The 52805-nt window shown below is 69.6% G+C and carries 62 protein-coding genes (2 of these 62 only partly in view); 29 read left to right on the plus strand and 33 right to left on the minus strand.

Going from position 1 to position 52805, the window contains the following annotated elements; translation table 11 throughout:
• On the plus strand, window positions 1-50 hold the final stretch of the coding sequence (locus AC1RN5_RS15620) for a M24 family metallopeptidase (protein ID WP_493042070.1). The gene continues 640 nt to the left of window position 1, outside the view; 50 of the gene's 690 nt are visible here — the last part of the coding sequence; its start codon lies off the left edge, out of view; it ends in the stop codon at window positions 48-50.
• Window positions 51-106: 56 nt separating this feature from the next.
• On the opposite strand, the gene AC1RN5_RS15625 is transcribed toward AC1RN5_RS15620, so the two are convergent.
• Window positions 107-610, minus strand: a complete 504-nt coding sequence (locus AC1RN5_RS15625; RefSeq protein WP_493042071.1) for an RES family NAD+ phosphorylase — start codon at window positions 608-610, stop codon at window positions 107-109.
• Window positions 607-1392 (minus strand): Xre family toxin-antitoxin system antitoxin, encoded by a 786-nt coding sequence (locus AC1RN5_RS15630; RefSeq protein ID WP_493042072.1) that lies wholly within the window; start codon window positions 1390-1392, stop codon window positions 607-609. The genes AC1RN5_RS15625 and AC1RN5_RS15630 overlap by 4 nt, the downstream gene beginning before the upstream one ends.
• 197 nt (window positions 1393-1589) lie before the next feature.
• Here AC1RN5_RS15630 and AC1RN5_RS15635 point away from each other — a divergent pair, with 197 nt between their 5' ends.
• The gene (locus tag AC1RN5_RS15635) at window positions 1590-2366 is read left to right on the plus strand and encodes a terminase small subunit-like protein (protein ID WP_493042073.1); all 777 of its coding nucleotides are present in this window, start codon (window positions 1590-1592) and stop codon (window positions 2364-2366) included.
• 7 nt (window positions 2367-2373) lie between these two features.
• Here the strand turns inward: AC1RN5_RS15635 and AC1RN5_RS15640 are convergent, their stop codons facing one another.
• Window positions 2374-2688 carry a hypothetical protein gene (locus tag AC1RN5_RS15640; protein ID WP_493042074.1) on the minus strand — a complete coding sequence of 105 codons (315 nt, stop codon included), beginning with the start codon at window positions 2686-2688 and terminating at the stop codon, window positions 2374-2376.
• A 26-nt stretch (window positions 2689-2714) separates the two neighbouring features.
• Window positions 2715-3368: a lysoplasmalogenase family protein gene (locus tag AC1RN5_RS15645; protein ID WP_493042075.1), complete on the minus strand. Its 654-nt coding sequence runs from the start codon at window positions 3366-3368 to the stop codon at window positions 2715-2717.
• Window positions 3369-3514: 146 nt separating this feature from the next.
• Here AC1RN5_RS15645 and AC1RN5_RS15650 point away from each other — a divergent pair, with 146 nt between their 5' ends.
• Window positions 3515-3622 carry a hypothetical protein gene (locus AC1RN5_RS15650; protein ID WP_421935036.1) on the plus strand — a complete coding sequence of 36 codons (108 nt, stop codon included), beginning with the start codon at window positions 3515-3517 and terminating at the stop codon, window positions 3620-3622.
• Window positions 3623-3627: 5 nt separating this feature from the next.
• A complete protein-coding gene (locus AC1RN5_RS15655) occupies window positions 3628-3876 on the plus strand; it encodes a hypothetical protein (RefSeq protein WP_304698915.1) in 249 nt (82 codons plus the stop codon).
• Window positions 3877-3906: 30 nt separating this feature from the next.
• Here AC1RN5_RS15655 and AC1RN5_RS15660 read toward each other — a convergent pair whose 3' ends face one another.
• The 5 genes from AC1RN5_RS15660 to AC1RN5_RS15680 form a co-directional block, all read right to left on the minus strand.
• Complete coding sequence (locus tag AC1RN5_RS15660; RefSeq protein ID WP_493042076.1) at window positions 3907-4152, minus strand: hypothetical protein; 246 nt, start codon at window positions 4150-4152, stop codon at window positions 3907-3909.
• 57 nt (window positions 4153-4209) lie between these two features.
• Entirely contained in the window at window positions 4210-5277 is a 1068-nt protein-coding gene (locus tag AC1RN5_RS15665) for a beta-N-acetylglucosaminidase domain-containing protein (RefSeq protein WP_493042077.1), read from the minus strand.
• 56 nt (window positions 5278-5333) lie between these two features.
• Complete coding sequence (locus tag AC1RN5_RS15670; protein ID WP_493042078.1) at window positions 5334-6221, minus strand: LysR substrate-binding domain-containing protein; 888 nt, start codon at window positions 6219-6221, stop codon at window positions 5334-5336.
• A gap of 286 nt (window positions 6222-6507) precedes the next feature.
• A complete protein-coding gene (locus tag AC1RN5_RS15675; protein WP_493042079.1) occupies window positions 6508-6972 on the minus strand; it encodes a hypothetical protein in 465 nt (154 codons plus the stop codon).
• An 8-nt stretch (window positions 6973-6980) separates the two neighbouring features.
• Window positions 6981-7382, minus strand: coding sequence for a YMGG-like glycine zipper-containing protein (locus AC1RN5_RS15680; RefSeq protein WP_493042080.1), 402 nt, complete (start codon window positions 7380-7382; stop codon window positions 6981-6983).
• Between the two features lie 122 nt (window positions 7383-7504).
• Here AC1RN5_RS15680 and AC1RN5_RS15685 point away from each other — a divergent pair, with 122 nt between their 5' ends.
• The 7 genes from AC1RN5_RS15685 to AC1RN5_RS15715 all read left to right on the plus strand — a co-directional run bounded on the left by AC1RN5_RS15685 (window position 7505) and on the right by AC1RN5_RS15715 (window position 11471).
• On the plus strand, window positions 7505-7903 hold the full coding sequence (locus AC1RN5_RS15685; RefSeq protein ID WP_493042081.1) for a hypothetical protein: 399 nt from the start codon (window positions 7505-7507) through the stop codon (window positions 7901-7903).
• Window positions 7904-8030: 127 nt separating this feature from the next.
• Window positions 8031-9530, plus strand: a complete 1500-nt coding sequence (locus AC1RN5_RS15690; RefSeq protein ID WP_493042082.1) for a sensor histidine kinase — start codon at window positions 8031-8033, stop codon at window positions 9528-9530.
• A 91-nt stretch (window positions 9531-9621) separates the two neighbouring features.
• Window positions 9622-9945 carry an ArsR/SmtB family transcription factor gene (locus AC1RN5_RS15695; protein WP_493042083.1) on the plus strand — a complete coding sequence of 108 codons (324 nt, stop codon included), beginning with the start codon at window positions 9622-9624 and terminating at the stop codon, window positions 9943-9945.
• On the plus strand, window positions 9942-10352 hold the full coding sequence (locus tag AC1RN5_RS15700; protein WP_493042084.1) for an SRPBCC family protein: 411 nt from the start codon (window positions 9942-9944) through the stop codon (window positions 10350-10352). Before AC1RN5_RS15695 ends, AC1RN5_RS15700 begins: the two co-directional genes overlap by 4 nt.
• 33 nt (window positions 10353-10385) lie before the next feature.
• The gene (locus tag AC1RN5_RS15705) at window positions 10386-10598 is read left to right on the plus strand and encodes a hypothetical protein (protein ID WP_493042085.1); all 213 of its coding nucleotides are present in this window, start codon (window positions 10386-10388) and stop codon (window positions 10596-10598) included.
• 8 nt (window positions 10599-10606) lie between these two features.
• Window positions 10607-11017 (plus strand): DUF1801 domain-containing protein, encoded by a 411-nt coding sequence (locus AC1RN5_RS15710; RefSeq protein WP_493042086.1) that lies wholly within the window; start codon window positions 10607-10609, stop codon window positions 11015-11017.
• A 25-nt stretch (window positions 11018-11042) separates the two neighbouring features.
• Window positions 11043-11471, plus strand: a complete 429-nt coding sequence (locus AC1RN5_RS15715; RefSeq protein WP_493042087.1) for a DUF1801 domain-containing protein — start codon at window positions 11043-11045, stop codon at window positions 11469-11471.
• Between the two features lie 32 nt (window positions 11472-11503).
• Here the strand turns inward: AC1RN5_RS15715 and AC1RN5_RS15720 are convergent, their stop codons facing one another.
• A complete protein-coding gene (locus tag AC1RN5_RS15720; protein WP_493042088.1) occupies window positions 11504-11641 on the minus strand; it encodes a hypothetical protein in 138 nt (45 codons plus the stop codon).
• Window positions 11642-11743: 102 nt separating this feature from the next.
• Complete coding sequence (locus AC1RN5_RS15725; RefSeq protein ID WP_421935050.1) at window positions 11744-12133, minus strand: response regulator; 390 nt, start codon at window positions 12131-12133, stop codon at window positions 11744-11746.
• Window positions 12134-12294: 161 nt separating this feature from the next.
• Between AC1RN5_RS15725 and AC1RN5_RS15730 the strand changes: the two genes are divergently transcribed.
• Entirely contained in the window at window positions 12295-12906 is a 612-nt protein-coding gene (locus AC1RN5_RS15730) for a nucleotidyltransferase domain-containing protein (protein ID WP_493042089.1), read from the plus strand.
• A gap of 69 nt (window positions 12907-12975) precedes the next feature.
• On the opposite strand, the gene AC1RN5_RS15735 is transcribed toward AC1RN5_RS15730, so the two are convergent.
• Together AC1RN5_RS15735 and AC1RN5_RS15740 are read right to left on the minus strand one after the other, a co-directional pair.
• Window positions 12976-13260, minus strand: coding sequence for a hypothetical protein (locus tag AC1RN5_RS15735; protein ID WP_493042090.1), 285 nt, complete (start codon window positions 13258-13260; stop codon window positions 12976-12978).
• Window positions 13261-13476: 216 nt separating this feature from the next.
• Window positions 13477-14253 carry a TIGR00266 family protein gene (locus tag AC1RN5_RS15740; RefSeq protein WP_493042091.1) on the minus strand — a complete coding sequence of 259 codons (777 nt, stop codon included), beginning with the start codon at window positions 14251-14253 and terminating at the stop codon, window positions 13477-13479.
• A gap of 118 nt (window positions 14254-14371) precedes the next feature.
• On the opposite strand from AC1RN5_RS15740, the gene AC1RN5_RS15745 reads away from it, so the two are divergent.
• Window positions 14372-15202 (plus strand): 5'-methylthioadenosine/S-adenosylhomocysteine nucleosidase, encoded by an 831-nt coding sequence (locus AC1RN5_RS15745; RefSeq protein WP_493042092.1) that lies wholly within the window; start codon window positions 14372-14374, stop codon window positions 15200-15202.
• A 51-nt stretch (window positions 15203-15253) separates the two neighbouring features.
• On the plus strand, window positions 15254-15619 hold the full coding sequence (locus tag AC1RN5_RS15750; RefSeq protein ID WP_493042093.1) for an EthD domain-containing protein: 366 nt from the start codon (window positions 15254-15256) through the stop codon (window positions 15617-15619).
• Here AC1RN5_RS15750 and AC1RN5_RS15755 read toward each other — a convergent pair.
• The 5 genes from AC1RN5_RS15755 to AC1RN5_RS15775 form a co-directional block, all read right to left on the minus strand.
• Window positions 15616-16773, minus strand: coding sequence for a pentapeptide repeat-containing protein (locus AC1RN5_RS15755; RefSeq protein ID WP_493042094.1), 1158 nt, complete (start codon window positions 16771-16773; stop codon window positions 15616-15618). The genes AC1RN5_RS15750 and AC1RN5_RS15755 overlap by 4 nt on opposite strands.
• 133 nt (window positions 16774-16906) lie before the next feature.
• Window positions 16907-18085, minus strand: a complete 1179-nt coding sequence (locus AC1RN5_RS15760; RefSeq protein ID WP_493042095.1) for a BaiN/RdsA family NAD(P)/FAD-dependent oxidoreductase — start codon at window positions 18083-18085, stop codon at window positions 16907-16909.
• 2 nt (window positions 18086-18087) lie between these two features.
• The gene (locus tag AC1RN5_RS15765; RefSeq protein ID WP_493042096.1) at window positions 18088-18726 is read right to left on the minus strand and encodes a DsbA family protein; all 639 of its coding nucleotides are present in this window, start codon (window positions 18724-18726) and stop codon (window positions 18088-18090) included.
• 45 nt (window positions 18727-18771) lie between these two features.
• Window positions 18772-19356, minus strand: coding sequence for a hypothetical protein (locus tag AC1RN5_RS15770; RefSeq protein ID WP_493042097.1), 585 nt, complete (start codon window positions 19354-19356; stop codon window positions 18772-18774).
• A 68-nt stretch (window positions 19357-19424) separates the two neighbouring features.
• Window positions 19425-20483 carry a S41 family peptidase gene (locus tag AC1RN5_RS15775; RefSeq protein WP_493042098.1) on the minus strand — a complete coding sequence of 353 codons (1059 nt, stop codon included), beginning with the start codon at window positions 20481-20483 and terminating at the stop codon, window positions 19425-19427.
• 168 nt (window positions 20484-20651) lie between these two features.
• Here AC1RN5_RS15775 and AC1RN5_RS15780 point away from each other — a divergent pair, with 168 nt between their 5' ends.
• The gene (locus tag AC1RN5_RS15780; protein WP_493042099.1) at window positions 20652-21872 is read left to right on the plus strand and encodes a glutamate carboxypeptidase; all 1221 of its coding nucleotides are present in this window, start codon (window positions 20652-20654) and stop codon (window positions 21870-21872) included.
• 6 nt (window positions 21873-21878) lie between these two features.
• Here AC1RN5_RS15780 and AC1RN5_RS15785 read toward each other — a convergent pair whose 3' ends face one another.
• Together AC1RN5_RS15785 and AC1RN5_RS15790 are read right to left on the minus strand one after the other, a co-directional pair.
• Window positions 21879-23009, minus strand: coding sequence for an aldo/keto reductase (locus tag AC1RN5_RS15785; protein WP_493042100.1), 1131 nt, complete (start codon window positions 23007-23009; stop codon window positions 21879-21881).
• Between the two features lie 8 nt (window positions 23010-23017).
• Window positions 23018-24010 (minus strand): aldo/keto reductase, encoded by a 993-nt coding sequence (locus AC1RN5_RS15790; RefSeq protein WP_493042101.1) that lies wholly within the window; start codon window positions 24008-24010, stop codon window positions 23018-23020.
• Between the two features lie 94 nt (window positions 24011-24104).
• Here AC1RN5_RS15790 and AC1RN5_RS15795 point away from each other — a divergent pair, with 94 nt between their 5' ends.
• Window positions 24105-25001, plus strand: a complete 897-nt coding sequence (locus AC1RN5_RS15795) for a LysR family transcriptional regulator (protein WP_493042102.1) — start codon at window positions 24105-24107, stop codon at window positions 24999-25001.
• Here AC1RN5_RS15795 and AC1RN5_RS15800 read toward each other — a convergent pair.
• A complete protein-coding gene (locus AC1RN5_RS15800; protein ID WP_493042103.1) occupies window positions 24988-25917 on the minus strand; it encodes a cation diffusion facilitator family transporter in 930 nt (309 codons plus the stop codon). The genes AC1RN5_RS15795 and AC1RN5_RS15800 overlap by 14 nt on opposite strands.
• 184 nt (window positions 25918-26101) lie before the next feature.
• Here AC1RN5_RS15800 and AC1RN5_RS15805 point away from each other — a divergent pair, with 184 nt between their 5' ends.
• Window positions 26102-26521 carry a GNAT family N-acetyltransferase gene (locus tag AC1RN5_RS15805; protein ID WP_493042104.1) on the plus strand — a complete coding sequence of 140 codons (420 nt, stop codon included), beginning with the start codon at window positions 26102-26104 and terminating at the stop codon, window positions 26519-26521.
• A gap of 70 nt (window positions 26522-26591) precedes the next feature.
• Here AC1RN5_RS15805 and AC1RN5_RS15810 read toward each other — a convergent pair whose 3' ends face one another.
• From AC1RN5_RS15810 to AC1RN5_RS15820, 3 genes are all read right to left on the minus strand, one after another.
• Window positions 26592-29468, minus strand: coding sequence for a TonB-dependent receptor domain-containing protein (locus AC1RN5_RS15810; RefSeq protein WP_493042105.1), 2877 nt, complete (start codon window positions 29466-29468; stop codon window positions 26592-26594).
• 383 nt (window positions 29469-29851) lie between these two features.
• The gene (locus AC1RN5_RS15815; protein WP_493042106.1) at window positions 29852-30478 is read right to left on the minus strand and encodes a hypothetical protein; all 627 of its coding nucleotides are present in this window, start codon (window positions 30476-30478) and stop codon (window positions 29852-29854) included.
• Window positions 30479-30508: 30 nt separating this feature from the next.
• Window positions 30509-34132, minus strand: a complete 3624-nt coding sequence (locus tag AC1RN5_RS15820) for a hydantoinase B/oxoprolinase family protein (RefSeq protein ID WP_493042107.1) — start codon at window positions 34130-34132, stop codon at window positions 30509-30511.
• A gap of 71 nt (window positions 34133-34203) precedes the next feature.
• On the opposite strand from AC1RN5_RS15820, the gene AC1RN5_RS15825 reads away from it, so the two are divergent.
• The 5 genes from AC1RN5_RS15825 to AC1RN5_RS15845 all read left to right on the plus strand — a co-directional run bounded on the left by AC1RN5_RS15825 (window position 34204) and on the right by AC1RN5_RS15845 (window position 38177).
• On the plus strand, window positions 34204-34902 hold the full coding sequence (locus AC1RN5_RS15825) for a TerB family tellurite resistance protein (RefSeq protein WP_421935067.1): 699 nt from the start codon (window positions 34204-34206) through the stop codon (window positions 34900-34902).
• Window positions 34903-35004: 102 nt separating this feature from the next.
• Window positions 35005-35292 (plus strand): hypothetical protein, encoded by a 288-nt coding sequence (locus AC1RN5_RS15830; RefSeq protein ID WP_421935068.1) that lies wholly within the window; start codon window positions 35005-35007, stop codon window positions 35290-35292.
• 214 nt (window positions 35293-35506) lie between these two features.
• Complete coding sequence (locus AC1RN5_RS15835; RefSeq protein WP_493042108.1) at window positions 35507-35794, plus strand: putative quinol monooxygenase; 288 nt, start codon at window positions 35507-35509, stop codon at window positions 35792-35794.
• An 11-nt stretch (window positions 35795-35805) separates the two neighbouring features.
• Window positions 35806-37029: an acyl-CoA dehydrogenase family protein gene (locus AC1RN5_RS15840; protein WP_493042109.1), complete on the plus strand. Its 1224-nt coding sequence runs from the start codon at window positions 35806-35808 to the stop codon at window positions 37027-37029.
• Window positions 37026-38177 (plus strand): serine hydrolase domain-containing protein, encoded by a 1152-nt coding sequence (locus tag AC1RN5_RS15845; protein WP_493042110.1) that lies wholly within the window; start codon window positions 37026-37028, stop codon window positions 38175-38177. The genes AC1RN5_RS15840 and AC1RN5_RS15845 overlap by 4 nt, the downstream gene beginning before the upstream one ends.
• 173 nt (window positions 38178-38350) lie before the next feature.
• Here the strand turns inward: AC1RN5_RS15845 and AC1RN5_RS15850 are convergent, their stop codons facing one another.
• Together AC1RN5_RS15850 and AC1RN5_RS15855 are read right to left on the minus strand one after the other, a co-directional pair.
• Window positions 38351-39574 carry an aminotransferase-like domain-containing protein gene (locus AC1RN5_RS15850; protein WP_493042111.1) on the minus strand — a complete coding sequence of 408 codons (1224 nt, stop codon included), beginning with the start codon at window positions 39572-39574 and terminating at the stop codon, window positions 38351-38353.
• 168 nt (window positions 39575-39742) lie between these two features.
• A complete protein-coding gene (locus AC1RN5_RS15855) occupies window positions 39743-41020 on the minus strand; it encodes a cytochrome P450 (RefSeq protein WP_493042112.1) in 1278 nt (425 codons plus the stop codon).
• A 205-nt stretch (window positions 41021-41225) separates the two neighbouring features.
• Here AC1RN5_RS15855 and AC1RN5_RS15860 point away from each other — a divergent pair, with 205 nt between their 5' ends.
• Window positions 41226-42326, plus strand: coding sequence for an NADH:flavin oxidoreductase (locus AC1RN5_RS15860; RefSeq protein WP_493042113.1), 1101 nt, complete (start codon window positions 41226-41228; stop codon window positions 42324-42326).
• Window positions 42327-42487: 161 nt separating this feature from the next.
• Window positions 42488-42949: a GFA family protein gene (locus AC1RN5_RS15865; protein WP_493042114.1), complete on the plus strand. Its 462-nt coding sequence runs from the start codon at window positions 42488-42490 to the stop codon at window positions 42947-42949.
• Here the strand turns inward: AC1RN5_RS15865 and AC1RN5_RS15870 are convergent.
• Both AC1RN5_RS15870 and AC1RN5_RS15875 read right to left on the minus strand, forming a co-directional pair.
• Window positions 42946-44553 (minus strand): acyl-CoA synthetase, encoded by a 1608-nt coding sequence (locus AC1RN5_RS15870; protein ID WP_493042115.1) that lies wholly within the window; start codon window positions 44551-44553, stop codon window positions 42946-42948. The genes AC1RN5_RS15865 and AC1RN5_RS15870 overlap by 4 nt on opposite strands.
• 64 nt (window positions 44554-44617) lie before the next feature.
• Window positions 44618-45529, minus strand: coding sequence for an SMP-30/gluconolactonase/LRE family protein (locus AC1RN5_RS15875; RefSeq protein ID WP_493042116.1), 912 nt, complete (start codon window positions 45527-45529; stop codon window positions 44618-44620).
• Window positions 45530-45590: 61 nt separating this feature from the next.
• Between AC1RN5_RS15875 and AC1RN5_RS15880 the strand changes: the two genes are divergently transcribed.
• Window positions 45591-46025: a DUF29 domain-containing protein gene (locus AC1RN5_RS15880; RefSeq protein ID WP_493042117.1), complete on the plus strand. Its 435-nt coding sequence runs from the start codon at window positions 45591-45593 to the stop codon at window positions 46023-46025.
• A gap of 1 nt (window position 46026) precedes the next feature.
• On the opposite strand, the gene AC1RN5_RS15885 is transcribed toward AC1RN5_RS15880, so the two are convergent.
• On the minus strand, window positions 46027-46542 hold the full coding sequence (locus AC1RN5_RS15885) for a dihydrofolate reductase (RefSeq protein WP_493042118.1): 516 nt from the start codon (window positions 46540-46542) through the stop codon (window positions 46027-46029).
• Between the two features lie 135 nt (window positions 46543-46677).
• Window positions 46678-47526 (minus strand): thymidylate synthase, encoded by an 849-nt coding sequence (locus AC1RN5_RS15890; protein ID WP_493042119.1) that lies wholly within the window; start codon window positions 47524-47526, stop codon window positions 46678-46680.
• Window positions 47527-47667: 141 nt separating this feature from the next.
• On the opposite strand from AC1RN5_RS15890, the gene AC1RN5_RS15895 reads away from it, so the two are divergent.
• Both AC1RN5_RS15895 and AC1RN5_RS15900 read left to right on the plus strand, forming a co-directional pair.
• Complete coding sequence (locus tag AC1RN5_RS15895; RefSeq protein WP_493042120.1) at window positions 47668-47943, plus strand: hypothetical protein; 276 nt, start codon at window positions 47668-47670, stop codon at window positions 47941-47943.
• 93 nt (window positions 47944-48036) lie between these two features.
• Window positions 48037-48315 (plus strand): hypothetical protein, encoded by a 279-nt coding sequence (locus tag AC1RN5_RS15900; protein ID WP_493042121.1) that lies wholly within the window; start codon window positions 48037-48039, stop codon window positions 48313-48315.
• Between the two features lie 6 nt (window positions 48316-48321).
• Here the strand turns inward: AC1RN5_RS15900 and AC1RN5_RS15905 are convergent, their stop codons facing one another.
• Window positions 48322-48864, minus strand: coding sequence for a DUF924 family protein (locus AC1RN5_RS15905; protein WP_493042122.1), 543 nt, complete (start codon window positions 48862-48864; stop codon window positions 48322-48324).
• A gap of 147 nt (window positions 48865-49011) precedes the next feature.
• On the opposite strand from AC1RN5_RS15905, the gene AC1RN5_RS15910 reads away from it, so the two are divergent.
• Complete coding sequence (locus tag AC1RN5_RS15910; RefSeq protein ID WP_493042123.1) at window positions 49012-49836, plus strand: RcnB family protein; 825 nt, start codon at window positions 49012-49014, stop codon at window positions 49834-49836.
• A 262-nt stretch (window positions 49837-50098) separates the two neighbouring features.
• Window positions 50099-51118, plus strand: a complete 1020-nt coding sequence (gene ilvC, locus AC1RN5_RS15915; RefSeq protein WP_493042124.1) for a ketol-acid reductoisomerase — start codon at window positions 50099-50101, stop codon at window positions 51116-51118.
• A 56-nt stretch (window positions 51119-51174) separates the two neighbouring features.
• Here ilvC and AC1RN5_RS15920 read toward each other — a convergent pair whose 3' ends face one another.
• Both AC1RN5_RS15920 and AC1RN5_RS15925 read right to left on the minus strand, forming a co-directional pair.
• The gene (locus tag AC1RN5_RS15920) at window positions 51175-52116 is read right to left on the minus strand and encodes an isopenicillin N synthase family dioxygenase (RefSeq protein ID WP_493042125.1); all 942 of its coding nucleotides are present in this window, start codon (window positions 52114-52116) and stop codon (window positions 51175-51177) included.
• 79 nt (window positions 52117-52195) lie between these two features.
• Window positions 52196-52805, minus strand: the 3' portion of a protein-coding gene (locus tag AC1RN5_RS15925; RefSeq protein ID WP_493042126.1) for a retropepsin-like aspartic protease family protein. Its footprint extends 119 nt past the window's final position; only the last 610 of its 729 coding nucleotides appear in the window; the start codon falls outside the window, past its right edge; its stop codon occupies window positions 52196-52198.

Consider the following 52805-nt stretch of genomic DNA (forward strand, 5'->3'; position numbering starts at 1 on the left):
AGCCGCAGGGGCGGTTCGGGGCGTTCAGCGAGGAGCTGCTGAGCCGGTAGGGACGTGGGCGCGTCCGATCTGCCGACGAGCCATAGACCTCGCGCGATCCAAACCTTCAAGTCGCCGGGTGGAGTCTGGTGTCCAAGGCGAAGGGCTCCTGAAGGACCACCTCATAGCCGCCGCTCGCCTTCGTCGCGACGAACACGACGTTCCAGCTATGGACCGATACAGCGCTTGGGATGATCGTAAAGGCGCGCCCGCTCAAGAGGTCGTCTCCGAACCTCTGTTGACCCGCGCTCGGGACGCCGGGGCGCAGCCAATTTGGATTGGGAACGTCGTCGGGAAAAACGACCCCCATGGAGCCGGGGTCCTTGATGCGAAAGGCGGTCAGGATGTGTGGAACCGTGTCCAGAGTCTTGAAGCCCTTGTGCACCGCCACTTCAAGAATTGCGGTCGACGGGTCGAGGGCGCTGTAGACCGCACGAACGCCCTTGCTGTTCCAGCGGCCGCCAAACAGGTATCCGCCTTCGCCACTATCCCAAGTTCCTGAGAAGCGAGCTTCATCAAGCCGCCAAGCGATGACTTCCGAGGCCCCCAGGGGGGAGGGCAGCGGTGTCACGCGTAAACGCCGTACTCAAGACGTCCAAGATGCTCCTCGACCGCCTCAACGCCAGCGGCCGTGGATAGCAGGTCGAGCGGCCTACGCTGGTTCAAGCCCATGGCGGGACGCTGTAGCCACTGCTCGGCCTCTTCCTGCGACCCGAACACAGCCGTCGCCTTGGCAAGAACTTCAGCGAACTTCCAGGTTCGTCCGCTCTGCTCAGTGTTCAGGGGTCGGTGAAGCTCTTCCCGACGCCGTTGAAGCGTGCGCTGGCTCATGCCGACGGCCTTCTCGAACTGATCGGACGAGCGGAGCAGTTGAACGTGATCGACGAGGTGCGTCAACGCTCGCGCGGGCAGGCCAGCCTGTAGCAAGTCGTGCGCGTCGAGGGGGCCCTCCACGTCGCGACGCAGGATCGCCAGACCGCCGAGAAGTTCTGCGACCTTTGTCCAGATCGCGGCGAGCCGGGTGCTCTCCGCGACTCCCCTACCCAATTGTGAGTGTGCTTCCAGGCCGGAAGTTGCGTAGGCGATATTGACCTCAGCGCCCTGATGCCGAGTCGCCATTGTCTCGACCAAGTGTTCGAAGCTGGCAGGCAAGATGGTCGATGCATCGGGGTCTGCTTCATCCAAGATGGCCCGGTTCAGCCATTCACCAATCGATATGCCGGACTGGCGAGCTTGGTCTTCCGCCATCGCGCGAGCCTTGGGATCAATCCCTTTGACGCTCCAAGCGTCCGCTCCAATGGGGGAGTCGCCGATGTTCACCTTGTCGCCGGGGCCGTAGGGCTTGGTCGCCACGTCGTGTCCTATCGCGCGTCAACTGTCTGCTTCAATGTAGACAGCTGTCGCCGGAGTCCGCAAGGCATCCTCGTTCGCCGCCTCTGGCGCTTCGTCGCCGGCTTCTGAGAGAGGGGCTAGTCGTTCCCTCTTTGTTCTTGACGGATCGACCCATCCGTGAGAGGCTGCGAGCCTCCCCAAGTCATCGCCAGGTGTCCATGTCGTCGCAGTCGCCGCCCCTGGGGCGTCCCGATCGCCGCCCGTCGGTCCGCTATACGCCGGCGCTCGGAAAGCTGATCTGCGAGCGGATCGCGGGCGGGCAGAGCGAGGCGTCCCTGGGGCGCGAGCCGGGGATGCCCTCGGTGCAGGCGATCTACAAGTGGCGGGCGCGGGAGCGCGGATTCGCGGCGGCCTATGAGGCGGCGCGCGACCAGGCGCGGCGCGACCGCCGGGCGCGGGATCGGGCGGAGGACGAGGACCGCCGCTGGCGGCGCGCCCTGCGGCCGCGCAAGGACGGGCGCGGCGGGCGGGTCTCGACCTATACCGATGAACTGGGCGGGACGATCCTGCGGCGGGTCGCCGGCGGGGAGACGGTGCTGTCCATCGGCGCCGACCCCGACATGCCCTGCGCGGCCACCATCTATCACTGGATCCGGGCCGACGACGGCTTCCACGACGCCTATCTGAAGGCCAAGGCCGTCGCCGCCGACATCTTCGCCGACGCCATGCTGGAGATCGCGCTGGAGGCCACCGAGACCACGGCGCGGGCCGACGCCCTGCGCATCAAGACCCTGCGCTGGACCGCCTCGATGCTGGCGCCGAAGAAGTACGGGGTCCGGCGGCCCCTGCCGCCGGAGGAGGAAGACCCGGACAAGCCGCCGTGGGTGGTGGTGGTCCAGGAGTTCGGCATGACCGAGGACGAGGCCCTGGCCACCATCGGGCGCGGGCCGCTGGCGAAGGTGGAGCCGGAGACGGATTGGTGGAGTACGCCGTGAGCGTGGGCTAGGCGCTTATCAGCGCAATGGCCTTTACCGCGAGGATGGATGCGAACCCTATCCCGGCGCTGATCCGCGTGTAGTGCGCCGTCAGGCGATAGGTCGGATCGACATCGTACTTGGGATCGAAGGTCACACAGTCCAGCAGTTCGTGCCCCATCCCCGTAGGGTCGAAGATGACCTGTGATACGGACCGCTTCTCCTTCCCGATCTTGCGAAGGCGGTTGTAGCTCATCAGTGTCAGCGAAAAGAGCAGGACGCCGCCGATAAGGCAGGAGGTGAAGGCGATGACCAGCAGCAGGATGTAGAGGAAATGGCCCATGGCGCACGGTTCTTCGGAATCTCAGTCTAGTCCCGCCGCGCCAGGGCCCCCACCACGCCTAGGCAGATGCGCAATTGTCCGGCGAAGTAGAGGGCCCAGACCACCGGGCTGACCCAGGCGAGGCCCGCCAGGGGGCCGGTGCGGGCGAAGATGAAGAGGTCCGAGGCCACGAACATCAGGGCGCCGAGGCCCACGCTCAGGCGGGGGAAGCGGCTGATCCAGGCGGTGGCCGCCATCACCGCCAGGCCGGTGGCGTAGAGGGCGATGCCCGGCGCGCCGGCCCGGTCGCCGGGCAGCAGGTAGGCGGTGATGACGGTGGCGGGCACGATGACGGCGGCCAGCAGGAGCTGGCTGCGGGTCAGGCTCGGGCGGCGGTTGCGCAGGTAGAGGGCGATGGCGACGAGATGGCCGGCCAGGAAGGCGAGGGCGCCGGTCACCAGGCCGTGGGTCTCCAGCAGGACATCGCCCGTGGCGCCGAGCGCCATGACCGCCACGAGCAGCCACCCGTCGAGGCTCTTGGCGCGGACCGCGGCGTACAGGGCCAGGAGGGCCACGCCCGAGCCCTTCCAGGCGATCATGGCCGCGTGGGACGGGCCGACATAGGCCGAGGCCAGGAAGCTGACCCCGCCCAGGATGGCGCAGGCCAGGATGAGTTTCGCAGGCAGGCTTGGCCGGTCCATCTTCGTTTCCCCCCTCAGGTGGCGGCACCTTAGGCGGGTTGACGCTTGGGCGCCCAGAGGGCCGGCAGGAATTCCCCGGGCGGGCGAGGGGGATGTGCTAGAGAGGCGGTGTGTCGTCCCGCTTCGGGGCGCGAAAGGACACCGCCATGGCCAAGGGTCAGAAGAAGAGCAACAAGGAAGTCCGCAAGCCCAAGGCCGAGAAGCCGAAGAGCACCGCCCCGGCCGGCTGGACCCCCAACGTCCTGAAGAAGTAGGGCGCGTGGGACGCGAGACGGTCCACCTGGTCCAGGCCTATATCGCCGGCAAGGGCAAGGGCCTGAAGGCCGAACAGGTGCTGATCTGCAAGTCCGCCGAGGAGGCGCGGCGCAAGGCCGAGCGCCTGTCCGACACCCGGCTGGGGGTGGTGGCCTTCTCCGCCTCGGCCGACGCCGAGCTGGGGGACTATGACGAGACCCCGGTGATCCTGTTCAAGGCCGGCCAGCTGCCGCCGCCCTACGACGAGGCCTGAGCCCCGCCGCGGGCGCGGCGGCCGCCCGGCTCAGCGGCCGACCACCCACAGGTCCAGCGGCTGGTGGGCCTCGTGGCGGATCACGAACCAGTAGCCGAGCCCGAAGGCGATCAGGCCGGCGACCGCGCCGCCGAGGAAGCCGGCCGGGGTGGCGAACCACAGGGTCAGGACCAGGATCGTGGTCCCGAGCAGGACCATCGACCAGCGGACCAGCATGTTGAAGACGTGATAGGTGCGCTCGTGATCGAGCAGGTGGACCTCGGACTCAGACGGCATGGATAGGCCTCCGAAAACGGTTGTATCCCCACAGCCAGGATAACACGTTTTCGCAGATCAGTGTTCCGCGGCCATCATCGCCGGTGTGATGACATAGGCGCCGTCCAGGAATGCGACGATCTCCCGGGCGCCGGGGTGATCGTAGGCGGCGTAGCGGGCGCGCAGGGCGGGGATGGCCTCGCCCAGGCGGTCGAGGCCGGTGTCCTGCAGCAGCACCAGGTGGCCCTGGACCCGGTAGGCCACCGCCTCTCCCAGCACCGCGCGGGCCGCGGCCAGGAAGGCCCGGCCGTACTCGTAGGCCTCGCCCAGGCGGTAGCTGTCGGCCAGGGTCAGGGCCGGGATGCGGGAGAGGACCGGCTGCAGGGCCGGGTTCACCGCGTGGGCGGCGATGTGACCCGCGATGCTCCCGGGGCGGCCGGTGAAGGCGCGCAGGTGCAGGTGGGGCGACATGCGCGGGCCGTCATTGACCGGATAGTTGTCCCACAGGAAGGGCTTGCGCCCCAGCTGGCCGGCGACGCGGGCCAGGTGGCCGGGGGTGAACTCCTTCGCGCAGACCTCCTCGCCGGTCCAGAACACCTCGATGGCGGGATCCAGGGCGGCGCCGAACTCCTGCAGATAGCCGGCCGGGCGGGCCCCGAAGGCGCGGTCCAGCTCCGGGGCGTCGGAATAGTAGGTGGGGCAGGCGATGACGCGGGTGGCGGCCGTGCGCTCGGCGATCCAGTGGATGATGCGCACCTGGGTGGCGGCGAGGTCCGGGAGGTCGCCGCGCATGTCGTCGAACAGCACGCCGAGGTCCTGGATGCCGATCATGTCCAGCATGGCGAGCTTGCGGGCCAGCGCGTCCTGGGCCGCCCCGTCGAAGTCGCGATAGAGCTCGAAGGGGCTCAGGCCCACCCCGAAGCGGACCCCGTGCTCGGCGCAGTGGTCGGACAGGGCCAGCAGCTCGGCGGCCATCTCGGCCGGGTGCTCCTCCTGCCAGCGGCGGCGCAGCCAGGGGTCGGCCTTGGGGGCGTACATGTAGAAGCCGTAGCCGTGGGGGGCGAGGAAGCTGACCTGGTCGCGGCGCTCGGCCCAGCTCCAGGGGGCGCCGTAATAGCCCTCGATGATCCCCAGCTCGACGGTCATGGCGGCCCCTCCCAAGGCGTGTCGGCCGCGAGCCTGCCTGACACGAGGCGCCGCGGCTAGACCCCGGCGGCCTGGTCCAGCAGCCAGTCGCGGAAGGCGGCGATCTTGGCGGCGCGGCGGCGGTCGGCGGGATAGACCAGCCAGTAGCCGCCGCCGAAGCTGATGCGGGCCTCGAAGGGGCAGACCAACCGGCCCTGGGCGATGTCGGCGGAAAACAGGATCGGCGAGCCCAGGGCCACCCCGTGGCCGGCCAGGGCCGAGGCCACCTCCAGGGTCTGGGCGTCGGCGGCCAGGCGGGGCGTGCCCTCGATGGAGGGCGCCTCCACCCCGGCGGCGGCGAACCAGGCGTCCCATTCGCTGGCCAGGCCGATCAGGGGCGCCTTGAGCAGGTCGCGGGGTTCGGTGAGGTTGAGGTCGCGGGCCATCCGCGGCGTGCAGAGCGGCGCGCCGTCGGCGGAGAACAGGTAGTGGCTGGCCAGGCCGGGCCAGTCCCCGCCGCCCGAGCGGATCCCCACATCGACATCCTCGCGGGCCAGGTCGACGATCCGGCCGCTGGCCTCCAGCCGCACGGCGATCTGCGGATGGGCGAGCTGGAAGGCGCCCAGGCGCGGGGCGAGCCAGGCGGTGGCGAGCGACTGCAGGGTGGTGATGGCCAGCACCCCTTCGCCGGTGTCGGTGAGGTCGGCCAGGGCCGCGCGCAGCAGGCCGACCGCCTCAGTGGCCGCCCGGGCCAGGCGCTCGCCGGCCGGGGTCAGGACCACCTCGCGGGGCAGGCGGCGGAACAGGGGCTGGGCGAGGCGCTGCTCCAGGGCCTTCACCTGCCAGGAGACGGCGGCCTGGGTGATGTTCAGCTCGGCGGCGGCGCGGGTGAAGCTCTTCAGGCGCGCGGCGGCCTCGAAGACGCGGATGGCGCTGAGCGGCAGGGTGGCGAGCGGGTCTGACATAAGCTGACCTGATGCATAGAGCAGGAGGACCGCTTTGTCACCGGGGCGCGAAAGCCCGAAAACCGTCTCCTCGCATAAGGAGACTGGTGATGGACGAGTTGGGAAGACGGGACGTGCCGTTCGGCTGGCTGCTGTGGCTTCAGGAAGCCCTGGCGGCGCGCAGGGCCAGGCGCCGCGCGCGGCCGTGGGGCGAGCCGCCGCGGGGGAGCGCCCTGCTGGGAGACCTGCATTGGCTGGCTGGACCGCACTGAGGCGCTCCCTCCCCACGCTGGGGAGGGAGTTTGGATCAGCTCTTCAGGGGCGGCGGCGGGGCGCAGTTCCCGGCGCGGGCCTGCACGACGAAGAACAGGGCGCGCGAGGCCGCGAAGTTGCGATGTTCGGCGATCGCGCTGGTGGGCTCGCCCGTTATCAGGCTGACCGCGTCGGAGGGGCCGGCGGGACCTGAGAGGGACGCCTGGTTCCACTTGGAGAGCGCCGAGGAACAGGCCGCGACGGCGGCGTCGGCCACCACGTCGGCGGTGTCCTTGGCGCCGGCCAGGCTATAGGCCCAGCGGTGCAGGCAGTCCTCCACCGGGACGGCCCCGTCGGCGCTCACCGTCGGGGTGAGGGCCGGGACGCCGGCCGTGGTGGTGGTGGCCGCCGGGGTCGTGGCGAAGGGCGTGCAGATCCCCTTGGCCACCTTGGCGCCGTCGTTGTCGCTACAGGCGGTGAGGGAGAGGGCGGCGATCACCGCCAGGCTCGCCGTCTTCATGGCCGGAGTCATTGGCCGCACACGCGGGTCTGATAGTAGCTGACCTGGCCGCGGTCGTCATAGTAGGGGCGGCTCACCATCCGGCACTGGTCGTAGGAGGCCTGGCGATAGGCGCTGTTGCGCGAGGCCGTGGCGCGATTGCTGACCCGGTTGCGATTGTAGCTGTAGCCGGTGTCGCACTTGGTGCGGGCGAGTTGGTTGCCCACCACCGCGCCGCCGAGGCCGCCGATGACGGCGCCGTTCTTGTGGCTGACCGCGTTGCCGATCAGGGCGCCGCCGATGGCGCCGATCACGGTGCCGGTCACTTTCCGGTCGTGAGCGCGTTGGTCACAGGCGGTGCGCGCGCTGGCCAGGGTGGGTGCGGTGAGCGCAGCGAGCGCCAACCCACAGATCAAAATACGATGTCGCATAGCCAAGCCTCCAGAATCCTAAAGTCCCTCAGCCGACACAACGCCCCGGGTCGCCGATGGATGCGCCGCCATGCTGGCGCCTTGATTGGCCCCAAGAAGCCCGGGCTCACCTGGAGACACCTGTGCGCCGAGTTCTGATCCTGTCCGCCATGGCCGCCCTGGCCGCCTGCAGCCCCAAGGCCAAGACCGGCGCCGAGGACAAGTATGCCGGGCTGGAGGACGAGATCCTGGCCTGGCACAAGCAGATCCAGGCCAGCGACAAGGCCTGCCTGTCCAAGTCCGACGGCACGGGCTGCCAGGGCTTCGAGGTGGGGTGCAAGGGCGAGCGCGACCTAACCGCCACCGATAAGGCCAAGGGCGTCACCGCCAAGCTGGTGGTGGCCATGAGCTGGGAAGGCTGGGACGCGGCGCGCAGCGAATACCGCACCCAGTCCGGCTTCTCGGAGTTCACCAAGGTCGACGGCGGCTGGGTTCGCAGCCCCACCGGCCCGGTGAATCTGAGCACCTGTGTGAGCGCCTAACAGCCGCTGGCGAGGGAACCGCCAGCGGGGCTTGCGCGTACACCGCCAAGGTTCGCGGGGGCGTGTCCCCGTGAAGCATGAAAGCCCGTACGGGCGCAGCAGGGACGGAGTGCGGGTGAGCGAAGCGATGACGAGGGGCGCCTGGAATGAAGACGCCCGGCTTGCGTCCCTTCGAGCCACCGGCATCCTGGACACCGCGGCCGAGACCGCCTTCGACGACATCGTGCGGCTGGCGGCCCTGGTCTGCCAGGCGCCCATGGCGATCATCAGCTTCGTCGGCGGCGACCGCCAGTGGTTCAAGGCCAAGGTCGGGCTGGAGATCAGCGAGACCCCCATCGAGGTCTCCATCTGCCAGCACGTCCTGAGCTGCGAGGACCTAGTGGTGTTCCCCGACCTGACCCAGGACGCGCGCACCTCGGCCAACCCTCTGGTGACCGAGCCCCCGGCCCTGCGCTTCTACGCCGGGGCAAGGGTGGACGCCCCCGACGGGGCGCCGATCGGGTCGGTGGCGGTGCTGGACACCGCGCCGCGGCCGGAGGGCCTGAGCCCGGAACAGTCGGAGACCCTGTTGGCGCTCGCCCGCCAGGTCATGGCCCAGCTCGCCCTGCGGGCCCAGGCCGTGCGGTTGAGGGATGGGGAGAACCGCTTCCGGGCCATCGCCGACTCCATGCCGCAGATGGTCTGGTCGACCCTGCCGGACGGCTATCACGACTATTACAACGCCCGTTGGTACGAGTTCACCGGCACGCCCCCCGGCTCCACGGACGGCGAGGGCTGGGCGGGAATGTTCCATCCCGAGGATCAGGAGCGGGCCCGGGTCCTGTGGAGCCACAGCCTGGCCACCGGCGAGCCCTACGAGATCGAGTACCGTCTGCGCCACCATTCGGGAGCCTATCGCTGGACCCTGGGCCGCGCCCTGCCGATCCGCGACGAGGCCGGCCAGATCACCCGCTGGTTCGGCACCTGCACCGACATCGACGACGCCAAGCGCCTGGCCCAGGAACGCGAGCTGGTGAGCCAGGAGCTCAGCCACCGAATCAAGAACATCTTCGCGGTGATCTCGGGCCTGATCTCGCTGTCGGCCCGCAACCATCCGGAATCCAAGGCCTACGCCGCCGCCCTGCGCGACCGGGTGATGGCGCTGGGCCGCGCCCACGACTTCGTCCGCCCGCACTCGAACGCCTCGCGCGCCACGGCGCGGGCGGCCACGGCCTTCGCCCTGCTGGGGGAGCTGTTCGCCCCCTATGACGGAGCGGGCGGCCTGCGCATCAGCCTGACCGGCGACGACATCGCCATCGACGACCGGGCGGCCACGCCCCTGGCCCTGATCTTCCACGAACTGGCCACCAACGCGGCCAAGTACGGCGCCCTGTCCACGCCCGACGGCCATGTGGCCATAACCGCGCAGAGGACCGGCGAGGACTACCACCTGGTGTGGACCGAGAGCGGCGGCCCCGCCATCGCCGGCCCGCCGCCGATCGAGGGTTTCGGCTCGACCCTGTCGAAGGTCTCGGTGGAGGGGCAGCTCGGCGGAACCCTGAGCCGCGAATGGCGCCCCGAGGGCCTGGTGGTGCGGATGAGCGCGCCGGCGACGGCCTATACGCGGCCGAGCCGGGTCAGCCAGTAGGGCGGCGAGCGACCGCCGCATTCCAAGGATTTGACTCACGCATATCCGGCTGGTTATACGTTGATCAATAGCCCGAAGGTTATCGATCCAGATGCCGACCCCCCAAGACGTGCTCTTCAGGACCCTGGCCGACCCGACCCGGCGGGCCCTCTTCGAACGGCTGTGCCGCGAGGGCGAGCAGACGGTGGGGGCGCTCACCGCCCGGGCCGGGGTCTCGCAGCCCGCGGTCTCCAAGCACCTGGCGGTCCTCAAGCAGGCGGGGCTGGTGCGTGATCGGCCCGAGGGGCGTCAGACCCATTACAGCGCGCAACTGGGCGCCCTGACCCCGTTGATCGACTGGACCAACCAGATGGCCGGGTTCTGGGAAAACCGGTTCGATCAACTCGAAGATCTCCTCAGAAGGATGGACCAATGAGCACCGCAGCCGCCGAAACCCTCTCCGTGACCGTCGAGCGGGAGATCGCCTTTCCGCCGGAGAAGGTCTGGCGCGCCCTGACCCAGCCCCACCTGATCGCCGAGTGGCTGATGAAGAACGACTTCAGGCCGGTGGTCGGCCACAGCTTCAGCCTCAGCGCCGAGTGGGGCGCGGTGGATTGCCGGGTCGAGACGGTGGAGGCCAACCGGGCGCTGTCGTACACCTGGGACGGGCTTGGCCTGGAAAGCGTGGTCACCTGGACCCTCACCCCGACGAGCACCGGGACCCGGCTGCGCATGGAGCAGTTGGGCTTCCGGCCCGATCAGCAGATGGCCTACCGGGGCGCCACGGCCGGCTGGCCGCGGTTCTTCGACAAGCTGGAACAGGTCCTGGCGCGACCGGACTAGACCCGCTTCCACACGTCTGCAGAGGAGGTTTCCTTGAGCATCTGGGTTCGTCAGATCCACCGCTGGGTGTGCGTCGCCTTCACGGCGGGCGTCATCCTCAACATCGTCGTCATCTTCGGCCTGGGACAGGAGAAGCCCTCCCTGTGGGTGGGCCTCTCGGCGCTGGCGCCGCTGGTCTTGCTGCTGCTCACCGGCCTGTACATGTTCGTGTCGCCCTATGCCGCCAAGTGGCGCGGCGGGCGATAGGCGAACCTATGTCCAAGGGACCGGTCCTGCTGGCGGGCGGCAATCCGCAGATCGCGAAGGGCGATGGCGACGCCCCCGTGCAGGCCTATATCGCGGCCCTGCCGGGCTGGAAGAGCGACCTTGGCCGCCGCCTCGACGCCCTTGTGGTGGGCGCCGTCCCGGGCGTGCGCAAGGCGGTCAAATGGAACTCGCCGCTGTACGGGGTCGAGGGCCAGGGCTGGTTCCTGGGCCTGCACAGCTTCACCCGCTACCTGAAGGTGGCCTTCTTCCGGGGCGCGTCGCTGAGCCCGGTTCCCCCCCGCGCGTCCAAGGGCAAGGAGTCGCGCTATCTCAACATCGGCGAGGCCGACGCGCTCGACGAGGCGCAGTTCGTGGACTGGGTGAGACAGGCCAGCCGATTGCCCGGCGACAGACTGTGAAACCGACGATGAGGAAGCGACAGCGATGATCAAGGCCGACAGCGGCGCGCCGGAGGACAGCGGCGCCTCCCCCTCCGAGTTGATCGACGCCAGGATCAAGGCCCTGAACGACTGGCGGGGCGAGACGCTCGCCCGGGTCCGGCGCCTGATCCGGCAGGCCGATCCGGAGGTGGTGGAGGAATGGAAGTGGCGGGGGGTTCCGGTGTGGTCGCACGACGGAATCCTCTGCACCGGCGAGACCTACAAGGCGGTCGTCAAGCTGACCTTCGCCCAGGGCGCGGCCCTGGAGGACCCGGCGGGACTGTTCAATTCCAGCCTGGAGGGGAACACCCGGCGGGCGATCGATATCAAAGAGGGCGAGGCGATCGACGAGGCGGCCTTGACGGCGCTGATCCGGGCCGCCGTGGCGCTGAACACGACGCGGGCGGCCGCTCGCAAGCGCAAGCGCGCCTGAGCCGGCCGCGCGAGCCGGGCGGCGAAGGGTGTCTAGGCCGGGTCCGCGGGGTCAGCGGGACCGAACTGGCCGTCTTCCCGCGTCAGACCGCGCCAGCAGTCGGCGATATACTGGAAGCGCTGCTTCATGTCCGGGGCCTGACAGAGGTCGGCGCGGGCCTGCAGTTCCACGGCCTTATCAAGGCATTCCCGGGCTGTTCTCATTCTGGGAGCCTAGGCCATGTCCGCGGCGAACGGCTCAACTATCGCCGCGGCCTTTCGACTCGGCGGCGGTCAGGCGAAGAGGCGCAGTTCGCCGGGCGGGGAGAGCATGGGGCTGCGGCGGGCGGCGTAGTCCACCACGGCGGCCACGGCGTGGCGCGAGGCGGGCTTGGGCAGGACGCCGATCGTTCCGGCGACCCCATCCTCCAGCAGGCCGGGATTGGCGGTGAGGAAGATCACCGCCGCGCCATGACGTTGGGCCAGGGCGCGTCCGATCTCGACGCCGGTCTCGCCATCACGGAGATTGAGGTCCACGAGGGCCACGTCGACGCCTTCGCCGGCCAGGGCCTCGAAGCTGCGGCGGTCCGGGGCGATCCCGACGACGGTATGGCCCAGTTCGCTGAGAGTTTCCTCCAGCTCCATGGCGACCAGAATCTCGTCTTCGACAATCAACACCCGCACTGGGAAGGCTCCGGACAACGGCTCTCGCGCCGTGGACCATGAATGCCGGGGCGGGCCGAAGGTTGCGGCGGTTGTGTCAGATAGGCGACTTTGGGTTCCCGGCCCCGAGGGGGTGCGGATTCCCCGCCACACAGGGCGCCGGGGAGCGGGGACTGGAGCGCATGGAGACGACCCCACCGATTTGGGACGGACCACCCCTGGAGGCCTGGGACGCCTGGACCCCGGAGGCGGCGGCGGCGCGGCTGGCGGGCGTGGACGCGCCCTGGTGCGTGGTGGGCGGCTGGGCGCTGGACCTGTGGCTGGGGCGCCAGAGCCGTCCGCACGGAGACCTGGAGATCGCCATTCCCCGCGGCGCGTTCGGCGCGATGCGCGGCGCACTGGCGGGCTTCGCCCTGCACGTGGTGGGGGACGGCGAGGTCCGCGCCCTGGACCCCGGCGCCGAGCCGCCGGCCCACCGGCATCAGACCTGGGTGCGGGAGGGCCGGGCCTGGCGGATGGACGTCATGCTGGAGCCCGGTGACGCGGAGACCTGGATCTTCCGCCGCGACGAACGCCTGACCGCGCCGAGGAGCCGAATGGTGGGGGTGTCGACGGCGCCCTATCTGAAGCCCGAGGGCGTGCTGCTCTACAAGGCGGCCAGGCCGCGGCCGAAGGACGAGGCCGACTTCGGCCTGGTCGCGCCCCTGCTGGAGGCGCCCGCGCGGGCCTGGCTGACGGCGGCCCTGGCGCGGCTCTATCCCGGCCATGCCTGGCTGGAGCGCCTGGCCCCATAGAAAAAGGGCCCCGACCGCCTGGAGAGGCGGCCGGAGCCCTGATCAGTCCACGCCGCGAGCGGCGCGGTCTTACTTCTTGGGTTCGGCGGCGGCGTCGACCTTGGCTTCGGTCGCGGCGGCGGCGGCGTCGCCCGAGGCTTGCATGGCGTCGCCAGCCTTGTCGCCGGCTTCCTTGGCGGCGTCGGTGGCGGTGTCGGCGGCGTCCTTGGCGGTCGCGGCGGCGTCGGTCGCGGCGGCGGCGGCTTGGTCGGCGGTGGCGTCAGCGGCGACCGGGGCCGGAGCTTCTTCCTTCTTGGTGCAGGCGGCGGCGGCGAGGCCGAGAACGGCGACGGTCATCAGGGTGGCGAAACGCATGGGTATCTCCGAATTTGGGGGGGATATGGCTTGGGCTGAACGTCACCCCCGCGTGGCGCTCAGCGCTCCCGCCAAGGCCGGAGCATGACCATAACTCCGCGATCACGATCGCGTTCCCGGCCCGATCACAAATTCGTGCCAAGCCTGTGGATAAATCCGCGGAGCCTGAACGGCTTCCGCGCGTTGGCGCCGCCCCGACCGTCGAGAACGTGAGGTTCAGGTGTCGTCGCCGCCCCCCAGAACGCCGCCGATGATGCTGCCCAGGATGCCCGCGCCGGCGATGCCCGCCACCGTGCGGCCGCCGACCCCGGACCCCTCGCCCGACGGCAGGTACTCGGCGATGGCCTCGGCCAGGTTGAGGATCGGCATGGACTGCAGGTGGACCTCGCCGGGGCCGGTGAGGCTGGCCAGGAACAGGCCCTCGCCGCCGAACAGGATGTTGCGGAAGCCGGGCACCATCTGGATGTCGAAGCTGACGCTGGGCTCGTGGACGCCGACGTGGCCGGCATGAACCAGCAGGCGCTCGCCGGGGGCCAGGGTCTTGGTGACCACCTCGCCGGAGAGGTCCAGGAACACCACGCCGGGGCCCGTCACCTTCTGCAGGATGAAGCCCGCCCCGCCGAAGAAGCCCGAGCCGATGCGCTGCTGCCAGGCCAGCTCCAGGGTGACGCTGGTCTCGGCGCAGAGGAAGGTCTCGCGCCGGCAGATCAGGCTCTCGCCCGGCGCCAGCTGTCGGGCCAGGATCGAGCCCGGGAAGCGCGGCGCGAAGGCCACGTGGCCCTGGGACCGCTCGGCGGTGAACTCGGTGATGAAGAAGCTGCCGCCGGTGAGGCTGCGCTTGAGACCGGCGAACAGGCCGCCGCCGGTGTTGGTGTGCATGCGCACATTGTCGCTCATCCAGGCCATGGCGGCGGTCTGGCTGTAGATGGTCTCGCCGGGCGACAGGTCGATGCCGACGGTCTGCATCACCGTTCCGGAGATCTCGTAGCGCATGGCGGCCTCGTGGCGGATGGATCAAGCCTGACCATAGGAGCCTCGCCCTGATGGCGGAAGTCGGGCGACGCAGGCCCCGAAAGGCGCCACTTAGAGGCCCAAGCGCGAAGGACCCGCCATGCTCGACGACACGCCCCGGATCGCGGTTCTCGGCGCCATGCCCACGGAACTCAGCGCCCTGCGCGCGGCCCTGACTGAGAGCGCCGAGCACCGGGCCGGCGGGGCGGCGTTCGTCACCGGCCGGCTCTCGGGCAAGGCGGTGGTGCTGCACGCCTGCGGGGTCTCCATGGTCAATGCGGCCATGAACACCCAGCGGCTGCTCGACCTGTTCGAGATCACCACGGTGATGGTCAGCGGCTGCGCCGGCGGGGCCGATCCGGACCTGAAGGTGGGCGACGTCTTCGTGGCCAGCCAGTGGGGCCAGTACCTGGACGTGGTGATGGGCCGCGAGGGGCCGGCGGGGTTCGAGCCGGCGGCGGGCTTCCCCGGCGGGTTCGGCAATTTCGGGATGATGTTCCCCAAGCCGGTGATCGTCGCCGGGCCGGACGGCGAGAGCGAGCGGCGGTTCTGGTTCCCGGCGGCGCCGGCCCTGCTGACCGCGGCGCGGCGGCTGGCGGTGACCGTGGTGCTGTCCAAGGGCGGCGGCGCGGCGCGGCTCGACAAGACGCCGCGGGTGGTGGTGGGGGGCAACGCCGTCTCCGGCGCGGCCTTCGTCAACAACACCGAGCTGCGGGACTGGGTGTTCGAAACCTTCCAGGCGGGCGTCCTGGACTGCGAGAGCGCCGCCGTGGCCCACGTGGCCTTCTGCAACGGCAAGCCCTTCGTGGCGGTGCACGGCCTGTCCAGCCTGGCCGGGGCCGGGGAGGGGGACAAGCTCTATGCGGCCTTCAACCAGCTGGCCGCCGACAACGCCGCGGCGGTGACCCTGGGCCTGATCCGCGCGCTCTAGCTTGCGACGGCCCGCCGGCTGGCGTGAGATGCGGGAAATAGGAAACGCCCCATGATCAAGCTGACCTTTCCCCTCGTGCGCCTGCCGCATCTGAGCCGGGAGGACTTCCAGGCCTATTGGCACGGGACCCACGGGCCGCTGGTGGCCAGCGTGCGCGAGACCCTGGGGATCCAGCGCTACGTCCAGATGCACACCATGCCCGACGGACTCTCCGAGCCCCTGCGGGCCAGCCGCGGGGCGCCGCCGCCCTACGACGGGGTGGCGCAACTCTGGTACGAGAGCCTGGAGGCGCTCTCCGCCATCATGGCCAGTCCCGAGGCCCAGGCGGCCGGCCGGCTGCTGCTGGAGGACGAGAAGACGTTCATCGACCACAGCCGCTCGCCCCTGTTCTGGGGCCAGGAGCGGGTGATCTTCTAGGCGGCCCGGTCGAAGCGGGCCTCGGCGGCGTCGGCGGCGTCGAGCTGGCCCGGGGAGAGCAGGGCGCCGCGACAGTCGGCGTAGCTGAAGCGGGCGCCGGTGAGGTCGGTGGGGGTCGAGCGTCCGCCCACCTCCAGGTGCATCAGCAGGGCGCCGCGCAGGTCGGCGCGGGCCAGGTTGGCGCCGGCCAGGCGCGCGCCGCGCAGGTCGGCCCCGCGCAGGTTGGCGCCGCGCAGGTCGGCCCCCTCCAGATTGGCCGCCTGCAGGAAGGCGCCCTCCAGGTTCAGGCGCACGAGACAGGCGCCCGCCGCCTGGAGGCCGGTGAGCTGGCCCTTGTGCAGGGCGTCGCCCACCACCCGCAGGTCGGCGCCCTCCATCTGGGCCGCGCCCCCCTGCTTGCCGTTGGTGAGGCACCAGACCTGGTGGCCGGCCAGCGCCTCCAGCAGGGCGGGGCGGCGGGCCAGGGCCTCTGCGGTGGGGGTCTGGACCACGCCGGTCATGCAGGCGTCGTGGGTGGTGGAGCCGGCCAGGATGGCCCCGGACATCACCGCGTCGGTGAAGTCGGCGTTCTCCAGGTTGGCGCTGGTGAAGTCGGCGTTCTCCAGCAGGGCGCCCGCCAGGTTGGCGCTCTTGAGCTTGGCCCCGTTCAGCTTGGCCCCGCGCATGGTGCAGTCGGAGAAGTCGGTGGCGAAGGCGGCGGCGACGTCGGAGCGGATCTTGTTGGGGGTGGCCTCGGCCATGGTGGCGCGCTGGCGCTGGGAGAGGGAGACGAAGCCCTGGGCGGAGTGGGCGGCGATCTGGCCGGGGCGGAAGTCGGCGTCCTGCAGGTCGGCGTCGGAGAGGTCGGCGCCGCAGAGCACCGCCCCGCGCATGTCGGCCCGGCTGAGGCTGACCCCGGTGAGGTTGGCGCCGCGCAGGTCGGCGCCGAACAGCTGGGCGCGATCGAGGATGGCGCCCGAGAGGTCGACCCCCCGCATGCTGGCGCCCGACAGGTCGGCGTCGGCGAGGTTGCGGCGGGGCATGGCCAGGCCGGTGAGATCGACCATGGGCAGGATCATGCGGCGTCCGCCGTGACGGCCGGCGAGGAACAGCTCATGACTCAGCACGCAGCTCACCAGCTCGGCCTGGGTCAAACGTTCGACAGGTTTGGTCACCGGGCCCCCATGAGCGCGCGCGGCCGTACGGGCCGTCGTCAACTTCACGTTGCGCGGGAGAAGCTAAACAAAGATCGAACCGACCCCGAAAAGCGTGGGACCGATTGACGCAGGGCGGTGAAGCTTGGGGGCTTCAGGCCGCCTGGCCGGCGCACCAGCCGGAGGACCAGGCCCATTGGAAGTTGTATCCGCCCAGCCAGCCGGTGACGTCCACCACCTCGCCGACGAAGTAGAGGCCGGGGACCGCCCGGGCCTGCAGAGTGCGCGGATCCAGGGCCGCGGTGTCCACCCCGCCCAGGGTGACCTCGGCGGTGCGGTAGCCCTCCGACCCCACCGGCTTGACGGTCCAGCGGTTCACCGCGGCGTCGACCCGGGCCAGCACCTTGTCGGGCAGGTCGGCGATGTTGCCCAGCGCGCCCTCGTCCTCGGCGATCATCTGGGCCAGGCGCTTGGGGATGTGGTCGGCCAGCACGGTGGCGGTCGCCTGGCGGCCGCGGGTGGTCTTGGCCAGCTTCATGGCCGCCATCAGGTCGACCCCGGGCGCCATGCTGAGCGTGATTTCCTGGCCCTCCCGCCAGTAGGAGGAGATCTGCAGGATGGCCGGGCCCGACAGGCCGCGGTGGGTGAAGAGCATGGCCTCGGCGAAGCGGGTCTTGCCGCAGGCGGCCACGGCGTCGACGGCGACCCCGGCCAGGGGCTTGAGGTGCTCCAGGGTCTTCACCTCGAAGGTGAGGGGCACCAGGGCGGGCCGCGTCTCGATGACCGGCAGGCCGAACTGGGCGGCGATCTCGTAGCCCCAGCCGGTGGCGCCCATCTTCGGGATCGACTTGCCGCCGGTGGCGACCACCAGGGACGCGCAGGCCACCGCCCCGCCGGGCAGGGCGAGCTCGAAGCCCGTGGCGGTCTTGCCGACCTTGGCCACGGCCGTGGCCAGGCGGAGCTGGACGCCGGCGGCCTTCATCTCGGCCAGCAGCATCGCGATGATGTCCTTGGCGCTGTCGTCGCAGAACAGCTGGCCCAGGGTCTTTTCGTGCCAGGCGATGCCGTAGCGGTCCACCAGGGCGATGAAGTCCCTGGCCGTGTAGCGCCGCAGCGGGCCCTTGGCGAAGCGGGGGTCGGCGGAGATGAAGTTGGCCGGCGAGGTGTTGAGGTTGGTGAAGTTGCAGCGGCCGCCGCCGGAGATGCGGATCTTCTCGCCCGCCGCCTGGGCGTGATCCACCACCAGGACCGAGCGTCCGCGCTTGCCCGCCTCGATGGCGCACATCATGCCGGCGGCGCCGGCGCCGACCACGACGACGTCGAAGCTTTCCATGCTCAGTTGAGCGGACCGGAGAGCCAGGCCTCCAGCATCGGCACGACCGCGGCGCCCGGCTGGAAGCCGCGGGTCACCACGCCATAGGCGCCGGCCTCGGTGGGGCCGGCGATCAGGGTCGGGAAGCCGGTGACCCCGGCCTTCTGCGAGGTCCCGTAGTCGCGCCAGGTCTCGTGCTTGAGGTCCTCGGTGTCGAAGGCGGCCAGGAAGCTCTCGCCGTTCAGGCCATGCCGGGTGATCAGGGCGGCCAGGACCAGGGGATCGGTGATGTTCTGGTTCTCCGCGTAGAAGGCCGCCTGCAGGTCGCCGAGGAAGGTCAGGGCCATCTCCGGGTCCTGGCGGCGCACCCAGACCACGGCGCGGGCCGCCGGGTCGGTGTCATAGAGGAAGCCCGGGGTCTCCAGGACGGCGGGGTCGAAGGGCAGGCCCGAGGCCTCGGTGACGTGGGTCCAGTGGCCGGCCAGGCTGGCCTTGGCCTCTTCGGTCATCGGCGTGTCGGTCCCGGGACGCAGGCCGCCCATGATCAGCTGGATCGGCAGGGCGCGGCCGAAGGTCCTGCGGATGTCGGCGATCACCGGGGAGAAGCCGTAGCACCACGAGCACATGGGATCGGCGAAGTAGATCAGGTGCGGCGTTTGCATGACGCACCAGTCTAGCACCGAGCGGGCGCCCGGCGCTCGGGCTTTTCAGGTCCCGGCCCGGCGCCGCGCCCGCGCCTGGCGCTCCCAGGCCTCCCGCGCGGCCATCACCGCGCCGGTGAAGTCGCGGCCATAGAGGCGGTAGCAGGAGAACACCACCTCGACCCCGGCCGGCAGGGTCCTGGCCAGGGCCTCCAGGCCCGGCGTGACGTCGGTGCGGTGAATCACCCGGCCCTCGTCGTTCGAGCAGCGCAGGGGCGGCTCCCCCAGCCGGGAGAGATGGGGGCAGGCGCCCGCCGCCCGCTCGGCGCAGGCGCGGTGGATGGGGGGAACGTTGCAGCCGTACTGCTGGGTCCCGTCGTGCAGGGTCACCAGGCCGCCGGAGGCGACGGGGAAGATGTAGCGGTCGTGGGCCGGGGTCGGTTCGCCGCAGACATGGCAGAGCAGGTCCACCATGCCCCGACGCTGTCGGGTGACGTGGATGGCCGCGAAGAGCGGTTCGCCCACTCCCGGGGCCTGTTTCTGATCCAATTCCAGCAGGCCCGGGAAGTCGCGCGACGGCTGGAGACGGAAGGCCTGCTCTCCGCTCCAGGCCGCCGACCAGGGAACCTCGACCTCTGCTGTCCCGGGCATGGGAGCCTCTTGTGTGACCGCGCGATCCTATCCTAGGCCCAGGGCCGACGGGTTCGCCAGTCCGCGCCTCAGCCCGGATGGGCCCCGGCGGCCCTGGCCAGCTTCAGGGCCTCGTCGAGGGCCTGGTCGGTGGGGACGGCGACGTCGGGGGTGACGCCCTTGCCTTCCCAATCCCAGTTGGTGTCGGGATCGTAGGTGCGGCCGACGGGGATGAAGACGGCGAAACGGTCGCCCACCTCCAGCAGACCGCCGAAGTGGCCGGCGCCGCGAGTGGTCTCCCCCACCAGGGTGGCGCGATGGGTGCGCTTGAAGGCCAGGGCCAGGTGCTCGGCGGCCGAGGCCGAACGCCGGGAGGTCAGGTAGTAGACGGGGACCTTCTGGAGCCGGGTCTCCGTGCGGTCGGGAATGACGACGTGGTCGCGGCTGACGACCTCGGGGGCCGACCTCTGGCGCACCAGGGTGGGGCCGTCCTCCATCGGGCCGGAGTCCTCGATCCCGGCGCGGGTGTCCATGCGCACCAGCTGGGTGGGCTTGGCGTAGAGCAGGGGCAGGATGGCGTCCATCACCCCCAGCCCGCCCCCGCGATGGGGCCGGGCGTCGATGACGACGGCCTTGGCCGAGGCGTTGGCCAGCAGGAAGGCGCGGGCCTTCTGCGCCACGGCCGGATCGTCCGGGAATTCGTTGAAGCGCAGATAGGCGACGTCGCCGATCATCCTGGCCTCCTCCAGGCCGGGCGGCCCGTTGGCGCGCGCGCTCATCGGAACGTCGGCGGGGGGCGGGCGGCGGGTCTGGAAGGCGGCCTGGGTGGCCAGGCGCAGGTGGCCGTCCTTTGCCAGGGCCTGCAGGTCGGCGGTGACCTTCTCGCCGAAGGCGGTCGGGTCGGTGAGGCCGTCATAGGCGCCGGCCGCGAGGTTGGCGCGCAGCAGGCCGGCGTAGCGGGTCCCGACCTCGGGGAAGACGAAGTTGGCCTCCAGCAGCTTGGCGAGCTGCTCGATGGCCTGGCCGCGCTCGGCGGCGTCCATCGGCTTGGCGGCTTCGGCGGGCGCGGGCGGGGGCGCGGTCTGGGCCTGGGCGGGGCCGGTGGAAAGCACGAGGGCCGCGCCGGCGGCCAGCAGAAGACGACGCATGAAGAGCCTCCAGAACGGGCCCCGGTGATAGGCGGGCGTCCGGAGGGGGGCAAATTAAGCTGTCGTAAGCTTGGCCGCGGGCCGTTTCAGCTTGATCCAACCCGCGTGACCGCCACACTCCGGGCCTCGGGTTTGCGGAGTGACGGAATGCGTACGAGTCGGGTTGCGATGGCGGCTGCGGCCGCCCTGCTGGTGAGCACGGGCCCGGCCCTGGCCGCGGGCAAGGACGCCAAGGTCTGGGCGGCGGCGCAGGCCGCGCGTCCGGCCCAACTCGACCTGCTGAAGACGGTGGTGAACATCGATTCCGGCACCGGCGACGTGGAAGGCGGGCGCAAGGTGGCCGCCGTCCTGATCCCTCGCCTGAAGGCGCTCGGCATGACCATCGAGAGCGTGCCGGCCGAGATCGAGGGCCTGCCGGAGAACACGGTGGCCACCCTGAAGGGGACGGGCAAGGCCAGGATCCTGATGATCGGCCACATCGACACCGTGTTCGGGCCGGGCACCACGGCCAAGTGGCCCTTCGCCATCGAGGGCGATCATGCGCGCGGCCCAGGGGTCGCCGACGAGAAGGGCGGGGTGGTCGAGGGACTCTATGCGCTGCAGATCCTGCACGATATGGGCTTCAAGGACTTCGCCCAGATCACCTTGCTGATCGAGACCAGCGAGGAGCGGGGCTCGCCGGGAACCCGCGCCCTGATCGACAGGCTGGTGAAGGCCCACGACGTGGAGCTGAACCTGGAGCCCGGCGACGCGCCCGACGTGATCACGGTGTGGCGCAAGGGCTCCTCGACCATGAACATCGCGGTCAAGGGCCGCGCCGCCCACGCCGGGGTCGCGCCGCAGGACGGCCGCAACGCCGCCGTCGAGCTGATCCACCAGCTCGCGACCGTCGAGACCATGCCCCACTCGGGCGACGGCCTGACCGTCAACCTGACGATCATCCAGGCGGGCTCGCGCTACAACATCATCCCCGAGGACGCCAAGGCGCAGCTCAATGTGCGGGCCCGCAAGAAGAGCGAGTTCGACGACGTGGAGGCCGCCCTGCAGGCCGCCGCCAAGACCACGGTGGTGCCCGACACCACGGTGACGGTGACGCGGGAGACCTCCTTCCCGCCGCTGGCCAACAACCCGGCGACGGACGCGCTGGCGGTCCGCGCGCAAGCCATCTATGCGGGCCTGGGGCTGAAGCTGGGGACCGGGGGCAATGGCGGCGCCTCGCAGTCGGCCCTGGCCTATGAGGCGGGCACGCCGGCCCTGGACGGCCTGGGCCCGGTGGGCGGCGGCTTCCACTCCGACAAGGAGTTCATGGACCTGAAGTCGGTGACGCCGCGGCTGTACCTGCTCACCAAGCTGATCATGGACCTGAGCGCGAACCCGCCGAAGAAGTAGGGTTTCTCAGGGTCGGGGCGGCGCCTCCACCTCAGAGAAGGCCAGCACGGCGGGCGGGAGGCGCAGACCGCGGACCTCTATCGCCGAGGCCGCGGCGTTCAGTTCGCCCAGTTCCGCCGGGGTGAAGCGGACGGTCGCCGCGCCGATGTTGTCGACCATGTGGGCCATCTGGGTCGTGCCGGGAATGGGGACGATCCAGGGCTTCTGGGCCAGCAGCCAGGCGAGCGCGATCTGGCCCGGCGTCGCCTGCTTGCGTTGCGCCCAGGTCTTCACGAGTTCGACCAGGGCCAGGTTGTGCGGCAGGTTCTCGGCGGAGAAGCGGCCCTCGATCTTTCGGATGTCGCCGTCGGCGAAACGGGTGTCAGCGTCGATGGCCCCGTTCAGGAACCCCACCCCCAGCGGGCTCCAGCAGACGAAGCCGATCCCCAGTTCCTCGCAGGCGGGCAGGACCCACTTTTCCGGGCCCCGCCAGAGCAGGGAGTATTCGTTCTGGACGGCGGTGACCGGCAGGGCGGCGTGGGCCCGGCGCAGGGTCTGGGGACCCATTTCGCACAGGCCCCATTGCAGCACCTTGCCCTGGGCCATCAGGTCCCCGACCGCGCCGGCGACGTCCTCGATCGGCACCTTGGGGTCGACCCGGTGCTGATAGAGCAGATCGATCCGGTCGGTGCGCAGGCGCTTCAGCATCCCTTCGACGGCGAGCTTGATGTGCTCGGGGCGGCTGTTGAGGCCCGGACGCCGCTGACCGGTCTCCAGGTCGATGTTCCAGCCGAACTTCGACGCGATCACGATCTTGTCCCGGAAGGGCGCCACGCCTTCGCCGAGGATCCGCTCCACCTCGTGCGGCCCATAGGCCTCGGCCGCATCGAAGAAGGTCACGCCCTGGTCGTGGGTCGAGCGGATGATGGTGATCATCTCCGGGCGGTAGGGGACGGTCGTCTGGTAGGTGCGGCTCATGTTCTGGACGCCGAGGCCGACGCTGGAAACCTCCAGAGCGCCGAGCCGGCGTCGCCCGTTGCGGGGCGCCGGGGCGGGGGAACGCGCCTGGGCGCCGCCCACGGCTCCGGCGGCGGCGGGAAGGGCCAGGCCGAGGGCGAGGAGGTCGCGGCGGCCAAGGCCGGGGGTCCGTTCAGGCATGGCGGTTCCTAGCGGTTGGTCATGGCCAGGACGGCCTGGGGGAGGCGCGCGCCCTGGATGCTGATCTGCGCGGCGGCCTCGCGGATCGCAGCGAGATCGGCGGCCGTAAGCTCGACGTCGGCGGCTCCCAGGTTCTCTTCCAGGCGGTGCAGTTTGGTGGTGCCGGGGATGGGGACGATCCAGGGCTTCTGCGCCAGAAGCCAGGCCAGCGCGATCTGGGCCGGGGTCGCGGCCTTGCGCGCCGCGATCTGCCGCAGCAGGTCGACCATCGCCATGTTGGCGGCCCGGGCCTCGGCGGCGAAGCGGGGCGAGAAGTTGCGGAAGTCGTTGGCCGCCAGCTCTGTCGTCGTGTCGATCTTGCCGGTCAGGAAGCCGGCGCCCAGGGGACTGAAGGGCACGAAGCCGATACCCAGTTCCTCGCAGAGGGCCAGGGCGCCGTTCTCCTCAACGTCCCGCGTCCACAGGGAGTATTCGTTCTGCAGCGCGGTGACCGGCTGAACGGCGTGGGCGCGGCGGATGGAGTCCAGGCTCGCCTCCGAAAGCCCGAAGTGCTTCACCTTGCCGGCCGCGATCAGGTCCTTCACCGCGCCAGCGACCTCCTCCATCGGCACGGCCGGATCGACGCGGTGCTGGTACAGCAGATCAATGCGGTCGGTCCGTAGGCGCTTGAGCATCGCCTCGGCGACCGCCTTGATGTGGTCGGGCCGGCTGTTCAGCCCGCCGGTCCGGGCGCCGGTCGTCGGATCGATGTCGAAGCCGAACTTGGTGGCGATCACCACCTGGTCGCGGAAGGGCGCCACCGCCTCGCCCAGCAGAGCCTCGTTGGCGAAGGGGCCATAGGCCTCGGCGGTGTCGAACAGGGTCACGCCACGCTCAAAGGCGGCGCGGATCATGGCGATGGCCTCGGCGTCCGGCGTGGCGTCGCCATAGGCGGCCGACAGGCCCATGCAGCCATAGCCGAGGGCGGAGACCTCGAGGCCCCCCAGTTTGCGCGTCTTCATGTCGGCTCCTTGGTTCGTGAAGCCAAAGGTAGGACGCGCGGGAGATGCCGATTAGCCGCTAAGATGCGCATGAACCTATCAGTGAGACTTATCAATGCGCCGCGAGAACCTGGGCGACCTGACAACCTTCCTGGTGGTGGCGGAGGAGCGCAGCTTCACCCGCGCCGCCGCCAGGCTGGGATCCTCGCAGTCGGCGGTGAGCCAGACGGTCCGTCGGCTGGAAACCAGTCTGGGCCTGAGTCTGCTGACGCGGACGACCCGCAGCGTCGCGCCCACCGTGGCGGGGGAGCGGCTGCTGGCCAAGCTGCGCCCCGCCTTCGACGAGATCGACAGCCAACTGGCCGCCGTCACCGAGTTGCGGGACAAGCCGGCCGGGGCGGTGCGTATCACCACCAGCCAGCACGCCGCCGACACCGTGCTGTGGCCGGCCCTGGAACGGCTGCTGCCGGACTATCCGGATATCCAGGTGGAGCTGTCGGTGGACACGGGCTTCCGCGATATTGTGGCCGACCGCTTCGACGCCGGCGTGCGGCTGGGCGAGCAGGTGGAGAAGGACATGATCGCGGTCCGTATCGGGCCGGATCTGAGCATGGCCGCGGTGGCGACGCCGGCCTATTTCGAGGCGCGAGGGACGCCCCTCACGCCGCACGACCTGACCCAACACGACTGCATCAATCTGCGCTTTCCGACCCTCGGCGGGCTCTATGTGTGGGAGTTCGAAAAGGACGGGCGGGAGTTGCATGTCCGGGTGAACGGCCAGCTGATCTTCAACGAGACGCAGTTGATCCTGAAGGCGGCGTGCGCGGGCCTGGGCGTGGCCTTCGTCCTGGCCGACCATGTGGCGGCGCATCTGGCCGACGGCCGCCTGATGCGCGTGCTGGAGGACTGGTGTCCGCCGTTCGCGGGCTATCACCTCTACTATCCCAGCCGCCGGCAGCCGGCGCCGGCCTTCGCCCTGCTGGTGGAGGCCCTGAAGTTCAGGGCGGGGTAGGGACGCCCCAATGCCCCTCGAAGCTCTGGGCTTCGATGAAGATGCGGGTGATGTCGGGGTGGGCGGCCTTGAGGGCGGTCTCGATGCGGGTGACGGTGCGCTCCACCTCGCCGGCGGGCATGGCGTCGTCGAAGTCCAGGCTCAGAGCCACCAGGATGTCGCAGGGGCCGAAGTGCATGGTCAGCAGCTCATTGACCCGGGCCACGCCGGGCTGGGCGGCGGCGAGCGCCTTGATCGCCGCGCGGGTGTGCGGCGCGGCGGCCTCGCCGGTAAGCAGGCTCTGGCTCTCGGCGGCCAGGAAGAAGGCGGTGGCGGCCAGGATCAGGCCGACCCCAACGGAGGCCACCCCGTCCAGCACCGGCATGTTCAGGGTCTGAGAGAAGAACACGCCCAACAGGGCCACCAGCAGGCCCAGCAGGGCGGCGGTGTCCTCGAAGAGCACCGTGAAGACGGTGGGATCCTTGCTGGACTTCACCGCCGCCAGCCAACCGCGCCCGGCGCGCTCCTCGTTGAAGGACTTCAGCGCCACGATCCAGACGGCGCCCTCGAACACCACCCCGAAGGCCAGGACCAGGTAGTTGACCCAGGCGTTCTCGATCGGCGTGGGGTGCAGGATCTTCTCCACCCCGTGCAGCAGCGAGACCACCGCGCCGACCCCGAAGATCAGCACCGCCACCACGAAGGTGTAGAAGTAGAGCTGCAGGCCGTAGCCCAGGGGGTGGCGCTCGGTGGGGGGCTTGGCGGCGCGGCGCAGGCCGTTGAGCAGCAGGAGCTGGTTGCCGGTGTCCACCACGGAATGGACCGCCTCGCTCATCATGGCGCTGGAGCCGGTGAAGAGGGCCGCGGCGAACTTGGTGACCGCGATGGCGGAGTTGCCGGCCAGGGCGGCGAAGATGACGGTTCGGGAGTGGGCCATGGGTCGCGGTAGAACGCGGCAGATGAAAATTCGTCTGTCGCCATGGTGGGCGCGCGCCGCTAGCCTGTCCCCATGATGATCGGTTTCGTCGCGGTCTGACCGCGCCTCCAGTCCGTTCGACCTGACCGCGTGGCCCCGCGCCGCGCTCGAGCGCCTGCGCGCGCATCATTCGAAAGACCAAGACATGGATCTGATCATCCGCGGGGCCGCGAGCCCCGACGACGCCTACATGCCCATCTGGGCGCCCCTGCTGGCCTTCAACGAAAAGACCGTCGGCGACGCGCAGGGCGAGCCCTTCGCCCTGACCATCACCGGACCCGACAGCGAAGAGGTGCTGGGCGGGCTCTGGGGCCTGTCGCTCTGGGGCTCGTTCTATATCGGCCTCCTGGTGACGCCGGAGGGCGCGCGGGGGCAGGGGCTGGGGACTTCATTGATGGCCCAGGCGGAGGCCGAGGCGGTCGCCCGCGGTTGCCGCAACATCTGGCTCGACACCTACGCCTTCCAGGCGCGGGCCTTCTATGAGCGGCTGGGGTTTGAGCTGTTTGGCCAGATCGACGGGCCGGCGCCGATGTTCCCGCGCTGGTTCCTGCGCAAGGATCTGTAATCGCGCATAAAAAAGGGGGCGGCCCCCGTGGGAGCCGCCCCTTGAGTTAAGTTCTCGAGGGGGAAGACCTCTAGAACTTTTTGGTGACGCCCAGCTTGAAGTAGCGGCCGAGCGGATTGGCGGTGAAGGGGTCGTAGCTGAGGTCCAGCCGGGCGAAGGGCGGGTCCTGGTCGAAGACGTTGATCACCGAGGCGGTCACCGTCACGTCCCAGGGCAGGAAGGCCCGGTAGCTGATGTCGTGGGTGAGGAAGGCGTCGACCTTCTTGCCGTTGGGGCTGGCCGCCGTGAAGGTGGTGGCCCCGCGGGTGTCGATCATGTCGTCGACATAGCGGACGGTCCAACGGATGTTCTGTTCGCCGCGGGTGTATTCGGCGAAGGCCGTGGCCTTCCACTTCGGCTGCGAGCCGTAGCCCAGATAGTCCATGGTGCCGGAATAGTCGGCCGCCGGCAGGACGGTGACGCCCTCGATGGTGGTGGCGGCGACGTCGTAGTTCAGCACGTAGGTCATATCGAGGCCCAGGCCGACGGAGCCGTCCAGGACGTCGCGGAACTTGTAGCTGGCCGAGAAGTCCAGGCCGCTGGTCTTCACGTCGGACCCGTTGACGTAGTTGATCCGCACCCGGTTGATGTTCCCCGGCAGGCAGACGCCGCCGATGAAGCTGACCCGGCTGAGCAGGCCGGCATAGGCCGGATTGGCGCAGTTGTTGGGCAGGCTCGTCGAGGTCCCGTTCGGGAACAGGGCGTTGACGATGGACGAGCCGCTCTCGTTGCGGATCGGGCCGGCGAAGTCGAAGCTCCAGTAGTCGAGGGTGGCCTGGAAGTCGCTGATCTGGACGATGGCGCCCAGGTTCAGGGTGTTGGCCTTTTCCGGCTCCAGGTTCGGGTCGCCGTAGAGGTCGTAGGCGCGATAGCCCCCGGCCACGGCGGTGTAGGCCAGGTTGGTGGTGAAGGCCGGGGCGATCTGGGTCTGGGGCGGGGCGCGGAAGGTCGAGCCCGCCGAGGCGCGGAAGGCCAGCCAGTCCAGGGCCTGCCACTTCAGGGCCACCTTCGGATTGGTGGTGGCGCCGACATTGCCGCTGTAGCTCTCGTAGCGGACCGCCAGGGTGGCGGTGAGGCTGTCGGTGAGCGGCGCCTGCAGTTCGCCGAAGGCGGCCAGCACGCTGTAGTCCAGGTCATAGTTGGTGAGCGGGCCGAAGAAGCTGAAGGCGCCGTTCTTGGCCGTGCAGGTCGCGGCCGGATTGATCGGGCTGTCGACGCAGGGGGTCACGGCGATGTTGGTCAGGTCGCTGACGCGACGGTCGATGGCGCTCCAGCGGTACTGGCCGCCGGCCGCCCAGGCGAAGGCCCCGGCGCCCAGGTCGATCGGCAGGTCGCCGTTGAAGACCAGGTCGGCGGCGAACAGCCGGGTGCGGGTCTCGTAGGAATAGTCCTCGAACAGGTAGTCGAGGACGTCCTTCGAATTGGCCGTGGAGCCGACGTAGTTGGGATTGGTGCGGCCGTCGAGGACGTTGGCGGGGACGCCGGTGGAGAAGGGGTTGAAGTAGAGGCAGCCGCCGACGCCCGGGGTCCCGGTGGCGACGTTGCAGCCCGTGCCGCCGAGGCCGCGCAGGGCCAGCTCCAGGCGCGAGACGATGACGTCCGGCGTGGCGATCTCGCTCTGATCTTCCATGTAGGTCAGGGCGGTGTCCCAACCGATGCCGTTCTCGAACTTGCCGTTGAAGCCGCCCGAGACGCGGAAGGCCGTGAACTTGCGGCGGTCTTCCTTGCCCTCATAGCCGTAGAGGCCGTTGCCGCCGACGCCGAGCGGACGCCAGGCGATGGAGGTGAACAGGCCGCTCGTGGCGGCGGTCGCCGGGGCCAGGCCCTTGGCGATCAGGGCCTGCAGGCCGGGGTTGGAGGCCGGGATGTAGAAGCCGTTGCCCTGGGCCTTGGTGGTGGTGGCCGAGGAGGGGAAGTTGTTCGGCGGATAGGAGGGCGAGGAGTTCTCCTCCGGCACGTCGTGGCCGGCGTAGAGCACTTCGAAGTGGAACTTGGTGGAGTCGGTGACCTCGAGGTTCACCTGGCCGAACAGCTGATAGTGCTCCTCACGCTCGATGAGGTTGTCGAAGCCGATGTACTGGAAGGCGCAGCTGGGGCCGCCGGAGATCACCGCGCAGCCGGGGTCGGCATAGGCCGAGGTGTAGCTGGCGCCGCCGTTGGCGCTGGAGAGGTAGATGCCGGGGCTGCCGAAGGTGGACCAGCCGCCCTGCGGGTTCTCGGTGATCGAGCGGATCGTGTAGTCGCGCTCGCGGGTGTTCAGTTCCGAGCGGTGGCGGTAGCCGGCCGTGAGCAGCAGGTCGCCGCGGTCGCCGACCCAGCCATAGGCCAGACCCGTGGTGTATTCGCCGTCCGAGCCCGGAATGAAGGAGTACTGGCCCGAGGCCTCGAAGCCGTTGAGGTTCTTGCGGGTGATGAAGTTGACCACGCCGGCCACGGCGTCCGAGCCGTAGGTCGCCGCCGCGCCGTCCTTCAGCACCTCGACCCGGCCGATGGCCGCGGCGGGGATCAGGTTGGTGTCGACGGTGATGTTGCCGGGGGAGACGGCCATGCGGCGGCCGTTCATCAGCACCAGGGTGCGCTCGGCGCCCAGGCCGCGCAGGTTGATGTTGCCCGAGCCGGTGGTCTGGCCGGCGCCGAACTGGTTGGACTCGCCGATGGCGCCGCTGACCGCGGGAATCGACTTGATCAGGTCCACCGTCGAGGGGGCGCCCTGCTTCTGCATCTCATCGGCGCCGATGACGTTCACCGGCAGGGCGGCGTCTTCCGGCGAGCCGGCGATGAAGGAGCCGGTGACGACGACTTCGGAGACTTCGGCGTCATCCTGGGCGAAGGCCTGGCCGGCGGACAGGCTGAGTATGGCGGCCAGCGCGACAGACGAGGCCCCGGCAAGATAGCTTTTGTTACGCACGCGTTTCCCCTGTTTCAAATATAACTGCGTTATCAGCCGCAATATTGGCAGACCGCTGCGGGGAAAGAGCGGCGTCAGTTCTGAAACTCAAGTCTCTTTTCTGTTAGAATTTTCCGAGATGAGAAAAGACCCTGACAGTATTGTCAAAACTAGTCTGATATCGGGATTCAGTTTTTCGCGTTACGTCAAAAGCATACCGAAGTTTCGAACGCGTCTGGGAAAAGGCGTTTAAAAACAGTCCAGCCGGTCGGTAAAAAGTTGACGCAGGGGCCGAAAGGGCGGGCTGTCGTTTTTCGGCAACAGGAACGCGCAAAACCGCCTCCGGAGTCGGTTCGACAGCCGGGACGGTTCGCTTACAGCGTCAGAAATCGCGCGGTGTCGGGTTACCGAGTCGGGGCGACGGCGCCGGAGGTCTCGGGGGTGGGCTCCACGGGGGCCGCCTCGGGGGCCGGTGCGGGCTCGGGCGCGGGGTCGCTGTTCACCTGGAAGGTCTTGCCCATCAGCTTGGCGCGTTCCTCCAGGGCGTGGGCCGTGGGAGTGCAGCGGACCGGCAGGGTCCAGCCCATCCAGTTCTGGGCGACCTGGCGCTTGGGCATGTTGGCGGCGGCGGCCCAGGTGGCGTGCCCCTTCTTCACGGCCGCGGCGCCGATGGTGTTGATCGGCTTGAGGCTGGCGCGCTCGGCGGCCTCCATGGCGCGGGCGAACAGCTTCATGTCCTGCTTGGCCCGGGTCTGGATGGTGGCGTAGGCCTGCAGCTTCTCGGCCAGGGTGGTGTCGGGGTTCACCGGCGGGGTTTTCTCGATGTCGGTGACGTCGGGCATCATCTGGTCGTGCAGGTCGACATAGCCGCGCAGGGCCCCGTAGCACCAGGCCACCAGACCGTAGTCGTCCCGCGGCGCGCCGGCCGGATAGGGCATGTCCTCGGTGAGGGTCAGCTCGGCGGGGGCGGGCGCGGCCGTGGCGGGCTCGGCGGCGGCGAACAGGGCGAGGGCGGCGATGAGTGCGGACATGAAGACGTTGGAACCTTGAAACTGTGTCGATCAGGAGGCGGCGGGCGATCCGAAGCCTCCGCCCCCTGGGGTTTGGATCTCGATCACGTCGCCAAGCTGGACCGTAACCGAGAAGCAGCCGGGAAGTTCCTTTACCGCGCCCGAGGCCGTGATCAAACGCTGGGCGCCGGGCAGGGCGGGGCCGCCGCCCGCGATCCCCTGGGGGGCGTGATCGCGCCGGGTGGAGAGCAGGGCCGCCTCCATGGGGGCCAGGAAGCGCACCCGCCGCACCGCCCCGTCGCCGCCGCGATGCGCCCCGGCGCCGCCTGAGCCCGGCCGGATGGCGTAGGTCTCCACCCGAACCGGGAAGCGCCGCTCCAGGATCTCCGGGTCGGTGAGGCGGCTATTGGTCATGTGGGTGTGGACCGCGCTGGCGCCGTCGGCCTGGGCGGTCGCCCCGGCCCCGCCGCAGAGGGTCTCGTAGTACTGGCGGGTCTCGTCGCCGAAGGTGAAGTTGTTCATCGAGCCCTGGGCGTTGGCCATGACGCCGAGCGCCGCATAGAGGGCGTCCACCACGTGCTGGCTGGTCTCGACATTGCCGGCCACCACGGCGGCGGGCGGGGCCGGCGCCAGCATGGAGCCCGGCCGCGTCAGGATGTTGAGGGGCGCCAGGCAGCCGGAATTGAGCGGGATGTCATCGTCCACCAGGGTGCGGAAGACATAGAGGGCCGCGGCGTCGACGATGGCCGAGGGGGCGTTGAAGTTCGACGGCAGCTGGTCGGCGGACGGGCGGAAGTCCAGGGTCGCCTCGCCCCGGGCGGCGTCCACGGTGGTGACGACGACGATCTCGCCGCCGCCGTCCATGGGGACCCGGGCCTGGCCGTCCGACAGCTTGCCGATGGCGCGGCGGACCGAGGCCGTGGCGTTGCGCTGCACGAAGGTCATGTAGGCGGCCACCACCTCGCCGCCGAAGCCCTCGATCATGCCGGCCACCGCCGCCGCCCCGGCCTGACAGGCGGCGATCTGGGCCTTGAGGTCGGCGATGTTGCGGTCCGGGGCCCGGGCCGGCCAGCGTCCAGCCCCCAGGGCCTGCCGCGTTTCCGATTCCAGAAATTCGCCGCCGCGCATGATCGGGATGGCGTCCAGCAGCACGCCCTCCTCGTCGATGGTCTTGGAGAAGGGCGGCATGGAGCCGGGCTGCACCCCGCCGACATCGGCATGGTGGCCGCGGGCGGCGACGTAGAAGGCCGCCGTCGCCGCGCCCGGCATGAAGACCGGCATGACCACGGTGATGTCGGGCAGGTGGGTGCCGCCGGCATAGGGATTGTTGAGGGCGAAGGCGTCGCCGGGCCTGAGGGTGGGATGGCGATCGCGGACCGCGCGGACGCTGGCGCCCATGGAGCCGAGGTGGACCGGCATGTGCGGGGCGTTGGCCACCAGGCCGCCGCCCGCGTCGAAGAGGGCGCAGGAGAAGTCCAGCCGCTCCTTGATGTTCACCGAGTGGGCGGTGCGCTCCAGGGCCGCCCCCATGGCCTCGGCCACCCCCATGAAGCGGCGGTTGAAAAGCTCCAGGGTGATGGGGTCGGGGCGGTCCAGGGCGATGGCGCGGACCTGGACGCCGCCGGCGCGGGTCAGGCGGATCAGGCCGTCCGCTTCAGCCGTGGCGCGCCAGCCCAGCGGCAGGGCGATCTGGGTGTCGGGGCGGACGATGAGGGCGGGGCCTTCGAGGGTGGTGAGGGTCTCGGCGGCCACGATGGGGGCGGGGGTGGTTTCGCCGTGGGCGAACATGGCGACCTCTCCCTCCCCTTCATGGGGAGGGTGGACGAGCGAAGCTCGGACGGGTGGGGAGTGCTTGCCAGACTCCCCCACCCCGATCGCTTCGCGATCTGCCCCTCCCCAGGTCGGGGAGGGAGGGAGGGCGACAGCCTCGGCCTCCACGCTCGCGATGACGATCGTCCGGTCGGGCTCCACGAAGCCGAACAGGCGGCGGTGGGCGGCTTCGAAGGCGGCCTTGACCTCGGCCAGGGGGCCGAGCGCGATGGGCAGTTCGGCGTCGGCGCCGTCATAGCGCAGGCGCAGGGTGAGGGTGAGCTGGCCGTCGGCGGCGCCCTGGTCGGCCAGCGCCTGGCGGGCCTCGGCTTCGACGGTTTCGAGGAGGGTGGCGGCGCGGGCGAGGCCCGCCTCGTCCAGAGCGGCGTCCAGACCGGCCTGCTTGAGGGCCGTGACCCGGGCCTGGCCGATGCCCCAGGCCGAGAGCACGCTGCCATAGCGAGGGCACAGCACCTCGTCGACGCCGAGCGCCTCGGCCACCTGGCAACCCACCTGGCCCGCCGCGCCGCCGAAGGCCACCAGGGCGTGGCCGCGCGGATCGAAGCCGCGCTCGGTGGAGATGCGGCGCACGGCCTGGGCGGTCTGCTCCACGGCGATGGCCACGAAGCCCTCGGCGGCGGCCTCCACGCTGGCCGCCCCCATGGCCTGGGCGAGTTCCGTCAGGCGGGCGCGGGCGGCGGCGACGTCCAGGGGCGCATTGGCGTTCGGGCCGAAGATGGCCGGGAAGAAGCGAGGATCGAGCCGTCCCAGCACCAGGTTGGCGTCGGTGACCGTGGCGGGGCCGCCCCGGCCATAGGCGGCGGGGCCGGGGTCGGCGCCGGCGCTGTGGGGCCCGACCCGGGCCCGAAGGCCGTCGAAGAACAGGATCGAGCCGCCGCCGGCCGCCACGGTCTCCACGTCCAGCATGGGGCTGCGCAGCTTGACCCCGGCGATGACCGCGGTGTCGCGGCGCTCCAGGCGCCCGGCATAGCGGCAGACATCGGTGGAGGTGCCGCCCATGTCGAAGCCCAGGGCCTGGTCGGCGTGGGCCGCCCGCGCGGTCTCGGCCACGCCCACCACGCCGCCGGCGGGACCGGAGACCACGGCGTCGCGGCCGCGGAAGGCGCTGGCGCGCACCAGACCGCCGGCCGAGGTCATGAAGTAGAGCGGCGCTCCGGCCACCGCGCCGGCCACCTTCTCCACATAGGCGCGCAGGACCGGGGTCAGATAGGCGTCGGCGACGGTGGTCTCGGCCCGGGGGATGTAGCGGGGCAGGGGGGAGACCTCGTGGCTCAGGGCCACGAACTCGAAGCCGGCGGCGCGGGCCAGCTCGCCGGCGGCGATCTCGTGGGCGGGGTTGAGATCGGCGTGCAGGAAGGCGATGGCGGCGGCGGCGTAGCCGTCGGCGACGGCGGCCTTCAGCTTGGCCGCCAAGTCCTCGCGGTCGAGGCCCTGGACCACGGTCCCGTCGGCGGCCAGGCGCTCGCGGGCCTCGATGACGCCGGAATAGAGCGGCTCGGGGCGCACGATGTTCAGGGCGAAGAGGTCGGGCCGGGACTGGTCGCCGATCACCAGGGCGTCGGCGAAGCCCTGGGTGGCCACGAACAGGGTCCTGGCCCCGCGCCGCTCCAGCAGGGCGTTGGTGGCCACGGTGGTGCCCATCTTGATGGCCTCCACCCGCGCGGCGGGGAAGGGCGCTCCGGGGGCGGCCCCCAGCACGCGGCGCATGGCCTCGACCGCGGCGTCCTCATAGGCCGGGGAGCTGGAGAGCAGCTTGAGCGAAACCGCCTCGCCGTCGCTGGCCTTGCCGATCACGTCGGTGAAGGTGCCGCCGCGGTCGATCCAGAAACTCCAGAGCCTGTCCAAAACTTAACCTGCCTGTGGGATGATGCGCGTTGTGTTTGCTGCGTTGCGGAAGTAGCCTTGTCGATACTCCCATGAGTTTCTGGCGCAACATTGCTGGGCTCGCCGTCCGCCGCCCCGATGGTTGCGAAGACTGCGACGAATGTCCTCCGGGCCTGCCCGGCGAGGACCCCACCTTCACGACCGCCGTCACGGCGCTCGGCGCCAAGCTGGCCAAGGCCGACGGCCGGGTGAGCGTCAGCGAGTTCGACGCCTTCGCCCAGGTCTTCCAGACCGACGCGGCCTCGGAGCGCAACATCCACCGGCTGTACGACCTGGCCCGGCAGACCACCCACGGCTACGAGAGCTATGCGATCCGGCTGGCCAAACGCTACCGCAACTGCCCGGCCCTACTGGAGGACGTCCTGGACGGCCTGTTCCACATCGCCGGCTCGGACGGGGCGGTGACCGCCGACGAACTGGCCTATCTGGAGAGCGTCGCCCACCTGTTCGGCTTCTCGCCCCTGGTGTTCCGCCGCCTGAAGGCCACCCATCTGGGCCTCTCGGCCGAGGATCCTTACGGTGTGCTCGGCGTGCCCCACGACGCCCCCGACGAGGAGGTCCGCAGCGCCTGGAAGGGCGCGCTGGTGGTGGCCCACCCCGACCGCGCCCGGGCCCGCGGCCTGCCCTCGGAGTTCATCGAGGTGGCCGAGGCCAAGGCCGCCTCCATCAACGCGGCCTTCGATACAATCATGCGTGAACGCCGGGCGATGGCGCTCGAAGGGGTGGCATGACCAAGCTTTCGTCGCTTTTTTGGGTTGAGAAGCGTTGACGCCGGGGATCGCCGGAACGACATAATTGTTTGGCCGTCAGAAAAGACGGCGCCAGAGGAAGCCATGGTCAGGGAATTCGCCCGCAAACACGGTTCGGCGCTCCGCAGCTTCGCGGTGCTGGGCGGCGCTCTGGCCACCACGGCGGCCGTCGTCATCGGCGCGGTCCTGGCCCTGTTCGCCGCCGCCACGGTGGTGGTGATCGCGGTGATGTCCTCGGCCCTGCTGGCCCTCGCCGGCCTGGCCCTGCGCGCCAAGCGCACCGCCCACGCCCGGGCCGACGACGGCGTCATCGAGGCCCGCAACATGGGCGGCCACCACTGGGTCGCCTACGGCTGGAACGAGCGGCGGTAATTGATCCGCTCATCCCGGCGAAGGCCGGGACCCAGATACATCCGCCGCATTCCGGATTTCTGACTCAGGCCACGGTCTATGACCTGGATCCCGGCCTTCGCCGGGACGAGCGGGAAGGGCCTGGTCGTCCTCCCAAGCTGACGCCGGGTAGGGGTTGCAGCGCTTCATCACCCCCTCTACCGTCGCTTCAAACAAGCGTTGGGAGAAGACGGCTATGATCGGTGTGATCGCGACCCTGAAGGTCGCCGAAGGCAAGAATGCGGAATTCGAGGCGATCTTCACCGACCTCGCCAAGCAGGTGCGGGCCAATGAGCCGGGAAACCTGGCCTACCAGCTCACCAAGAGCCGCACCGACCCCCAGATCTACAAAGTCCTCGAGCTCTACAAGGACCAGGACGCCCTGACCGCCCACGGCGGCACGGACTATTTCAAGGCCGCCGGCGCCAAGATGGGCCCCTGCATGGGCGGCCGTCCCGAGATCGAATACCTCGACGGCGTCTAGGGAGGGTCGGCATGGACCTCGATTTCTCGCAAGGTGACCTCGCCTTCCGCGACGAGGTCCGCGCCTTCATCGCCCAGGCCTTCGACGACGACATGCGGGCCCACATGGCCCAGGCCAAGAACGCCCATATCGACAAGGCCGGCCAGGTCCGCTGGTGGAAGCGCCTGAACGAAAAGGGCTGGATGGCCCCCGACTGGCCCGTCGAGTACGGCGGGACCGGTTGGAGCCATGCCCAGAAGTACATCTTCGACATGGAGATGGCGCTGGCCGGGGCGCCGGACACCTCCAACATGGGGGTGCGGATGTGCGCCCCGGTGGTGATGGCCTTCGGGACCGACGAACAGAAGAAACAGCACCTGCCCAAGATCCTCTCGAGCGAGGTCTGGTGGTGCCAGGGCTATTCCGAACCGGGCTCCGGATCGGACCTCGCCTCGCTGTCCATGAAGGCCGAGCGGGACGGGGATTATTATGTACTAAACGGTTCAAAAATCTGGACGACCTACGCCCAGCACGCCGACTGGATGTTCTGCCTGGTGCGGACCGCCAACGAGGCGATCAAGCAGATGGGCATCAGCTTCCTGCTGCTGGACATGAGGACGCCCGGGATCACCATCGTCCCCCTGCCGACCCTGGACGGGCCGCCGGACGGCGAGCAGGAGATCAACCAGGTCTTCTTCGAGAACGTCCGGGTCCCTGTCTCCAACCGGATCGGCGAGGAGAACCAGGGGTGGACCTACGCCAAGTACCTGCTGCAGTTCGAGCGGGGCAACGCCTATGCGCCGGGCCTGACCAACATGCTGGCCAAGGTGAAGGCCATCGCCTCGGTGGAGCCCTCCGACGGGGGCCAGCGGATGCTGGATGACACCGATTTCCGCCGCAAGCTGACCGAGACCCAGATCAAGGTCGACGCGCTCAACGCCACCGAGCTGCGGATGTTCGCCGCCCGCACGGCCGGCGAGGCGATGGGGGCGGCGTCTTCCATGTTCAAGCTGGAGGGCAGCCAGGCCCAGCAGGCGATCACCGAACTGGCCCTGGAGGCCGCGGGCCTCTACGCCCAGCCCTTCGTGCGCGACACCTTCGCCGAGCTCCGTGGCGAGCGGAACGAGCCCCGGGCGGGTCCGGACTACGCCGCCACGGTGGCGCCCATGTACTTCAACTACCGCAAGACCTCGATCTACGCCGGCTCCAACGAGATCCAGCACAACATCATCGCCAAGATGGTGCTGGGGTTGTGAGCTATCAGGCCTTCGAGGCCGCCCTGGCCAAGGCGGTGGCGGACGGCAGGATCGCCGGGGCCGTGGCCCTGGTCACCGACCGCGACGGGGTGACCTACGAACACGCCGCGGGTGTTCGGGCCGCGGGCCAGCCGGCGGCGATGGACGCCGGGACGGTGTTCTGGATCGCGTCGATGACCAAGGCCATCGTCTCGGTGGCCGCCCTGCAGCTGGTGGAGCGCGGCAAGCTCACCCTGGACGGGGACCTGGGCGAGCTGCTGCCCGAGCTGAAGGACCTGCAGGTCCTGGAGGATGTCACCGGCGGCAAGCCCCGGCTGCGGCCGGCCCAGGGCGTCGTCACCCTGCGCCAGCTCCTGACCCACACCTCCGGCTTCGCCTACCCCTTCAGCCATCCGCGCCTGCTGGCCTATTCCCAGACCGAGGGCGCCCCCGATCCGAATTCCGGGACCCGGGCCGGCCATCGCCAGCCGCTGATGTTCGACCCCGGCCAGGGCTGGATCTACGGCATCGGCATCGACTGGGCCGGCATCGTCATCGAGGCGGCCAGCGGCCAGAGGCTGGACGCCTATTTGCGTGAGAACGTCCTTGGCCCCCTGGGGATGAGCGACACGGGCTTCGCGCTCTCCGACGAGCAGGCGGCCCGCAAGGCCAGCGTCCATGTACGCGGGCCCGACGGCGCCCTGATCCCCATCCCCTTCGGCATGCCGGCCAACCCCGAGGTGCTGTCGGGGGGCGGCGGGCTCTATTCGACGGCCGGCGACTACGCCCGGTTCCTGCGCATGCTGCTGGGGACCGACGGGGGCGGGGTGATCTCGCCGCAGACCCTGGCTGGCCTGAGGGAGTCGCACACCGCCGGCCACCGGGCGGGGATGCTGATCTCGTCCATGCCGAGCATGAGCAACGACTTCGACCTCTATCCGCACATGCAGGTCGGCCACGGCCTGGCCGCCATGGTGACCCCGGAGCCCACCGGCGACGGCCGCGGGGCCGGCAGCCTGGCCTGGGCCGGCCTGGCCAACACCTATTACTGGGCCGATCCCGAGGCCGGGCAGGGCGGGGTGCTGATGACCCAGCTCCTGCCCTTCGCCGATCCCGACGTGCTGGCGCTGTTCAAGGCGCTGGAGCGCGGGGCCTACGGGGTGGACTGAGCTCTCGGGGGGCGACGCGGCGCGCCCCAAGTGTCATCCCGGCTTCCGCGGCAGGCGGAAGACCGGGACCCATACTCACCGATCCATCCTGCGCGCCCCGCGCGTCTGGGTCCCGGACAAGCCCTGCGGGCTTTCCGGGATGACACCTTTTGGTGTGGCGCATCGCGGGGTCGCTATGAGCGCGCGATCAGCCGGGCCAGGCGCGCCACGCCATCCTCGATCTGGGCGTGGGTGGGCAGGGAGTAGCTGAGGCGGATGGCGTTGGCGGCCGGGACCTCGGCGAAGAAGGGCTCGCCGGGGACGAAGGCCACCCGCTCCTCGATCAGCGAGCGCTCCAGCAGGGCCTTGCCGTCCATCCCCTCCGGCAGCCACAGCCAGACGAACATGCCGCCTTCCGGCCGCGACCAGGTGACGCCCGGCGGCATGTGCCGCTCCAGGGCCTGCAGGGTCGCGTGCGCCTTGGCGCCATAGGCGGTGCGCAGCATGCCCAGGTGCTGCTCGTAGCCCTCGGCCACGGCGCCGAAGGCCGCCATCTGGTTGAGGGTGGAGACGTGCAGGTCGCTGCCCTGTTTCAGCAGCACCAGCTTCTCGATCACCGCGCGGGGACCGCAGACCCAGCCGATGCGCAGGGCCGGCGAGATGGTCTTGGAGAAGGTGCCGCAGAACAGGGTGCGGGCGGCCTCGATGGAACCCGAGCGGGCGATGTCCAGGGCGAGCAGGGTCGGCAGGGCCTCGCCGTCGAAGCGCAGCTCGCGATAGGCGGCGTCCTCGATGAGGGTCATGTCCAGGGTCTCGGCGAGATCGAGCAGGGCCTCGCGCTGGGCCAGGGTCAGGCTCTCGCCGGTGGGGTTGGCGAAGTCGGGGACGAAATAGCCGAGGGGGTGGGGCGCGCGGCCGGCCATCAGGGCCTCGAAGTCGCCGCCGCCGTCCAGGGCGCCGGCCGGCAGGTCCAGATAGTCCGGCTCATAGGCGTTGAAGGCCTGCAGGGCGCCCAGATAGGTGGGACGGGCCACCATCACCGTGTCGCCGCGGGTGAGGAACAGCTTGCCCAGCAGGTCGAGCCCCTGCTGGGAGCCCGCCGTGATCATGATGTTGTGCTCGTCGCAGGGGATGCCGTAGAGCGCCATGCGCTCGGCGATCCAGCGGCGCAGGGGCAGGTAGCCCTCGCTCACCGAGTACTGCAGGGCCACGGCGGCCTGGGCCGGATCGGCCAGGATGGCGTCATAGGCGGCCTGGATGCGGGCCGCCGGGAACAGGCCGGGGTCGGGAATGCCGCCGGCGAAGGACAGGATGTCGGGCTGATCCAGCAGCTTCAGCAGCTCGCGGATCTCGTTGGCGCGAACGCGCGCCATGCGCTGGGAGAAGCGCGCGGCCCAGTCGGGGGTCGGGGTGGTCATGAGGATCTCTCGTCTCGTCTCGCCGAGGCCGCCGGGGCCTCTGTTGGCCGCGCGAGCGCGCGGCGTCTCACCTGATCAGTTCAGGGGCGTCATACGAGGCGGGGAGGGATCGTGCTCATGACCATGCCTTAGCGCGCCGGCGGCTTTCTGGAAACCGCCGGCGATCGCCTAGTTCTTCGAGGGGATGGTCACCATCATGCGCTCGTAGCCCTTCACGAAGGCCGAGGGCACGCGCTTGGGCTCTTCGACCACCTGGATGGTGGGGAAGCGCTTGAGGATCTCTTCCCACAGGATCTTCAGCTGCAGCTCGGCCAGGCGGTTGCCCACGCAGCGGTGGATGCCGAAGCCGAAGGACAGGTGCTGGCGGGGACGCTCGCGGTCGATGATGTAGGCGTTGGGGTTCTCGATCACCTCTTCGTCCCGGTTGCCCGAGGCGTACCACATGATGACCTTGTCGCCCTTCTTGATGGTCTTGCCGCCCAGTTCGAAGTCCCGGGTGGCGGTGCGGCGCATGTGGGCCAGCGGGGTCTGCCAGCGGATGGTCTCCGAGACCATCGAGGGCACCAGGTCGGGATTGTCGCGCAGCTTCTGGTACTGGTCGGGGTTCTGGTTCAGGGCCAGGACCGAGCCGGTCATCGAGTTGCGGGTGGTGTCGTTGCCGCCGACGATCAGCAGGATCAGGTTTCCCAGATACTCCATGCGATCCATGTCCTTGGTGGCCTCGCCGTGGGCCAGCATGGAGATCAGGTCGCCCTTCGGCGGCAGGTTGATCCGCTCGTTCCAGAGGCGCGTGAAGTAGTCCACGCACTCGAACAGCTCCATCTTGCGCTCGGCGTCGACGATCTCGGGATCCTCGGAGCTGAACAGGCCCGATTCCGGGCCGGCGGTGGCGACGTCCGACCAGCGGGTCAGCTTGCGACGGTCCTCGAAGGGGAAGTCGAACAGGGTCGCCAGCATCTGGGTGGTGAGCTCGATGGAGACCCGGTCCACCCAGTCGAAGGGCTCGTTGATCGGCAGGCTGTCCAGGGTGTTGCAGATCCGCGAGCGGATCAGCGGCTCCAGGGCCTGCAGGTTGTGCGGCGAGACGATGGGGCTGACGGTCTTGCGCTGGACGTCGTGCTTGGGCGGGTCCATCGCGATGAACATCGGAAGGGTGAAGTCTTCCTTGGGGTCGAAGATCGTGATCGACGGCTCGGAGGAGAAGACCTCGTGGTTGGTGTCCACGGCCATGATGTCGTTGTACTTGGTCACCGACCAGAAGGGCCCGTCCTCGTGCTGGCCCTCGGGGTGGTAGTGGACCGGGTCCTCTTTGCGCAGGCGCTCGAAGTAGGGCCACATGGTGTCGGTGCGCCACAGCTCCAGATCGACGATGTTGATCTCGTCGAGCGGCATGGAATAGGCCTTGGAGCGGGCCTCCGCCTTCAGATCGATCGCGCCGTCGCTCATGGATTGTCCTCCGCAGATGCCGTCTGGTTCGGCTATCTTATCACTGTTCAGACAAGAATGCTTGAGGGCGGGCCGCAAGGCAAGAGCGCCTGCGCGAACTGCCCCTAGGTGAACCGGCGCGGCGCCCAGAAAAACTGCACAGACGGAAGCGCACGACCGTGCTTTAGCTGGGGCTTCTCGAACAATCGTTTGACCCGGAGCGCCCATGGCCGCCGACGCCCTCTTCAAGCCCTTTGATTTCAAGGGCCTGCACCTTCGGAACCGCATCGTCATGGCCCCCATGACGCGGTCCTTCTCCCCCGGCGGCGTCGTCACCGATGACGTTGTGGCCTACTACAAGCGCCGCGCGGCGGCCGAGGTCGGGCTCATTGTTTCTGAAGGCACCGGCGTCGACCGGCCGATCTCGGTGAACGACGCCAACGTGCCGCGCTTCCATGGCGAGGCCGCCCTGGCCGGCTGGAAGCGGGTGATCGACGCGGTGCACGAGGCCGGCGGGGTCATGGCGCCCCAGCTCTGGCACGTCGGCGCCGTGCGCGCCCGCGATCCGAACTTCAGCCCGGCCGGCCCCTATGACAGCCCGTCGGGCCTGTCGCGCCCCGACAAGCAATTCGGCGAGGGGATGAGCGAGGAGGACGTCGCCGACGCCATCCGCGCCTTCGCCGAGGCCGCCGCCCACGCCAAGGCCCTGGGCTTTGAGTCCATCGAGCTGCACGGCGCCCACGGCTACCTGATCGACCAGTTCTTCTGGGAAGGCACCAATGTCCGCGAGGACGCCTACGGCTCCAAGGAGCTGCCGGGCCGCGCCCGCTTCGCCGCCGACATCCTGAAGGCGGTCCGCAAGGCGGTGGGCCCCGACTATCCGGTGATCATCCGCATCAGCCAGTGGAAGCAGCAGGACTACACCGTCCGCCTGGCCCACGATCCCAAGTCGATGGAGGCCTGGCTGGGCGCCCTGGTCGACGCCGGCGCCGACATCCTGCACTGCTCGCAGCGCCGCATCTGGGAGCCGGAGTTCGAGGGCTCGGACCTCAACTTCGCCGGCTGGGCCAAGAAGCTGACCGGGGTTCCCACCATCAGCGTCGGCTCGGTGGGCCTGTCGGGTGAGTTCATCGCGGCCTATGGCGGCGAAGCCTCGCAGCCGGCCTCCCTGGACGAGCTGGAGCGCCGCATGGAGCGTGGCGACTTCGACCTGGTGGCCGTCGGCCGCGCCCTGCTGCAGGACCCCGAATGGGTGCTGAAGATCAAGGAAGGCCGCAACGACGAGCTGAAGAGCTTCGAGCGGTCGGCCATGGGGGTGCTGTACTAGGGTCCTTCTCCCTCCCCTTCATGGGGAGGGGAAGACCGCGATAGCGGTCGGGGTGGGGAGTCCTGGCAGGTTTCCCCACCCGTCTGGCGCTTCGCGCCATCCACCCTCCCCATGAAGGGGAGGGAGGGTTAGGCTCGACCTCCAGGTTCGGGAGGGATTCAATGTTCGAGGGCGGCTGCGCCTGTGGGGCGGTCCGGTATGCGCTGAGGAGCGCGCCGATGTTCGTCAATTGCTGCCACTGCCGCGACTGCCAGCGGCAGGTGGGGTCGGCCTTCGTGATCAACGGCCTGATCGAGACCGACCGCATCGAGGTGCGCTCAGGCGAGATCGCGCCCAGCCGGATGCCCACCGACAGCGGCCGACCGCACGACATCTATCGCTGCACGGCCTGCGGCACGAGCCTCTGGTCGGACTATGGCGGGCGGCCGAAGCTGCGGTTCGTGCGGGTGGCGACCCTGGACGACCCCGCGGCCTTCCCGCCCGACGCCCACATCTTCACCCGCTCCAAGCTGCCCTGGGTGAAGATCGAGGGGCAGCCGGCCTTCGAGATCTTCTACGACCTGGCTACCCAGTGGTCGCCCGACGGCCTGGCGCGGCGTCGGGCGATCCTCGGGGACGTCTAGACGGCCAGGGCCGTTTCGGCGATCGACTTGGCCGTCGGATAGTCGGCCTTGCCATTGCTGGCGCGGAGGATCTCGGTGGTGGCGACGATCCGCTTGGGGGTTTTGTAGCCGGCCAGGGCCTGGCGGACGTGGGCGCGCAGGGCGTCCTCCTCCAGGCTCGCGCCCTCCGACAGGCGGATAACACCGGTGACCGACTGGCCCCACTTCTCGTCGGGCAGGCCGATGACCAGGGCGTCCTCGACGGAGGGGTGGGTCTTCAGCGCCTCCTCCACCTCCTCGGGGAAGACCTTCTCGCCGGCGGTGTTGATGCAGGCGCTGCCCCGGCCCAGCAGGGTCAGGGTCCCGTCGGCCTCCACCAGGCACCAGTCGCCGGGGATCGAGTAGCGCTCGCCATCGATGACCCGGAAGGTGCGGGCGGTCTTCTCGTCGTCCTTGTAGTAGCCCAGCGGGTTCGGCCCCTTGATGGCGATCATGCCCGATACGCCGGAGCCGGGCTCCACCGGCTGGTCGTTCTCGTCGAACACCTTGCAGCGGCCGCCCAGCATGAACTTGGCGGTAGGCGCCTCGACGCCCTTCATCATCACCGAGGCGCCCATGCCGAGGGCCTCGGAGGAGGAGAAGGCGTCGTTGAGCATGGCGCCGGGCATGTGCTCCAGCAGGCCCTGCTTGACCTCCAGGCTCCACATCACCCCCGAGGAGACCACGGCGGCGATGCTGGAGACGTCGTACTTGCCGGGGTTGGCGTTGAGGGTGTTGAGCAGGGGCTTGCCGAAGCTGTCGCCCACCAGGACCAGGGACTGGGGCTTGTGCCGGTCGATGGTCTCCAGCAGCTCGACGGGGTCGAAGGTCTGCCCCTCCAGGGTGATGACGCAGCCGCCGGCCATCATGGCGCCCATGGAGGTCAGCAGGCCGGTGCCGTGCATCAGGGGCGGGGCGGGCAGGATGCGGCCGCCGGGGCCGGCGGCGCGGGTGGCGGCGGCCAGTTCCTCGACGGTTTCCGGAACCGGGCCCATCATGCGGGCGGGCGCCAGGGTGATCTCGCGCAGGTCGTGGTGGGTCCACATCACGCCCTTGGGCATGCCGGTGGTGCCGCCGGTGTAGATGAAGAACTGGTCGTCGCCGGAGCGCGCGATGTCCAGCGGCCCGCCATTGCCCTCGGCGGCCAGGGTGTCGAAGTTCTCGGCGAAGGGGGCGACGGTTCCGTCCTCGCTGACCTCGATCCAGGTGTTCACGTTCGGCAGGCGGGGGCGAATCTCGGCGACGGCGTCGCGGAATTCCGACGAATAGACCACGGTCTGAGCGTCGGAATTGTCGAAGATGTACCAGACCTCCTGGGGCGTGTAGCGGTAGTTGACGTTGACGTGGGTCAGGCGCGCCTTCCACCCGGCGGCGACCGCCAGCAGGTATTCCGGCCGGTTGCGCATATAGAGGGCGATCTTGTCGCCCGGCTGGGACCCGCGGGCGATCATGGCCCGGGCCAGGCTGTTGGTGATCTGGTTGGCCTGACCCCAGTTGATCACCCGCTCGCCATGGATGAAGGCCGGCGCCTCGGGCGGGACGGCGCCGCCGACGGCGTCCAGGATGTCTCCGAAATTCCAGCCCATGGTCTCTCTCCCTTGTCGCTCCGACGCTCGTGGCGCCGGATGTCGAAATTCAGTCTTGGCCGCCTCAGGCGTTGAAGTTCAGCTTCAGGCCCGGGCGCGGCCAGCGGGCCTTGAACAGCTTGCCGGTGGCCGAGCAGGTGACCCAGGCGTCGCGCATGTCGGCGCCGCCGAAGCAGATGTTGGTGACGATCAGGTCGGGGAAGGCGAAGTGCTCGTGGGTCCCGTCCGGGTCGATGGCGGTGATCCCGCCATTGATGATGGTGGCCACGCAGACCTTGCCCGAGGCCTCGACGGCCAGGCTGTCGAACAGCTGGTAGCCCGGCATGTTGGCGATCACCCGGCCCGGCGCGAAGCCGGCGGGCGGGGCGAGTTCGCCGGGCGCGGCGACGTCAAAGCCCCACAGCCGGCCAAGATTGGTGTCGGCCACATAGACCACCGTCTCGTCAGGCGAGAGGCCCACCCCGTTGGGGGAGATCAGGTGGTCGCGCTGGCGGCTGATGTGGCTGCCGTCGGTCCTGGCGTAGTAGAGCGCCCCGAACTTGCGGCCCTCCGGGGTGGAGCAGCCGTGGTCGGTGAACCAGAAGCCGCCCGACTTGTCGAAGACGATGTCGTTGGGTCCGATCAGCCGCTTGCCGTCGCAGGCGTCATAGAGGGTGGTGAGCTTGCCGGTGGCCAGGTCGAACCGCTGGATCATGCCGCCGGTATGGCTGGCGGGCGTGGGGCCGGGAATGGTCAGGCCGCCATTGTCGATCCACTCGAAGGACCCGCCGTTGTTGGTGATGTAGATGGCGCCGTCCGGGCCGACCGCCGCGCCGTTGGGGCCGCCGCCGGTGTCGACCACGGTGGTCTTCTTACCGTCCGGAGTGACGCGGGTCAGGCGCTGGGCCTTGATCTCGGTGAGGATCACCGAGCCGTCGTTCATGGCGATGGGGCCTTCGGGGAATTCGAATCCCTCGGCCACGAGCTGCATGTCCATGTTTCGTCTCCCCGTCGTTTTCTGACACTATGTCCGGGTTGCGCGACGTGAGGCCAGCCCCATGACGAAACTATATGCGCTCGATTTCTTCGCCTGGACCCAAGACCAGGCCGACGCCCTGCGCCGCCGCAGCGTGAACGAGATCGACTGGGAGAATCTGCTGGAGGAGGTGGAGAGCTTGGGGCGGCAGGAACGTAGCGAGCTTCGAAGCCATCTCGTCATTCTCCTGACCCACCTTCTCAAGTGGCGCTATCAACCGGAGCGGCGATCCAGAAGCTGGGCTCTGACCGTCGCCGAGCAGCGGGGTGAAGCGCTGCGCGTGCTGCGAGACAACCCCAGTCTCAAGCCTCAGATCGATGGCTTGCTCAAGGACGCCTATGAAACGGCGCGCCTTCGGGCGGCGCGGGAGACTCGGCGGCCCAAGACGGCGTTCCCCCCCGAATCGCCCTTCGACTGGGACGCCGTCATCTCTGAACCCGTCGAGTGGGACGGCTAGATCAGCGTCGCTCCAGCACCCGCAGGGTGAAGGGGTGCTCGTCGTCCTCGCCAGCGGGATGGTCGGTCTTGCGGACCTCCTTCCACTGGCTCTCGTCGAAGCCCTTGAGGACCACGTCGCCCTCGACCTCCGCATGGACCTCGGTGAGGTAGATGCGGCGCGCGCGGGGCAGGACCAGCTCGAACAGCGAGGCGCCGCCGATGACGCAGAACTCCTCCTGGCCGTCCTCCTCGGCCTGCTCGCGGGCGATGGACAGCGCCTCCGACAGCTCCTCGCAGACCAGAGCCCCCTTGGGCTCGAAGGAGCCGTCGCGGGACAGCACGATATTGGTGCGGCCGGGCAGGGGGGCCTTGGGCAGGCTCTCCCAGGTCTTGCGGCCCATGATCACCGGCTTGCCCATGGTCACGGCGCGGAAATTGGCCAGGTCGGTCTTCAGCCGCCAGGGCAGGTGGCCGGCGCGGCCGATGACGCCGTTGGAGGCGCGCGCGATGGGGCCGGCGGTGAGGATGGCTGTCATGGGCCCTTCATAGCCCGACTCTCCACCGCTCGTCCCGGCGAAGGCCGGGATCCAGATCGTAGGTCACGACCTGGGCCAGGAATCCGGAATGCGGTGGCTGGATCTGGGTCCCGGCCTTCGCCGGGATGAGCGGAATTACACCGCGATCGGCGCGGCGATCTTCTCGTGGGCGCGGTAGCCGCGCAGCTTGAAGTCCTCGTAGTCGTAGGAAAACAGGTCGGCCTTGTCGGCGATCTCGAGGCGCGGCAGGGGCAGGGGATCGCGGGAAAGCTGCTCGCGGGCCTGGTCCAGGTGGTTCAGATAGAGGTGGGCGTCGCCCAGGGTGTGGACGAACTCGCCGGGCTCCAGACCCACGACCTTGGCCATCATCATGGTCAGCAGGGCGTAGCTGGCGATGTTGTAGGGCACGCCCAGGAAGACGTCGGCGGAGCGCTGGTAGAGCTGGCAGGACAGCTTGCCGTCGGCGACGAAGAACTGGAACAGGCAGTGGCAGGGCGGCAGGGCCATGTCCTCGATCTCGGCCGGGTTCCAGGCCGAGACGATGTGGCGGCGGCTGTCGGGATTGGTCTTCAGGCTTTCCACCACCGCGGCGATCTGGTCGATCACCCGGCCGTCCGGGGCGGTCCAGGACCGCCACTGCTTGCCGTAGACGGGGCCGAGCTCGCCGTCCTCGGCCGCCCATTCGTCCCAGATGGAAACCCCGCGCTCCTGCAGCCAGCGGACATTGGTGTCGCCGCGCAGGAACCACAGCAGCTCCACGAAGATCGACTTGCGGTGCAGCTTCTTGGTGGTCAGCAGGGGGAAGCCCTGGGAGAGATCAAACCGCATCTGGCGGCCGAAGACCCCCAGGGTGCCGGTGCCGGTGCGGTCGCCGCGCTGGACGCCGTTCTCCAGGATGTCGGCCAGCAGGTCGAGATACTGCCGTTCCGGATGCTCCGGAGCAGTGAGGGCTTGCGGCAGGCGTTGGGCGGTCAGGGCGTTCATCAGGATGTGCCGATTTATCAGGCGAGCGTCGCGCAACCAGGTGATTCGCGCCAAGGACCAATGCGCCGCGGGGTCATCAAGGTTGCGGATAAGTCGGGAACGTAGAAAACTGACCCCACATTCTGTTCTGGGGGACTGACGATGATCCTGGCCCTGCTCATGGCCGCCGCGCTCAGCGGCTCCGACCAACCGCCCGCGGCGATCGTCGCCGCCGAGACCCTGCCCGTCGCCGCGCCGCTGAAGAAGAACGAGCAGCGGATCAAGATGATCTGCCGCGAGGACGCCCCCACCGGAACCCGCCTGACAAAGCGTACCTGCCTGTCCCTGGAGGACTGGAAGCGCCGCGCCGAGGAAGACCAGGAGGCCATGCGCCAGATGGCCATGAAGTCGGCCTTCTCGGACGTGCGGGGCCGCTAACGTCAGGCGAGAAGTTCGCCTTCCAACGTATCTCCGGTTGCTTCACCCCCAGGCGCCGTGGAACCTTGAGTAGAGTTCCAGTCTGGGGGTTCCATGATTCTCGTCTTGCTTATGGCCGCCGCGCTCAGCGCCGCGGATGAACAAACGCCTGCGCCGGTTCCCGCGCCCCCGGCGGCGGTCGAGCGTACGCCCGTCTCCGCGCCGCTGAAGCCGGGCGAGAAGCGGATCAAGATGATCTGCCGCGAGGAGACCACCACCGGCACCCGCTTCACCAAGCGGGTCTGCTACGACAAGGCCGAGCTGGAGGCGCGCCAGGAGCGGGAGCGCGAGCAGTTCATCGAGAGCCAGAACTCCCAGCAGATGAACCACTAGCCGGGCTCAGCCGGCGAAACCGCCTTCATCCAGGAATTCCTGCTCCTCCGGCGTGGTCGTGCGCCCGAGGCAGGCGTTGCGGTGCGGGAAGCGGCCGAACCGGACGATGATGTCGCGGTGCAGGACGGCGAACTTCAGGGTCTCGGGATCGCCCAGGGCGGTGCAGAGGCGCACGCTCTCCTCCTGGTCGGCCAGGTCCTCCGAATGCTCGAAGGGCAGGTACATGAAGGGCCGCAGCAGGGGCTCGACCTCCAGGTCCTGGCCGGTGGCCACGGCGTGGCGGGCGATCTGGCGGGCCTTGCCGTCGGTGGCGAAGGCGTGGCCGGTGTTACGCCACAGGTTGCGGGGGAACTGGTCGAGCAGGATCAGCAGGGCGAGCGACCCCTCGGCGGTCTCCATCCATTTGTCGTGACGGCCCAGGGCGGCCATGTAATGGACCGGCTCGAACTTCAGCTGGATGGCGGCGTCGAAGTTGGGGTTCTTGGCGAACCACTTCTTGGGGCCCGCCGCGCGCCAGAAGCCGGTGATGTCGTGCGGGGTGGCGGGCATGGGGGTCTCCGGAAGCGCGTCGGCTCGCTCTTTGAAGCCTATGTCGGTTGGCGCGAGATTCCGTTCAAGCGCGGTTCACACAGCGCCGCTCATTAACCAATTCCAAGGGACATCCACGGCCGCGCGCGGCCAGGCGAGAACAGTGACATGAAGACGGTGATCAGGGGCGCTCTGGCGCTGGCGCTGCTGGCCTCGACGGCCCCGGCGGCCTTCGCCCAGGAGGATGGCGGCGAGCATCGCCGCGCCAACCGCGACGACGGCGGCTACAATCCCGCCATGCGCGCCAGCACGCGCAACAATCCCGACAACGCCCGGCCCGCGCCGCAGCCCGCCGCTCCGGCCCCGGCTCCCGCGGCGCCCGCGGCGGCCCCGGCGCCGGCCCCCAGCGGCCAGTCCTGGCAGGGGGGCGATCGCCATCGCGGCCCGCAGACCCCGCCGACCACGACCCAGCCCGACCGCCGCGGCGGCGGGGGCACGACCTGGCAGGGCTCCGGCCAGCGCCAGGGTCAAGGCTGGCAGGGCCAAGGCTGGCAGGGTCAGTCGGGCTGGCAGGACAATGACCGGCGGCATGACGGCCGCAACGACCGCAACGATCGCAATGGCCGTCATGACGGCGACCGCAACTGGGGCGGCCAGGGCTGGAACAATGGCGGCGACCGCAACTGGCGGCCCGACCGGCAGCCGCGCCCCCGCTACGACCAGCGCCACTATGGCCAGACCTATCGCAGCCAGCAGCGCTACCGCGGCTACGCCTACCGTCCGCCGTCGGGCTTCTACATCCGCAGCTGGAGCTACGGCGACATGCTGCCGCGGTCCTGGTGGGGCAGCCAGTACCGGCTGAACGACTGGTGGTCCTACGGCCTGCCGATCCCGCCCATCGGCTACGAGTATGTGCGGGTCGGCGACGACGTGCTGCTGGTGGACATGTTCTCCGGCCGCGTGGTCCAGGTGATCTACGACGTCTTCTGGTAGATCCGAGTTTTCCCTCCCCTTCATGGGGAGGGACGAGGCGGCGATAGCCGACGAAGGGTGGGGCATACCGCCAAGGCTTCCCCACCCGTCTGTCGCTTCGCGACATCCACCCTCCCCATGAAGGGGAGGGTTCGCGGGGCGAAATGTCCTGCAAGTGGCCGTTCGGCTTGACCTTTGCGCAAAATTCCGCTGCAAAGCCCCGCCTTTGCTGCGGCGCCGTTGCGCGACGTCGTGGCGACCTTCGTCCTCAGGAGTAATGACCATGCGCGTCTACTACGACCGCGACGCCGACCTCGCCCGCATCCTGGACAAGAAGATCGCCATTGTAGGCTATGGCTCCCAGGGCCGCGCGCACGCGCTGAACCTGTCGGAATCCGGCGTGAAGAACGTGGTTGTGGCCCTGCGACCCGGCTCGGCCACCGCCAAGAAGGTGGAGGCCGACGGCCTGAAGGTGATGAGCGTCGCCGAGGCCGCGGCCTGGGCCGACGCCATCATGGTGCTGGCGCCCGACGAACTGCAGCGCGGCATCTATAACGAAGAGATCGCGCCCCACATCAAGGACGGCGCGGCCCTGCTCTTCGCCCACGGCCTGAACATCCACTTCAACCTGATCGAGCCCAAGTCGACCATCGACGTGCTGATGATCGCCCCCAAGGGTCCCGGGCACACCGTGCGCGGCGAATACCAGAAGGGCGGCGGCGTGCCGTGCCTGATCGCCATCCACCAGAACCCGACGGGCAACGCCCAGGACTTCGGCCTGGCCTACGCCTCGGCCATCGGCGGCGGCCGTTCGGGCGTCATCGAGACCACCTTCCGCGAGGAATGCGAAACCGACCTGTTCGGCGAGCAGGCCGTGCTCTGCGGCGGCCTGGTGGAACTGATCCGCGCCGGCTTCGAGACCCTGGTCGAGGCGGGCTACGCGCCCGAGATGGCCTATTTCGAGTGCCTGCACGAGGTGAAGCTGATCGTGGACCTGATCTACGAAGGCGGCATCGCCAACATGAACTACTCGATCTCCAACACCGCCGAGTACGGCGAGTACGTGACCGGCCCGCGCATCGTGACGCCGGACACCAAGGCCGAGATGAAGCGCGTGCTGGAGGACATCCAGTCGGGCCGCTTCGTGCGTGACTTCATGCAGGAGAACGCCGTCGGCGCGCCGAGCTTCAAGGCCACCCGCCGTCGCGGTTCCGAGCACCAGATCGAGGAAGTCGGCGCCCGCCTGCGCGCCATGATGCCCTGGATCACCAAGAACAAGCTGGTGGACACCGCGCGCAACTAGGCGCGACGACCGTCAGGCAGACAGGAGGGGTCGGACCGCAGGTCCGGCCCCTTTTTCTATGCGCGGTAGTCGCTGATCTGCACCTCCGCCCCGTAGTCGGCGAAGTCGCCGTCGGCGCGGCGGCGGCGGAATTCGCCCCAGGGCAGGTCGCGGTATCGGCGCGGCGCCTGCAGCGGGCGGATCACGGCCGAATAGGCGGGGTTGAAGAAGTAGGCCAGGCTGAACCGCTCGCCGTCCTCCATGGCCAGCACCCGGTGCAGCGGCGCCTGATAGGCGTCGTTGGACCAGACCTGGATCATGTCCCCCACATTGATGATCAGCCCGCCGGGGACCGGATCGACCGGACGCCAGGTCCCGTCCTTCATGACCTGCAGCCCGGGGACCCCGTCGGTGAGCAGGACGGTGAGCGCCCCGGCGTCGGTGTGGTGATGGATGCCCAGTCCCGCGGGCTCGGCGGCCTCGCCCGCCATCGGATCGCGGGTGGGGTAGTGGTTGAGCCGCAGGAAGCTGGTGTGGACGCCTTCGAAGGCCGGGGCGAGGGCCTCGGCCGGCGCGCCCAGGCCCGCGGAGATCTCCCGCAGCAGACGCAGGCACAGGACCTCGCAGGCGGCGACATAGGTCCGCGCGGTGGGCTCGAAGGCGGGGCGCCAGGGCGGGAAGGGCGTGGCGCCGGTGAAGGCGTCGTCGGTCGGCGCGAGGCCCGCGGCGTCCGGCCCGATGTCGAAGATCTCCTTCTTGTCGCGCCGGTTCTTGGTCAGTTCGCGGTCGTAATAGCCCCAGGGATTGTCGCGGCTGCGGCTGAGCGCCCGCTTGTCGGCCGCCGGCGCCGCGAACAGGCCGCGCGCCTCGTCCATCACCGCCGCCAGCAGGGCGGGATCCAGGCCATGGCCGACCAGATGGAAGAACCCCCAGTCGGCGCAGGCGCGGGCCAACTTCTCCCGAACCTCTTCGGCGCGCGCGGCCAGGTCGATGACCGGCACGGTCTGGCGGTCGTCCATGGCGGGGTCCCTGCAATCTCGCGTTCGGGGTTCCTCTAGCAGGTGGACCGCGAAAGGCGAGGCTCGCGCGAGCGGGCCGTCAATCCCGGGACTTCAGGTAGAGCTTGTCGCCCTTCACCTGGAAGGACTCCAGCCGCCGCAGGAAGGTCATGCCCAGCAGGGAGCTCGACATCGGCGCCTGGTTGACCACCAGGGGCATGTCGGAGAAGGCGATGGAGCCCACCGCCACGCTGTCGGCGGTGAAGGCCGCGCCATAGCCCATGCCGTTGGCGGTCTCGGCGGTCTTGTCGAAGGTGAGCGTCTCCAGGTCGATCCCCAGCCGCCTGGCGTCGGCGGGGCTGAGCACGGTGTCGCTGGCGCCGGTGTCCACCAGGAAGCGGACGCGCTGGCCGTTGACCATGCCCATGACGAAGAAGCCGCCCTCGTCGCCCTGGGTCACCACCAGCTCGTGCGGGCTGACGGCGACGGGGTAGGAGGAGGAGAACTGCATGCGCACCCGCTGGCCGACCCCGGCCAACTCGCTGCGATAGGTGACCCCCAGGACCAGCACGGCCACGATGGCCGCCCAGATGCCGGCGTGGCGCGCGGTCTGCCCCCAGCGGACATTCCGCGACAGCAGGGAGGTCGAAAGCATGGCCATCAGCAGCACGCCCCAGGCGACCCAGGCCCAGTCCTCGGGCGAACTCACC

This window comes from Phenylobacterium sp. GW821-FHT12F10 (genome assembly GCF_058806695.1).

Bases quoted from the DNA above. Each gene is read 5' to 3' on its own strand.
- AC1RN5_RS15635 (WP_493042073.1), top strand. From the start codon at position 1,590: ATGTCGTCGCAGTCGCCGCCCCTGGGGCGTCCCGATCGCCGCCCGTCG.
- AC1RN5_RS15640 (WP_493042074.1), bottom strand. From the start codon at position 2,688: ATGGGCCATTTCCTCTACATCCTGCTGCTGGTCATCGCCTTCACCTCC.
- AC1RN5_RS15645 (WP_493042075.1), bottom strand. From the start codon at position 3,368: ATGGACCGGCCAAGCCTGCCTGCGAAACTCATCCTGGCCTGCGCCATC.
- AC1RN5_RS15650 (WP_421935036.1), top strand. From the start codon at position 3,515: ATGGCCAAGGGTCAGAAGAAGAGCAACAAGGAAGTCCGCAAGCCCAAG.
- AC1RN5_RS15660 (WP_493042076.1), bottom strand. From the start codon at position 4,152: ATGCCGTCTGAGTCCGAGGTCCACCTGCTCGATCACGAGCGCACCTAT.
- AC1RN5_RS15665 (WP_493042077.1), bottom strand. From the start codon at position 5,277: ATGACCGTCGAGCTGGGGATCATCGAGGGCTATTACGGCGCCCCCTGG.
- AC1RN5_RS15670 (WP_493042078.1), bottom strand. From the start codon at position 6,221: ATGTCAGACCCGCTCGCCACCCTGCCGCTCAGCGCCATCCGCGTCTTC.
- AC1RN5_RS15675 (WP_493042079.1), bottom strand. From the start codon at position 6,972: ATGAAGACGGCGAGCCTGGCGGTGATCGCCGCCCTCTCCCTCACCGCC.
- AC1RN5_RS15680 (WP_493042080.1), bottom strand. From the start codon at position 7,382: ATGCGACATCGTATTTTGATCTGTGGGTTGGCGCTCGCTGCGCTCACC.
- AC1RN5_RS15690 (WP_493042082.1), top strand. From the start codon at position 8,031: ATGACGAGGGGCGCCTGGAATGAAGACGCCCGGCTTGCGTCCCTTCGA.
- AC1RN5_RS15695 (WP_493042083.1), top strand. From the start codon at position 9,622: ATGCCGACCCCCCAAGACGTGCTCTTCAGGACCCTGGCCGACCCGACC.
- AC1RN5_RS15700 (WP_493042084.1), top strand. From the start codon at position 9,942: ATGAGCACCGCAGCCGCCGAAACCCTCTCCGTGACCGTCGAGCGGGAG.
- AC1RN5_RS15710 (WP_493042086.1), top strand. From the start codon at position 10,607: ATGTCCAAGGGACCGGTCCTGCTGGCGGGCGGCAATCCGCAGATCGCG.
- AC1RN5_RS15715 (WP_493042087.1), top strand. From the start codon at position 11,043: ATGATCAAGGCCGACAGCGGCGCGCCGGAGGACAGCGGCGCCTCCCCC.
- AC1RN5_RS15730 (WP_493042089.1), top strand. From the start codon at position 12,295: ATGGAGACGACCCCACCGATTTGGGACGGACCACCCCTGGAGGCCTGG.
- AC1RN5_RS15735 (WP_493042090.1), bottom strand. From the start codon at position 13,260: ATGCGTTTCGCCACCCTGATGACCGTCGCCGTTCTCGGCCTCGCCGCC.
- AC1RN5_RS15740 (WP_493042091.1), bottom strand. From the start codon at position 14,253: ATGCGCTACGAGATCTCCGGAACGGTGATGCAGACCGTCGGCATCGAC.
- AC1RN5_RS15745 (WP_493042092.1), top strand. From the start codon at position 14,372: ATGCTCGACGACACGCCCCGGATCGCGGTTCTCGGCGCCATGCCCACG.
- AC1RN5_RS15750 (WP_493042093.1), top strand. From the start codon at position 15,254: ATGATCAAGCTGACCTTTCCCCTCGTGCGCCTGCCGCATCTGAGCCGG.
- AC1RN5_RS15760 (WP_493042095.1), bottom strand. From the start codon at position 18,085: ATGGAAAGCTTCGACGTCGTCGTGGTCGGCGCCGGCGCCGCCGGCATG.
- AC1RN5_RS15765 (WP_493042096.1), bottom strand. From the start codon at position 18,726: ATGCAAACGCCGCACCTGATCTACTTCGCCGATCCCATGTGCTCGTGG.
- AC1RN5_RS15770 (WP_493042097.1), bottom strand. From the start codon at position 19,356: ATGCCCGGGACAGCAGAGGTCGAGGTTCCCTGGTCGGCGGCCTGGAGC.
- AC1RN5_RS15775 (WP_493042098.1), bottom strand. From the start codon at position 20,483: ATGCGTCGTCTTCTGCTGGCCGCCGGCGCGGCCCTCGTGCTTTCCACC.
- AC1RN5_RS15780 (WP_493042099.1), top strand. From the start codon at position 20,652: ATGGCGGCTGCGGCCGCCCTGCTGGTGAGCACGGGCCCGGCCCTGGCC.
- AC1RN5_RS15785 (WP_493042100.1), bottom strand. From the start codon at position 23,009: ATGCCTGAACGGACCCCCGGCCTTGGCCGCCGCGACCTCCTCGCCCTC.
- AC1RN5_RS15790 (WP_493042101.1), bottom strand. From the start codon at position 24,010: ATGAAGACGCGCAAACTGGGGGGCCTCGAGGTCTCCGCCCTCGGCTAT.
- AC1RN5_RS15795 (WP_493042102.1), top strand. From the start codon at position 24,105: ATGCGCCGCGAGAACCTGGGCGACCTGACAACCTTCCTGGTGGTGGCG.
- AC1RN5_RS15800 (WP_493042103.1), bottom strand. From the start codon at position 25,917: ATGGCCCACTCCCGAACCGTCATCTTCGCCGCCCTGGCCGGCAACTCC.
- AC1RN5_RS15805 (WP_493042104.1), top strand. From the start codon at position 26,102: ATGGATCTGATCATCCGCGGGGCCGCGAGCCCCGACGACGCCTACATG.
- AC1RN5_RS15815 (WP_493042106.1), bottom strand. From the start codon at position 30,478: ATGTCCGCACTCATCGCCGCCCTCGCCCTGTTCGCCGCCGCCGAGCCC.
- AC1RN5_RS15825 (WP_421935067.1), top strand. From the start codon at position 34,204: ATGAGTTTCTGGCGCAACATTGCTGGGCTCGCCGTCCGCCGCCCCGAT.
- AC1RN5_RS15830 (WP_421935068.1), top strand. From the start codon at position 35,005: ATGGTCAGGGAATTCGCCCGCAAACACGGTTCGGCGCTCCGCAGCTTC.
- AC1RN5_RS15835 (WP_493042108.1), top strand. From the start codon at position 35,507: ATGATCGGTGTGATCGCGACCCTGAAGGTCGCCGAAGGCAAGAATGCG.
- AC1RN5_RS15840 (WP_493042109.1), top strand. From the start codon at position 35,806: ATGGACCTCGATTTCTCGCAAGGTGACCTCGCCTTCCGCGACGAGGTC.
- AC1RN5_RS15850 (WP_493042111.1), bottom strand. From the start codon at position 39,574: ATGACCACCCCGACCCCCGACTGGGCCGCGCGCTTCTCCCAGCGCATG.
- AC1RN5_RS15855 (WP_493042112.1), bottom strand. From the start codon at position 41,020: ATGAGCGACGGCGCGATCGATCTGAAGGCGGAGGCCCGCTCCAAGGCC.
- AC1RN5_RS15860 (WP_493042113.1), top strand. From the start codon at position 41,226: ATGGCCGCCGACGCCCTCTTCAAGCCCTTTGATTTCAAGGGCCTGCAC.
- AC1RN5_RS15865 (WP_493042114.1), top strand. From the start codon at position 42,488: ATGTTCGAGGGCGGCTGCGCCTGTGGGGCGGTCCGGTATGCGCTGAGG.
- AC1RN5_RS15870 (WP_493042115.1), bottom strand. From the start codon at position 44,553: ATGGGCTGGAATTTCGGAGACATCCTGGACGCCGTCGGCGGCGCCGTC.
- AC1RN5_RS15875 (WP_493042116.1), bottom strand. From the start codon at position 45,529: ATGGACATGCAGCTCGTGGCCGAGGGATTCGAATTCCCCGAAGGCCCC.
- AC1RN5_RS15880 (WP_493042117.1), top strand. From the start codon at position 45,591: ATGACGAAACTATATGCGCTCGATTTCTTCGCCTGGACCCAAGACCAG.
- AC1RN5_RS15885 (WP_493042118.1), bottom strand. From the start codon at position 46,542: ATGACAGCCATCCTCACCGCCGGCCCCATCGCGCGCGCCTCCAACGGC.
- AC1RN5_RS15890 (WP_493042119.1), bottom strand. From the start codon at position 47,526: ATGAACGCCCTGACCGCCCAACGCCTGCCGCAAGCCCTCACTGCTCCG.
- AC1RN5_RS15895 (WP_493042120.1), top strand. From the start codon at position 47,668: ATGATCCTGGCCCTGCTCATGGCCGCCGCGCTCAGCGGCTCCGACCAA.
- AC1RN5_RS15900 (WP_493042121.1), top strand. From the start codon at position 48,037: ATGATTCTCGTCTTGCTTATGGCCGCCGCGCTCAGCGCCGCGGATGAA.
- AC1RN5_RS15905 (WP_493042122.1), bottom strand. From the start codon at position 48,864: ATGCCCGCCACCCCGCACGACATCACCGGCTTCTGGCGCGCGGCGGGC.
- AC1RN5_RS15910 (WP_493042123.1), top strand. From the start codon at position 49,012: ATGAAGACGGTGATCAGGGGCGCTCTGGCGCTGGCGCTGCTGGCCTCG.
- ilvC (WP_493042124.1), top strand. From the start codon at position 50,099: ATGCGCGTCTACTACGACCGCGACGCCGACCTCGCCCGCATCCTGGAC.
- AC1RN5_RS15920 (WP_493042125.1), bottom strand. From the start codon at position 52,116: ATGGACGACCGCCAGACCGTGCCGGTCATCGACCTGGCCGCGCGCGCC.